Annotated in this window: 51 protein-coding genes and 3 tRNA genes (1 of these 54 running past the window's edge); 23 read left to right on the top strand and 31 right to left on the bottom strand. The window is 64.6% G+C overall.

The genetic code is table 11. The features are described from left to right. Window positions 1-339: 339 nt before the first annotated feature. The 7 genes from mshD (at window position 340) to asd (ending at window position 7,528) form a co-directional block, all read left to right on the top strand. Window positions 340-1,311 (top strand): mycothiol synthase, encoded by a 972-nt coding sequence (gene mshD / locus VLA65_RS13495; protein WP_332602800.1) that lies wholly within the window; start codon window positions 340-342, stop codon window positions 1,309-1,311. Between the two features lie 103 nt (window positions 1,312-1,414). Beyond that, the gene (locus VLA65_RS13490; protein ID WP_284991814.1) at window positions 1,415-3,664 is read left to right on the top strand and encodes an RNA degradosome polyphosphate kinase; all 2,250 of its coding nucleotides are present in this window, start codon (window positions 1,415-1,417) and stop codon (window positions 3,662-3,664) included. Window positions 3,665-3,675: 11 nt separating this feature from the next. Beyond that, the gene (locus VLA65_RS13485; RefSeq protein ID WP_332602799.1) at window positions 3,676-4,644 is read left to right on the top strand and encodes an NUDIX hydrolase; all 969 of its coding nucleotides are present in this window, start codon (window positions 3,676-3,678) and stop codon (window positions 4,642-4,644) included. Window positions 4,645-4,662: 18 nt separating this feature from the next. Further along, window positions 4,663-5,466 carry a thymidylate synthase gene (locus tag VLA65_RS13480; protein ID WP_332602798.1) on the top strand — a complete coding sequence of 268 codons (804 nt, stop codon included), beginning with the start codon at window positions 4,663-4,665 and terminating at the stop codon, window positions 5,464-5,466. After that, a complete protein-coding gene (locus VLA65_RS13475; RefSeq protein WP_284991811.1) occupies window positions 5,463-6,050 on the top strand; it encodes a dihydrofolate reductase in 588 nt (195 codons plus the stop codon). The genes VLA65_RS13480 and VLA65_RS13475 overlap by 4 nt, the downstream gene beginning before the upstream one ends. Window positions 6,051-6,052: 2 nt before the next feature. Then, on the top strand, window positions 6,053-6,277 hold the full coding sequence (locus VLA65_RS13470) for an NF038396 family protein (protein WP_236812320.1): 225 nt from the start codon (window positions 6,053-6,055) through the stop codon (window positions 6,275-6,277). A gap of 108 nt (window positions 6,278-6,385) precedes the next feature. After that, window positions 6,386-7,528 carry an aspartate-semialdehyde dehydrogenase gene (gene asd, locus VLA65_RS13465; protein ID WP_332602797.1) on the top strand — a complete coding sequence of 381 codons (1,143 nt, stop codon included), beginning with the start codon at window positions 6,386-6,388 and terminating at the stop codon, window positions 7,526-7,528. Window positions 7,529-7,611: 83 nt separating this feature from the next. On the opposite strand, the gene VLA65_RS13460 is transcribed toward asd, so the two are convergent. After that, on the bottom strand, window positions 7,612-8,730 hold the full coding sequence (locus VLA65_RS13460; protein WP_332602796.1) for a winged helix DNA-binding domain-containing protein: 1,119 nt from the start codon (window positions 8,728-8,730) through the stop codon (window positions 7,612-7,614). Window positions 8,731-8,839: 109 nt separating this feature from the next. Between VLA65_RS13460 and VLA65_RS13455 the strand changes: the two genes are divergently transcribed. Then, on the top strand, window positions 8,840-9,310 hold the full coding sequence (locus VLA65_RS13455; protein ID WP_284991063.1) for a hypothetical protein: 471 nt from the start codon (window positions 8,840-8,842) through the stop codon (window positions 9,308-9,310). A 20-nt stretch (window positions 9,311-9,330) separates the two neighbouring features. On the opposite strand, the gene VLA65_RS13450 is transcribed toward VLA65_RS13455, so the two are convergent. From VLA65_RS13450 to VLA65_RS13420, 7 genes are all read right to left on the bottom strand, one after another. Continuing rightward, window positions 9,331-10,398, bottom strand: a complete 1,068-nt coding sequence (locus tag VLA65_RS13450; protein ID WP_332602795.1) for a UDP-N-acetylmuramate dehydrogenase — start codon at window positions 10,396-10,398, stop codon at window positions 9,331-9,333. A 68-nt stretch (window positions 10,399-10,466) separates the two neighbouring features. Beyond that, window positions 10,467-11,723, bottom strand: a complete 1,257-nt coding sequence (locus tag VLA65_RS13445) for an MFS transporter (RefSeq protein WP_332602794.1) — start codon at window positions 11,721-11,723, stop codon at window positions 10,467-10,469. Window positions 11,724-11,785: 62 nt separating this feature from the next. Then, window positions 11,786-12,223, bottom strand: a complete 438-nt coding sequence (locus VLA65_RS13440; RefSeq protein WP_332602793.1) for a MaoC family dehydratase — start codon at window positions 12,221-12,223, stop codon at window positions 11,786-11,788. A gap of 2 nt (window positions 12,224-12,225) precedes the next feature. Then, window positions 12,226-12,675 (bottom strand): FAS1-like dehydratase domain-containing protein, encoded by a 450-nt coding sequence (locus VLA65_RS13435; RefSeq protein ID WP_306958999.1) that lies wholly within the window; start codon window positions 12,673-12,675, stop codon window positions 12,226-12,228. A 45-nt stretch (window positions 12,676-12,720) separates the two neighbouring features. Continuing rightward, window positions 12,721-14,220 (bottom strand): FAD-dependent monooxygenase, encoded by a 1,500-nt coding sequence (locus VLA65_RS13430; protein ID WP_332602792.1) that lies wholly within the window; start codon window positions 14,218-14,220, stop codon window positions 12,721-12,723. A gap of 17 nt (window positions 14,221-14,237) precedes the next feature. Then, window positions 14,238-14,462: a DUF3188 domain-containing protein gene (locus tag VLA65_RS13425; protein ID WP_332602791.1), complete on the bottom strand. Its 225-nt coding sequence runs from the start codon at window positions 14,460-14,462 to the stop codon at window positions 14,238-14,240. Between the two features lie 306 nt (window positions 14,463-14,768). After that, entirely contained in the window at window positions 14,769-15,632 is an 864-nt protein-coding gene (locus tag VLA65_RS13420) for an HpcH/HpaI aldolase/citrate lyase family protein (RefSeq protein WP_078108043.1), read from the bottom strand. A gap of 444 nt (window positions 15,633-16,076) precedes the next feature. Between VLA65_RS13420 and VLA65_RS13415 the strand changes: the two genes are divergently transcribed. The 4 genes from VLA65_RS13415 to VLA65_RS13400 are packed head-to-tail and all read left to right on the top strand — an operon-like array spanning window position 16,077 to window position 19,931. Next, window positions 16,077-17,123, top strand: coding sequence for an ABC transporter substrate-binding protein (locus VLA65_RS13415; protein ID WP_284991056.1), 1,047 nt, complete (start codon window positions 16,077-16,079; stop codon window positions 17,121-17,123). 2 nt (window positions 17,124-17,125) lie between these two features. Then, a complete protein-coding gene (locus VLA65_RS13410) occupies window positions 17,126-18,049 on the top strand; it encodes an ABC transporter ATP-binding protein (RefSeq protein ID WP_332602790.1) in 924 nt (307 codons plus the stop codon). Next, entirely contained in the window at window positions 18,049-18,957 is a 909-nt protein-coding gene (locus tag VLA65_RS13405; RefSeq protein ID WP_332602789.1) for an ABC transporter permease, read from the top strand. The genes VLA65_RS13410 and VLA65_RS13405 overlap by 1 nt, the downstream gene beginning before the upstream one ends. A gap of 53 nt (window positions 18,958-19,010) precedes the next feature. Further along, window positions 19,011-19,931 (top strand): TauD/TfdA dioxygenase family protein, encoded by a 921-nt coding sequence (locus VLA65_RS13400; RefSeq protein WP_284991051.1) that lies wholly within the window; start codon window positions 19,011-19,013, stop codon window positions 19,929-19,931. A 108-nt stretch (window positions 19,932-20,039) separates the two neighbouring features. Here VLA65_RS13400 and VLA65_RS13395 read toward each other — a convergent pair whose 3' ends face one another. Further along, window positions 20,040-21,005, bottom strand: coding sequence for an aldo/keto reductase (locus tag VLA65_RS13395; RefSeq protein ID WP_332602788.1), 966 nt, complete (start codon window positions 21,003-21,005; stop codon window positions 20,040-20,042). 104 nt (window positions 21,006-21,109) lie between these two features. Further along, the gene (locus VLA65_RS13390) at window positions 21,110-22,804 is read right to left on the bottom strand and encodes a glycoside hydrolase family 13 protein (RefSeq protein WP_306959003.1); all 1,695 of its coding nucleotides are present in this window, start codon (window positions 22,802-22,804) and stop codon (window positions 21,110-21,112) included. Between the two features lie 108 nt (window positions 22,805-22,912). On the opposite strand from VLA65_RS13390, the gene VLA65_RS13385 reads away from it, so the two are divergent. Beyond that, entirely contained in the window at window positions 22,913-24,118 is a 1,206-nt protein-coding gene (locus VLA65_RS13385; RefSeq protein ID WP_332602787.1) for an ROK family transcriptional regulator, read from the top strand. Window positions 24,119-24,181: 63 nt separating this feature from the next. On the opposite strand, the gene VLA65_RS13380 is transcribed toward VLA65_RS13385, so the two are convergent. Both VLA65_RS13380 and VLA65_RS13375 read right to left on the bottom strand, forming a co-directional pair. After that, window positions 24,182-25,753 carry a Na+/H+ antiporter gene (locus tag VLA65_RS13380; protein WP_332602786.1) on the bottom strand — a complete coding sequence of 524 codons (1,572 nt, stop codon included), beginning with the start codon at window positions 25,751-25,753 and terminating at the stop codon, window positions 24,182-24,184. A gap of 88 nt (window positions 25,754-25,841) precedes the next feature. Then, a complete protein-coding gene (locus tag VLA65_RS13375; protein WP_332602785.1) occupies window positions 25,842-26,498 on the bottom strand; it encodes an NAD(P)H-binding protein in 657 nt (218 codons plus the stop codon). 554 nt (window positions 26,499-27,052) lie between these two features. Here VLA65_RS13375 and VLA65_RS13370 point away from each other — a divergent pair. Further along, entirely contained in the window at window positions 27,053-28,006 is a 954-nt protein-coding gene (locus VLA65_RS13370; protein WP_332602784.1) for a LysM peptidoglycan-binding domain-containing protein, read from the top strand. A 1,184-nt stretch (window positions 28,007-29,190) separates the two neighbouring features. Here VLA65_RS13370 and VLA65_RS13365 read toward each other — a convergent pair. The 8 genes from VLA65_RS13365 to VLA65_RS13330 form a co-directional block, all read right to left on the bottom strand. Continuing rightward, complete coding sequence (locus tag VLA65_RS13365; protein ID WP_332602783.1) at window positions 29,191-29,664, bottom strand: DUF805 domain-containing protein; 474 nt, start codon at window positions 29,662-29,664, stop codon at window positions 29,191-29,193. Between the two features lie 473 nt (window positions 29,665-30,137). Next, window positions 30,138-30,214 (bottom strand) — tRNA-Met (locus tag VLA65_RS13360). Between the two features lie 62 nt (window positions 30,215-30,276). Continuing rightward, a tRNA-Thr gene (locus VLA65_RS13355) sits at window positions 30,277-30,348 on the bottom strand. A gap of 118 nt (window positions 30,349-30,466) precedes the next feature. After that, window positions 30,467-30,829 carry a LysM peptidoglycan-binding domain-containing protein gene (locus tag VLA65_RS13350; protein WP_306959009.1) on the bottom strand — a complete coding sequence of 121 codons (363 nt, stop codon included), beginning with the start codon at window positions 30,827-30,829 and terminating at the stop codon, window positions 30,467-30,469. 125 nt (window positions 30,830-30,954) lie between these two features. Next, entirely contained in the window at window positions 30,955-33,144 is a 2,190-nt protein-coding gene (locus VLA65_RS13345; protein WP_306959010.1) for a DEAD/DEAH box helicase, read from the bottom strand. Window positions 33,145-33,571: 427 nt separating this feature from the next. Further along, the gene (locus tag VLA65_RS13340; RefSeq protein ID WP_332602782.1) at window positions 33,572-34,234 is read right to left on the bottom strand and encodes an MOSC domain-containing protein; all 663 of its coding nucleotides are present in this window, start codon (window positions 34,232-34,234) and stop codon (window positions 33,572-33,574) included. A 21-nt stretch (window positions 34,235-34,255) separates the two neighbouring features. Next, on the bottom strand, window positions 34,256-34,882 hold the full coding sequence (locus tag VLA65_RS13335; protein ID WP_442880300.1) for a winged helix-turn-helix domain-containing protein: 627 nt from the start codon (window positions 34,880-34,882) through the stop codon (window positions 34,256-34,258). Window positions 34,883-35,049: 167 nt separating this feature from the next. Next, the gene (locus VLA65_RS13330; protein ID WP_306959011.1) at window positions 35,050-36,534 is read right to left on the bottom strand and encodes a sensor histidine kinase; all 1,485 of its coding nucleotides are present in this window, start codon (window positions 36,532-36,534) and stop codon (window positions 35,050-35,052) included. A 91-nt stretch (window positions 36,535-36,625) separates the two neighbouring features. Between VLA65_RS13330 and VLA65_RS13325 the strand changes: the two genes are divergently transcribed. Beyond that, a complete protein-coding gene (locus tag VLA65_RS13325) occupies window positions 36,626-37,810 on the top strand; it encodes an acyl-CoA dehydrogenase family protein (RefSeq protein ID WP_307052463.1) in 1,185 nt (394 codons plus the stop codon). A 30-nt stretch (window positions 37,811-37,840) separates the two neighbouring features. On the opposite strand, the gene VLA65_RS13320 is transcribed toward VLA65_RS13325, so the two are convergent. From VLA65_RS13320 to VLA65_RS13305, 4 genes are read right to left on the bottom strand one after another with little or no spacing between them, the layout of a single operon-like run. Continuing rightward, window positions 37,841-39,202, bottom strand: coding sequence for an MFS transporter (locus VLA65_RS13320; protein WP_332602781.1), 1,362 nt, complete (start codon window positions 39,200-39,202; stop codon window positions 37,841-37,843). Next, entirely contained in the window at window positions 39,199-39,726 is a 528-nt protein-coding gene (locus tag VLA65_RS13315; protein ID WP_332602780.1) for a winged helix-turn-helix transcriptional regulator, read from the bottom strand. Before VLA65_RS13315 ends, VLA65_RS13320 begins: the two co-directional genes overlap by 4 nt. Before the next feature lie 55 nt (window positions 39,727-39,781). Then, the gene (locus tag VLA65_RS13310) at window positions 39,782-40,945 is read right to left on the bottom strand and encodes a cystathionine gamma-synthase (RefSeq protein WP_284990999.1); all 1,164 of its coding nucleotides are present in this window, start codon (window positions 40,943-40,945) and stop codon (window positions 39,782-39,784) included. Between the two features lie 14 nt (window positions 40,946-40,959). Then, window positions 40,960-42,345: a cystathionine beta-synthase gene (locus tag VLA65_RS13305; RefSeq protein WP_332602779.1), complete on the bottom strand. Its 1,386-nt coding sequence runs from the start codon at window positions 42,343-42,345 to the stop codon at window positions 40,960-40,962. A 56-nt stretch (window positions 42,346-42,401) separates the two neighbouring features. Here VLA65_RS13305 and VLA65_RS13300 point away from each other — a divergent pair, with 56 nt between their 5' ends. Then, complete coding sequence (locus VLA65_RS13300; protein ID WP_306959017.1) at window positions 42,402-42,710, top strand: VOC family protein; 309 nt, start codon at window positions 42,402-42,404, stop codon at window positions 42,708-42,710. Window positions 42,711-42,762: 52 nt separating this feature from the next. On the opposite strand, the gene VLA65_RS13295 is transcribed toward VLA65_RS13300, so the two are convergent. Further along, entirely contained in the window at window positions 42,763-43,170 is a 408-nt protein-coding gene (locus tag VLA65_RS13295) for a VOC family protein (RefSeq protein WP_059387279.1), read from the bottom strand. A gap of 137 nt (window positions 43,171-43,307) precedes the next feature. Here VLA65_RS13295 and VLA65_RS13290 point away from each other — a divergent pair, with 137 nt between their 5' ends. Beyond that, entirely contained in the window at window positions 43,308-44,297 is a 990-nt protein-coding gene (locus VLA65_RS13290; protein ID WP_332602778.1) for a DNA-3-methyladenine glycosylase family protein, read from the top strand. A gap of 26 nt (window positions 44,298-44,323) precedes the next feature. On the opposite strand, the gene VLA65_RS13285 is transcribed toward VLA65_RS13290, so the two are convergent. Further along, window positions 44,324-45,286: a hypothetical protein gene (locus VLA65_RS13285; protein WP_332602777.1), complete on the bottom strand. Its 963-nt coding sequence runs from the start codon at window positions 45,284-45,286 to the stop codon at window positions 44,324-44,326. 132 nt (window positions 45,287-45,418) lie between these two features. Beyond that, entirely contained in the window at window positions 45,419-47,092 is a 1,674-nt protein-coding gene (locus tag VLA65_RS13280) for an AMP-binding protein (protein WP_332602776.1), read from the bottom strand. Window positions 47,093-47,194: 102 nt separating this feature from the next. On the opposite strand from VLA65_RS13280, the gene VLA65_RS13275 reads away from it, so the two are divergent. Further along, complete coding sequence (locus VLA65_RS13275; RefSeq protein ID WP_059387275.1) at window positions 47,195-47,473, top strand: putative quinol monooxygenase; 279 nt, start codon at window positions 47,195-47,197, stop codon at window positions 47,471-47,473. Window positions 47,474-47,524: 51 nt separating this feature from the next. Here VLA65_RS13275 and VLA65_RS13270 read toward each other — a convergent pair whose 3' ends face one another. After that, window positions 47,525-47,896 carry a thioredoxin family protein gene (locus VLA65_RS13270; protein WP_059387274.1) on the bottom strand — a complete coding sequence of 124 codons (372 nt, stop codon included), beginning with the start codon at window positions 47,894-47,896 and terminating at the stop codon, window positions 47,525-47,527. A gap of 111 nt (window positions 47,897-48,007) precedes the next feature. Then, complete coding sequence (locus tag VLA65_RS13265; RefSeq protein WP_059387273.1) at window positions 48,008-48,553, bottom strand: acyl-CoA thioesterase; 546 nt, start codon at window positions 48,551-48,553, stop codon at window positions 48,008-48,010. A 138-nt stretch (window positions 48,554-48,691) separates the two neighbouring features. Between VLA65_RS13265 and VLA65_RS13260 the strand changes: the two genes are divergently transcribed. Continuing rightward, window positions 48,692-48,916, top strand: a complete 225-nt coding sequence (locus tag VLA65_RS13260; RefSeq protein ID WP_332602775.1) for a hypothetical protein — start codon at window positions 48,692-48,694, stop codon at window positions 48,914-48,916. A 182-nt stretch (window positions 48,917-49,098) separates the two neighbouring features. On the opposite strand, the gene VLA65_RS13255 is transcribed toward VLA65_RS13260, so the two are convergent. Both VLA65_RS13255 and VLA65_RS13250 read right to left on the bottom strand, forming a co-directional pair. Further along, window positions 49,099-49,180 (bottom strand) — tRNA-Tyr (locus VLA65_RS13255). A gap of 133 nt (window positions 49,181-49,313) precedes the next feature. Next, window positions 49,314-49,574: a hypothetical protein gene (locus tag VLA65_RS13250; protein ID WP_306959021.1), complete on the bottom strand. Its 261-nt coding sequence runs from the start codon at window positions 49,572-49,574 to the stop codon at window positions 49,314-49,316. A 186-nt stretch (window positions 49,575-49,760) separates the two neighbouring features. On the opposite strand from VLA65_RS13250, the gene VLA65_RS13245 reads away from it, so the two are divergent. The 4 genes from VLA65_RS13245 to efeB form a co-directional block, all read left to right on the top strand. Next, the gene (locus VLA65_RS13245) at window positions 49,761-50,252 is read left to right on the top strand and encodes a YajQ family cyclic di-GMP-binding protein (RefSeq protein WP_059387254.1); all 492 of its coding nucleotides are present in this window, start codon (window positions 49,761-49,763) and stop codon (window positions 50,250-50,252) included. Between the two features lie 303 nt (window positions 50,253-50,555). Next, complete coding sequence (efeU, locus tag VLA65_RS13240) at window positions 50,556-51,410, top strand: iron uptake transporter permease EfeU (RefSeq protein ID WP_332602774.1); 855 nt, start codon at window positions 50,556-50,558, stop codon at window positions 51,408-51,410. Between the two features lie 35 nt (window positions 51,411-51,445). Then, window positions 51,446-52,657: an iron uptake system protein EfeO gene (gene efeO, locus VLA65_RS13235; protein WP_332602773.1), complete on the top strand. Its 1,212-nt coding sequence runs from the start codon at window positions 51,446-51,448 to the stop codon at window positions 52,655-52,657. Beyond that, a protein-coding gene (gene efeB / locus VLA65_RS13230) for an iron uptake transporter deferrochelatase/peroxidase subunit (protein WP_332602772.1) crosses the window boundary here: on the top strand, window positions 52,654-53,194 show its start. The gene runs 851 nt beyond the window's last position; 541 of the gene's 1,392 nt are visible here — the first part of the coding sequence; it begins with the start codon at window positions 52,654-52,656; its stop codon lies off the right edge, out of view. Before efeO ends, efeB begins: the two co-directional genes overlap by 4 nt.

Here is a 53,194-nt window from a genome sequence, read left to right as displayed (position 1 = left end):
GACCCGAGGAATACGGCAACACAGCCACCGCAGAGGAAGGCCTCTGGGCCCGCAAAGGTTGGGCAGGACGCACGTGACACGCGCGGGATTTACACACGTTTTGTCCTATAACCCGAACCCCAAGCTTCGAAGCACAAAGAAGGCCCGGACTCACTGAGTCCGGGCCTTCTTTTGCTTGAGTGGAGGACATACGGGTCGAACGTATCGAGGCCACCCCACTGGTGGATCCCCCTCGTATCCTGCTTCGCGAAGCCGGACGAGATATAGACCTTACACGGCCAACACAGTGCCCGCAAAATCCATCCCGCCAAACCGGCCGGAGACGTATAGCCTTGCAGCATGAGCCCTGCGCACCCGGAGAACTGGCCCGTCCTTGTCGTCAAAGGCGCCTCGGACAACGAGTTGTTGAAAGACATCAAGGCGCTCGCCGCAGCCGCCGAGGAGTCGGACGGCAATCCCCCGCTGTCAGAACAGACCCTGGTCATGCTGCGCGGGGCCGATGCCGGCGACCACTCTGTGCTCGCCCTGGCCCTGTACGCCCCGGACGAGCAGTCCGATCCCGCAAGCGGCCAGGACCTGGCGGGAATCGCCGTCGTGGTTGAAGCGGACGACGGGACCGGAGTCCTGGAAATGGCAGTGCACCCGAGCTACCGCAACCAGGGTGCCGCGGGCCGGTTGCTCGACTCGCTCCGGGACAGCCGCGGGCTCGAGGGGCTGAACGCGTGGTCCCACGGGAATCACGAGGCCGCCGCGGAGCTTGCGGCCCGCTACGGCTACGGTCCGGCGCGCGAACTGTGGAAGATGCGCCTTATGTCCTCAACCGCGGATCTGCCCGACGCCGGCCTGCCTGAGGGAGTCTCCCTGCGCGCCTTCGTGCCGGGTCAGGATGAGTCCGCCTGGCTGGCCGCCAACAGGGCGGCATTTGCCCACCATCCCGAGCAGGGCTCCCTGACCAGGGCCGACCTGGACGCCCGAATGGCTGAGGATTGGTTCGATCCCGCAGGTTTCCTGCTCGCCGTGAACCCGGCCGGGGAACTGCTCGGATTCCATTGGACCAAGGTGCACCCCCGGCAAGGACCCCATCCGGCCATCGGGGAGGTCTACGTCGTGGGTGTGACACCCGCGGCCCAAGGCCTGGGGCTTGGCAAAGCGCTCACTGTCGCTGGCATCAGGTATCTCCAGAGCCACGAACTGCACTCGGTCATGTTGTACGTGGACGCCGACAATACGGCGGCCGTCGCCCTTTACCAGAAACTGGGCTTCGTTCGTTGGGACGTCGATGTCATGTATGCGCCGTTAACCGGGAAGTAACCCGGAACCAAGGCGTATCTGAAAGGCTAGGACATCTAGGATTCCGGTACGTGGAATCCTTGTAGGGTTGAATCAAACCCCGCGCTGAACGAAGGAGAGCCCGATGAACCCGGACCCGGTCGGAACCACCAAAACCGAGGTCAAGGGCGCAACCTTGCCTCCCCGCTTCGGGTCTTCCGAAGTCCCGGCTGCGCGGGCAACCCAGGACCGCATCGACATTCCTGAATTTGCGCCCTCCCTGGAGCCCGAAGGCGACATCAGCCCGGACCGCTTCCTGGACCGCGAGCTAAGCTGGCTCGCCTTCAACTCCCGCGTTCTTGAGCTCGCGGAGGATCCGGACCTCTTCCTCCTGGAGCGGGTCAATTTCCTCTCCATCTTCGCCTCGAACCTGGATGAATTCTTCATGGTGCGCGTTGCCGGCTTGAAGCGCCGCATCGCCACGGGACTCGCGGTGCCCTCCCCCGCCGGACTGAGCCCCATCGAAGTCCTGGAGCAGATCGGCGATGCCGCCCGGAAGCTGCAGGAACGCCATGCGCGCGTATTCGCCGAGCAGATCCGCCCCGCTCTGGCCTATGAGCACATCCACCTCATGCGCTGGGACGAACTCGACGACGAGGCCCAGCACCGCTTGAGCATCATGTTCGGCGAGAAGGTCTTCCCGATCCTCACCCCCCTCGCCGTCGATCCCGCCCACCCCTTCCCCTATATCTCCGGGCTATCCCTCAACCTGGCCGTGATTGTCCGCAATCCTGTCAGCGACAAGGAACTGTTTGCCCGCGTCAAGGTCCCGGACCAGCTCCCGCGCCTCGTCTCGATCGACGGCCCGCGTGCCGGCGCGGTCCCGGGCCGCGTGGCACGATTCATCGCGCTTGAAGAGGTCATCGCGGTACATCTGGACAAGCTGTTCCCCGGAATGGAAGTCATGGAGCACCACACCTTCCGCGTCACCCGCAACGAGGACGTGGAAGTCGAAGAGGACGACGCCGAGAACCTCCTGCAGGCGCTTGAAAAAGAACTGCTGCGCCGCCGCTTCGGCCCGCCCGTCCGGCTTGAGGTCACCACGGACATCAACCCGAACATCCGCGCGCTCCTGGTGCGGGAACTCGGCGTCGAGGAATCCGAGGTCTACTCCGTTCCGGCTCCCCTGGACCTCCGGGGCCTGTCGGTCATCGGCGGAATTGACCGCGCCGACCTCCACTACCCGAAGCACGTGCCCCACACCTCGCGGTACTTGAACGAATCCGAGACATCCAAGGCCGCCAACGTCTTCGCGGCGATGCGCCGCCGCGACATCCTGCTGCACCACCCGTACGACTCGTTCTCGACGTCGGTCCAGGCCTTCCTGGAGCAGGCGGCTGCCGACCCCAAGGTCCAGGCCATCAAGCAGACCCTGTACCGCACTTCCGGCGATTCCCCCATCGTGGACGCACTGATCGACGCTGCCGAGGCCGGCAAGCAAGTCCTGGCCCTCGTGGAGATCAAGGCCCGCTTCGACGAGCAGGCCAACATCTCCTGGGCCCGCAAACTGGAGCAGGCCGGCGTACACGTGGTGTACGGCATCGTGGGACTCAAGACGCACTGCAAGTTGTCCCTTGTTGTCCGCCAGGAAGTGGATGGCCTCCGCAGGTATTGCCACATCGGCACGGGCAACTACCACCCGCGGACGGCCCGCTACTACGAGGACCTTGGCCTGTTGACCTCCAATGAGCAGGTGGGCGAGGACTTGTCCAAGCTCTTCAACCAGCTCTCCGGGTATGCTCCGAAGTCGACCTTCAAGCGGCTCCTCGTGGCGCCGCGCTCAGTGCGGTCCGGATTGATCGACAGGATCGAGACCGAGATCCGCAACGCCCGGGCGGGAATTGCCGCCAAGGTCCAGATCAAGGTCAACTCCATGGTTGACGAGGCCACCATCGATGCCCTCTACCGCGCATCGCAGGCCGGCGTAAAGGTCGACGTCATTGTCCGCGGCATCTGCTCGCTGCGTCCGGGAGTTCCTGGACTCAGCGAGAACATCACGGTCCGCTCCGTCCTGGGCCGCTTCCTGGAGCACTCGCGCGTGTTTGCTTTCGCCAATGCCAACGATCCCGTGGTCTACATCGGCTCCGCGGACATGATGCACCGCAACCTCGACCGCCGGGTCGAGGCGCTGGTGCAGCTCTCCAGCCGCGAAGATACAGCCGAGGTCATGGATCTGCTGCGCCGTTACATGGACCCCGGCACTGCCAGCTGGCACCTCGATAACGAAGGCCACTGGACCAGGTTCCACCAGGCCGAGGACGGCTCGCCGCTTCTGGACATCCAGTCCTGGCTGCTTGCCTCCCGGTCCCGCCAACGTGCAGTTGCCCGGCGGTAGGCAGCGAAAAGTTGAAGAGCGATACACCTATTGCGGACCAGACGGACCATCCGGGGGAGCCGATCGCCGTCACGGCGGCCGGCGCCATCCCTTGGCGCGTCACCAAGGGCACCCTTGAGGTCCTGCTGATCCATCGGCCCAAGTACGACGACTGGTCCTGGCCCAAGGGCAAGCTCGACGCCGGGGAAACCATCCCGGAGTGCGCCGTCCGCGAGATCAGGGAAGAGATCGGCCTCAAGGCTGCCCTCGGGATTCCGCTTCCTCCGACGCACTACCATGTGTCGGCCGGGCTGAAGGTGGTGCACTACTGGGCGACGCAAGTCAACGGGTCCATCATCAAGCCGGACGGCCAGGAAGTGGATGCCTACATGTGGGCCGCGCCGGACAAGGCGGCACGTTTCCTGAGCAACCCGACGGATGTGGGCCCCCTCCAGGCGTTGGCGAAGGCCCACCTCAATGGTGAGCTGGAAACATGGCCCCTGATTCTGGTGCGCCATGCCAAGGCCAAGCCGCGATCCTCCTGGACCAAGGCAGAGGGCAGCCGGCCGCTGGCCGTGACGGGCCTGCGCCAGGCACTGGCAGTCGAACGGCTTCTGGGCGTGTGGAAGCCGCTGCGGATCGTGAGCAGTCCCTGGGCCAGGTGTGTGTCCACCATCGCGCCTTACGCCAAGTCAGCCGGAGCCAAGGTGAAACTTGTGGAGGCCCTGACGGAACACAATCACCAGCGGAGCCCGAAGAAGACAGCCGCGATCGTCGAGGGCTTATTCGACAAGCAACGCGGGGTTGCGCTCTGCACCCACAGGCCGGCACTCCCCACCGTCCTGAAGACGCTCGGCGAGCGGATGGGCCCCGAGCTTCACGAGATGCTGCCGGCCCAGGATCCGTACCTGGCGCCTGGCGAGATGATCGTGTGCCATGTGGCCCGCGGAAACGGCCAGCGCGTAGTTGCCGTGGAACAGATCAAGCCCTTCGATGACTGACTCCAGTAAGCTGGGTGCGTGAGCATCCCAACCCCATATGAAGACCTCCTGCGCGACGTCATGGCCAACGGCACGCACAAGTCGGACCGCACGGGCACCGGCACTCGGAGCGTTTTCGGCCGCCAGCTGCGTTTCGATTTACGCCAGGGTTTCCCGCTCATCACCACCAAGCGAGTCCACTTCAAATCCCTCGCGCTGGAACTCTTGTGGTTCCTCCGCGGCGAGTCGAACGTGAAGTGGCTCCAAGAGCAGGGCGTCACCATCTGGGATGAGTGGGCAGACGCTGATGGCGAACTCGGCCCGGTGTACGGCGTGCAGTGGCGCAGCTGGCCGACTCCCGACGGCGGGCACATTGACCAGATCGCAGAGCTCATGAAGGGCCTGGCCGCCAACCCGGATTCGCGCCGGCACATCGTTTCGGCCTGGAACGTGTCCGAGATCAAGGACATGGCGTTGCCGCCGTGCCACGCGTTCTTCCAGTTCTACGTTGCCGACGGCAAGCTGTCCTGCCAGTTGTACCAGCGTTCCGCCGACATGTTCCTGGGCGTTCCTTTCAACATCGCCTCCTACGCGTTGCTGACCTGCATGGTGGCCCAGCAGCTGGGCCTCGAGCCCGGCGATTTCGTCTGGACCGGCGGGGACGTCCACGTTTACGACAACCATGTGGAGCAAGTCACCGAACAGCTCTCCCGGGAGCCTTGCGAGTACCCGCAATTGCGCTTCGCCCGCAAGCCGGACTCGATCTTCGACTACACCTTCGAGGATTTCGAAGTAGTCGGCTACCGGCACCACCCCGCGATCAAGGCGCCCGTGGCGGTATGAACGCCCAGGAAACTCCCGCCGCGGAGTCGCCTTCCCCCGGGGAGGCCGCGGAAACGCTCAACGGAATCGGCCTCGTGTGGGCACAGACCGGCAGTGGAGTGATCGGCAAAGGCGGGACCATGCCTTGGCACGTTCCCGAAGATTTGCAGCACTTCAGCCGGCTGACAACCGGGCATCCCGTCATCATGGGCCGGAAGACCTGGGAGTCTTTCCCCGCAAAGTACCGTCCCCTGCCCGGCCGCACCAACATCGTGGTGACCCGGCAGCACGGCTGGGCGGACACGCCCGACGCACGTGGCGCCGTCGTCGTCTCCTCGCTTGACGCAGCGCTCCTCGAGTCCCAGTTCGCACCTGGCGGCCAGAACGTCTGGATCATTGGCGGGGGCGAGATTTACCGGCAGTCCATGGACATCGCGAATGTCGCCGTCGTCACGGTCATCGATTCCGACACCGACGGCGACACGTTCGCGCCGGAGTTCGGCGAGGCCTGGAACCTTGAGTCGACAGAGCCGGCTGATGGTTGGCTGACCTCCAAGAACGGCACCAACTACCGGATCGCCACGTGGCGCCGGACGGAAGACTGAGAATGCTGAAGAAACCTGAGACCCTGTTCGTGCTCGGCTACATGTTGTTGCCGCTCTTCGCGCTCCTGTCCGCGATCGTCGGGCTCACTATGATCCTGGGCGGCAACAAGATCCTGGGGATCATCGTCCTGGTGGTGGTGACCCAGGTCTTCGCTTTTGGCGCGTTCTACGCCCTGCGCGCCCGCAAGGCGGCCCTGCTGGAAGAGCCCGACTCCTCACCCAAGTAACTCGCATTTGTTGTCGTTTTGAGCGCCCAAAACGACAACAACTGCGAGTCAGTTGGGTCGTGACGTAACCGACAGCGGCCGGGAGCCGCGAAAGTCTAGACTGGTTCAATGACTACAGCAGCTAATCCGTCCGTTGGACTGGTCGGTTGGCGTGGCATGGTCGGCTCCGTCCTGATGCAGCGCATGCAGGAAGAGGGCGACTTCGCCAACATCAACCCGGTATTTTTCTCCACCTCGAACGCGGGAGGTGCCGCGCCGTCATTCGCCGACGGCGCAGGCAAGCTCGAGAACGCGTTCGACATTGAGACTCTTGCCAAGCTGCCGATTATTGTCACTGCCCAGGGCGGCGACTACACGAAGCAGGTCCACGGCGAGCTTCGCAGCCGCGGCTGGGACGGGCTCTGGATCGATGCCGCGTCCACGCTGCGCATGAACGATGACTCCATCATCGTGCTGGACCCCATCAACCGGGACGTCATCGACGCCGGACTGTCCGGCGGCGTGAAGGACTACATCGGCGGCAACTGCACCGTCTCGTGCATGCTCATGGGGCTCGGCGGCCTCTTCAAGAACAACCTGGTCGAGTGGGGTACCTCCATGACCTACCAGGCGGCGTCGGGCGGCGGTGCCCGCCACATGCGCGAACTCCTGAACCAGTTCGGCACCCTCAACAACGAAGTCAGCAGCGAACTGGAGGATCCTGCCTCGGCGATCCTGGAAATCGACCGCAAGGTCCTGGCGACCCAGCGCTCCGGCGTCGACGCCACCCAGTTCGGCGTGCCGCTGGCCGGCTCCCTGATCCCGTGGATCGACGCCGACCTCGGCAACGGCCAGTCAAAGGAAGAATGGAAGGCCGGGGTGGAAACCAACAAGATCCTCGGCACCGGCAACGGAAAGCCGGGCAAGGACCACGTTGTCATGGACGGGCTCTGCGTCCGTATCGGTGCCATGCGCTCCCACTCCCAGGCCCTGACGCTCAAGCTGCGCGAGGACTTGTCCGTCACCGAAATCGAGAAGCTCCTGGACGCTGACAACGAGTGGGCCAAGGTTGTGCCGAACACCAAGGAAGCCTCCATGGCGGACCTCACCCCGGTTGCTGCCTCCGGCACTTTGGAGATTCCGGTCGGCCGCATCCGCAAGCTCGAGATGGGCCCCGAATACATCAGCGCCTTCACCGTGGGCGACCAGCTCCTCTGGGGCGCTGCCGAGCCGCTGCGCCGCATGCTGAAGATCGCTACCGGCACCCTCTAGCAGTCCTGCTTTCACCAACTAACTCGCAGTTGATGTCGTTTTGAACGCTCATAACGACATCAACTGCGAGTAAGTTGGGTGCCTCAACGCTCCATGAAGCGCAGGTACTTGGCGGCCTGGAGCTCGAAGGACCGTTTGGCCGCTGGTGTCAGGCCTTCCGGGGCGAACGGTTCGGGAACGACGACGGCGGTGCGGCCAGTGCCGCTGCGGGACCAGGTGCCCGCCACTTCGCCGCCGGACACAATCATGCGTTTGAAGACCCCGTTGCCGCCCGGAACGACCTTCTGGAAATGCTCCGGCGGCAGGACAAGGCTGCGGTCCGTATACCCGAGAAGGAATTCATCGAACCCCGGCAAGGCGAGGATGGTCCGCGAGCCGGGAACGCCGTCGTCGAGCAATGCGGCCGTCTCTCGCGACAGCCAATAGGACGTTGCACCAAAGACGAGCTCAACGAGTTGGCTGCGAATAGCCTCGTGGGCTGCCCGGACCTCGGATTTGGGGATCTGGGTCCACCACGCGAAGTCTTGGAGCGTGGCCGGTCCATGACTACGCAGATACCTGAGCAGAAATTCGGCAATCCCTTCTTCCCGCCCCAAGATCTTGGATTCCGGAATCCACTCGTCGAAAGCCACGAACAGTTGCTGTCCAAGGGCATTGCCCGCCGTCCCCGCCGGAGGTCCTTGGACCAGCCACGCGTTCTGGCACAGGATCCAGAGCAAATGGATCCCCCGTTGGGCCGCGGTCAGTTGGCCCGCGGATTCGAAGATCTTGAAAAGTTCCTCGCGCGTGGCGCCCGGGCTGCCAGCGACGCGTTCAAGGGCAAGGTCCCGGCAGGCGGCGATGTCTGCCTTTTCGATGCCGAGTTCCCGGTGCCGTGCGGCAACCGAACGCATGGACCGCTCCGTGGTGATGCCCAGGATCCAACGCAAGTCCTGCGGCGGAACCAGGTGCAGCGTGCCCCGCATGGGCCAGGACCGGACCACGGTGCCGTTCTCCAATGCTTCCAGCACTTTCGAGAGGCCGGAGCCGGGGACCCGCTGGCCCACTGCCCAGAACGCCGAGACAAGGTCCTGGGCCTGCATGGCACCCATCGTGGAGACGCATTCCTCCGGGCTGCTGAATCCCCCAAGCAATCCTTGGCTAGCGAGGCGCAGCCTGCCCATGACTTTGGGAGTGACCCGGATCTTCGCCGAAGCTGACATGGCCCCATCATAGGACGCTTGGCGGACAGCTTCGGTCCTCATGAGGACGCCCCAGGAACTCCCATGCCGCTCACAGGGGCCTACCAGCGGGCCCTCCTACGCTAGGGGAATGCTGTTCGGTGAGTTAGGTCCGCTGCTGCGGCCGCTCAGCCGGCGGTTAGCAGCCGCTGGTTGGTGCGCCGCCGCCGTCGGGCTTGTCTGCGGCCTGGCAATAGCGGTTGGTGCGGGGGTTCGACTGTCCCCGTCGATGCAGGCTGTCCAGGAAGTGGGACTTGCCGCCACCGGCGCCGCAGCCCTCCTCCTAGGCCTTGCTGCCGCGTGCCAGCCATCGTCCGATCGGCACGTTGACGACCCCGAATCAGGGTTCCAGACAAGCGCAAACGATCAAGTGCGCAGCTTCCTGCTCGCCGCCGTCGTCATGCTCCTGGGCGTGGCAGGCTTCGCGGCAGCCGGCTGGATTTCGCCCGGCGGTCCGTCGCCGCAGAGCATAGCGTTCAGCCAGATCTTCCTCTTGGGGGCCGCCAGCTGCGGACTGACCTTCCTGTTGCTCAACAAGGTCCTCCCGAGCGGAAAGCGCTGACGCGCATAGCCCTCGGGTTCCTACAGGGCGAGGCCGATCAGTAGCGGTTCCGGGTGCAGTTCAATGCCGAAGCGCTCGACGACGCCGCGGCGCACCTCGCGCGCGATCGCCACCATGTCCTCTGCGCTGGCTCCTCCCCTGTTGGTGATGGCCAGGGTGTGTTTGGTGGACAGCGAGGCGCGGCCTCCGGACACGCTGGATGGATCGAGTCCGAAGCCCTTTCCGAAGCCTGCCTGGTCGATCAGCCAGGCCGCCGACAGCTTGACGAGGCCATCGTTTCCAGCCGGGTACTTCGGCGCTCCCTCGGGCAGCGATGCGGCCGCTGCGGCCGGGACAATCGGATTGGTGAAGAAGGAACCCGTGGAATACGTGTCCCTGTCCGAAGCGTCCAGGACCATGCCCTTGGAGGCACGCAGCCGCAGGACTTCGCGCCGGACGTCGTTGGAATACGCGCGCTTCCCGGCCTCGACTCCGAGGGACCGGGCCAGCTCCGCGTAGCGGATAGGCGCGCTCATGCGTCCGAGCGGCAGCTGGAATTCAACCGTCAGCACCACGTAACGGGGTGAGCCCTCGGTGGTGGTCTGTTTGAGGATGGAGTCCCGGTAGCCGAACTTAAGCTCGGAGTTGGTGAAGGTTTGCACGGCGTTGCGTTCCCGGTCCCAGGTACGGACCGCTGCGATGGTCTGGGACACGTCGGCACCGTAGGCGCCCACATTCTGCACAGGAGTGGCGCCGGTGGCTCCGGGGATGCCAGAGAGGGCTTCCAGTCCGGACCACGCATGCAGCACCGAGTGCTCCACGAGGGTGTCCCAGTTGTGCCCCGCTTGGACCACCACGGAAACGCCCCCGCAACTATCCTCCGAGTTCACGGTGAAGCCTTGCGACGCGATCTTGAGCACAGTGCCGGGGTATCCGGTGTCCGAGATCAGAAGGTTGGATCCCCCGCCGATGATGAGCAATTTCTCGCCCGCGGCGTCCGCCGAACGGACGGCATCGATGATTTCCCCTTCGGTGCGGGCCTCCACAAAGGTGCCGGCAGGGCCGCCAACGGCGGCCGTGGTCAGTTCGGAAAGCATCGTCTGGGTCACCGAACAAGCCTAGCGGGGATTGCCTGCGCTGGCCGACTCAGGGACGGGCTTCCGCAAGGCTGGCCGGCTCAGGGACGTGCCGGCTCAGGCGCGCGCTTCCGCGAGATGGGCGCCAGGAAGAAGCTCGCGACGAGCAGGACCAGGACGGCGAGCAAGGAATGCAGGATGCCGAAGTGCTCCGCCAGCAAGCCCAAGAGCGGCGGACCGCAAAGGAAGGCCCCGTAGCCGATCGTCGAGACGACCGATACCCGGGCAGCTGCGTGCGCCGGATCGTCCGCGGCGGCGGACATGCCCACCGGGAACCCCAAAGAGGCACCGAGTCCCCAGATGGCCAGGGCCGCGAAGGCGAGCCACGGCACTGGGGCGAAGACGAAGAGCGCCAACCCCACCACGGCAGTGGCCGAGCACCAACGCATCACGGGCACCCTGCCGAAGCGGTCCAGGACCACGGTTCCGGCAAAGCGGCCTACGGTCATAAACGTCACGAAGATTCCATAGCCGATGGCGCCGGCAGCGTCGGATTGCCCGTGGCCATCGGCCAGCGCCAAGGCCACCCAGTCCCCCGCGGCGCCCTCAGCCAGGGCGAGCCCGAGGACGAGCAATCCAAGCAGAAGGGTCCGGCGTTCGCGCCATGCCCGGGCCACCATGCGCTTGCTGTCCAAAGGTTCGGCCGGGCCCTGCTGGCCGGGTTGGATGACGGGCAAGGGGCCGGTTGAGGGATCTTCGAAGGTGTCCGGCTTGTCGGGTTTGAAGGCTTTTGGGGTACCTCGTGCAGTGGAATGGCGGGTGATGTCCGCGCGGAACCAGGAAGCAGCTGTCACCACGGAGACGGCCACCACCAGGCCGGCCGCGGCCAGATGCCAGAAGACCGGCAGTCCCGCGGCAGCGGCCCACGCGCCGAGCCCGGCGCCCGCAACGGTGCCGAGGCTGAAGGATCCATGGAGACGGGGCATGATGTGCCGTTCAAGGGCGCGTTCCAATGACGCTCCCTCTACATTGGACGCCGTGTTCCAGCTGGCCGTGCCGAGGCCGACCACCATGAGTCCAAGCGCCACGGTCACCGGGTTTGCCAGCACGGACGTGCCAAAACCGGCGACCGCCAGGCCGAGGCCCACCATGGCGCCGCCGATCCGCGTGGTCAGTCGTGATCCGAGCCGGATCACGATCACCCCGGATGCGGACACGGAGAGGAACGATGCCACCGTCATGCACATCAGCAGGAGGCCTACCGTGCCGGGCGTCAGGTTCAGGCCATCGCGGATCGCCGGTAAGCGGGACACCCACGACGAGAAGGCCAGGCCACTGGCGCCGTACGCGGTCACCACAGCAGTACGCCACCGCGACAATTCCGCCGCGGTGGCGCGAGGAGCTGATTGTTGCAGCCGGCTCAAGCGAGTTTCACAACGGCCTGGGACTTCATGAGGACCTTCTGGCCGGCGAAGGTGACGGTCAGGTCGATGCGCGCGGTGCCGGCTTCGGCGTCGAGCGCTCCCACCACTCCGGCAACCTCGATCACGGCACCGGGCTCACTGGTACCGGTGGTGTCGGCGACAAGCACCGGTTTGGTGAAGCGCGTCTGGTAGTCGACGACGGCGGCGGGGTCGCCGGCCCAGTCGCTCACCAATTGCACGGCGGAGCCCATGGTGAACATACCGTGCGCGATGACTCCGGGAAGCTCGACGCCGGTGGCGAAGGATTCGTTCCAGTGGATCGGGTTGAAGTCGCCGGATGCGCCGGCGTACTTGACCAGGTCCTGGCGCGTGACCTCGATGTTGCGGGTGCCGATTTCCTGCCCGACGGTAAGTTCTCCAAGTTTCATGCTCATGGTTACTGTCCCTCTCCGCGGACCAGGATGGACGAGGTGGTGGTGGCGACCCTTTCGCCGTCCACCGTCGTGATTTCCGAACGAGTCGTGATCATGGCCCCGCCGCCCATGGCGCGGACGCCGTCAACGTGCAGTTCGGCCCGCAACTGATCTCCGGCAACGATCGGGCGGTGGTGGGTGAAGCGCTGGTCGGCGTGAACCACACGGCTGAAGTCAATCCCGGAATCGGGGTCCTCGATCAGCTGGGCGTCGGCCCGCTGGGCGACGATGATCGCGAAGGTCGGCGGGGCCACGAGGTCGCTGTGGCCCAGGGCCTTGGCGGCTTCGACGTCGAAGTGGGCGGGGTGGGTGGCCTTCACGGCCCGGGCGAACTCCCGGATCTTTTCGCGGCCGACGTCGTACACCTCTGCGGCAGGGTAGCTGCGGCCCTGCAAGTCCGGGTTAATAGTCATAGTCCAACCCTATCGGCCCGGGAGCCGGTACGTAGAGCCGGACAGCTACCCCGAGGCAGGCGGTCCGAACCATCTGGTGAGCGCGTCGGCAAGGCCCGCTTGGGTGCCGTCTCCCACCCAGGCCACGTATCCATCGGGCCGGATCAACACGGCGGCAGAGGGACTGACCTCGCCGAGTGCCGGAAGCTCCCACGCACCAAGGTATGTGGCATCTATCAGCTGAACACGGTCTGCCCACGGTGTGATGTCGATGGTGCCGGGTTCGCCGAGGTTGAGGAGCACCGGCCGGGCATCGTGCAGCAGGCTGAAGGCGCGAATCGGCCCGTCCGCGGTGACGAGGTCGAGATCGGGCATGCGTCGTCCGAGCAGCGGGTGCCCATTGCCGACGTCGTAATGTACGTCGAGGCCGGATTGCATCGCGGCGAAGCGCTTGCGCGGTTCCTCCATGCCGAGCAGCTCGGCCATGACCTCGCCCACAGCCTTCGTGCGGTCGTCCGGGCGGCGAAGCGCGACACTCGCCATCGTATTGCGCAGCACGCGGGCGGCCACCGGATGGCGCTCGGCATGGTAGCTATCGAGGAGGCTTTCCGGCGATGTCCCCTTGACCACTTGAGCCAGCTTCCATCCCAGGTTCACGGCATCCTGCACGCCGGTGTTGAGGCCCTGTCCGCCGTCGGGCGCATGAACGTGCGACGCGTCGCCGGCGAGCAGGACCCGTCCGTCGCGGTAGCTTGCGGCCTGCCGGGTCATATCGGTGAACCTGGAGATCCAGATGGGACTGTGGACCCCGTAGTCCGTCCCGCATACGGCGATGAGCGCGTTGCTCAGGTCTTGGAGGGTCGGTTCGGTGGTGGGTCCGATGTGCTGTTCGGTCACCATGACCCCCACGGGCCCGCCATCCGCGTAGACCACCTTGCCGTCGAGAATCTTGTAATCCAGCTTGCCGAAGGAGTGGATACCGAAAGGATTGGTGTGGACGCCCAAGGGCGGCTGCTCGGCCATCTCGACCTGGGCGATCAGGGCACTGGTGGTCGGATCCCATCCGGGGAACTCGATGCCGGCTGCTTTGCGGACCAGGCTGCGGCCGCCGTCGCACCCGACGAGGTACTCCGCGCGCAACGGCCCGCCGTCGGACAACTCGACGTCGACGCCGGTAGCGTCCTGCGCGAAACCGGTCACCTCGCGTCCGTAATAGATCGGCACGGCCAGCTCGGCGACCCAGCCCGCCAGAATGCGCTCGATGTGGTTCTGCCACAGCCCGAGCCCGTAGTTGTGCCGGGTGGGAAAGTCGCTGATGTCGAAACGGACGCCGCCGAACCCCGCGACCTGGGCTACTTGCCCCTCGGACAGGAAGCGATCAGCGATTCCGCGCTGATCGAGGACCTCGATGGTGCGTGAGTGCAAACCGCCTGCACGGGATCCGGCGAGATCCTGGTTGGGACGTCGCTCGACGATCGCGACGTCGACGCCGGCCAACGCCAGTTCGCCCGCCAGCATCAACCCTGTGGGGCCTCCTCCGGCGATTACCACCGCATGCTTGGTCATCGCCATGTTCCGCCAGGCTACTTCTTCAAGCCCTTGCGGACCTGCTGTCCGCGGACCACCATGCCCACGACATGCAGGACCAGGCCGAGCCCGATCACGAACAATGACGTCAGCCCAAGGCCTTGGTTATGGGAGGTGTTGCCGATGATCGTCAGGATGATCCCGACGGCGATAAGCCCCATCGCGCTGAAAACCAGCGTCTTGTAGGCGGTAGAGGCCGTGGCCCAGAATTCGTTCAGCACCCCCCAAGTTTAGGGCACTTGTCAGAAGCGTCGAGTCAGGACCCAACACCAACGAACGCCCGCTCACAAATAAGCGGTTGGGGGCGGACGCTCGCGCACCTATGGCAAGTCGCGGGCGGACGCCCGCTCACCTATGGCAAGTCGCGGGCGGACGCCCGCTCACCTATGGCCGCCAATCCACCAACGCTCGCGCAGATCATCTGCAGGAGGGTTTCGGGAATTGCCGTCAAAAGTGAGCGAGCGTCCTGAAAAAACCGGATGTAAGTGAGCTAGCGTCGGCGGGAGCTCTAGCGTCGGAGGGAGCCCTTAGAGGGAGGGCTGGACCCCGAAGGCAACGGCAAGCTTCATGATCTTTTCGGCGCGGCCCAGGCGCGGGAGGTCGGAGCCGTCGCGGATGACCCTGCCGTTGGCTTCGAAGTCGTTCATGAAGTCGGTGGCCCAAGCGACGTCCGACGGCGTCGGGCTGATGACCTCGTTGATGACCGTGGTCTGGTCGATGGCCAGGCAGAGCTTGCCGGTCATGCCCATGGTCACCGTAATGCCGGTCTGCTCGCGCAGGATCGGATGGTTGGTGCCGACGGTTGGGCCGTCGATGGGGCCCGGCAGGTTGCCAACGCGGCTCGCGACGACGAGCTTGGCACGCGGGTAGGCCATCGCTTCCGGCGTGGCGGCCATGCCGGTGTCCCGGCGGAAGTCGCCCGAACCGAAGGCGAGGCGGAAGGCACCCTGCGCGCGGGCGATGTGGTTGGCTTCCTCGATGCCGAGGGCCGACTCCACGAGCGGGATGACCGGGGTCTTGCCGTCCATGCGGTGGAAGGACTCGGTGACCTGGTCCGCGGACTCGGTCTTGGCCAGCATGACGCCCAGCAGGCCGGGCGTGCCACGCAGTCCGGCGAGGTCATCGGCCCAGAACGGGCTCGTGGCGTCGTTGATGCGGACCCATGCCTGGCCGCCGGCGGTCAGCCAGTTGATGACGTTCTCGCGGGCAATGTCCTTCTGGGACGGGTCCACGGCGTCTTCGATGTCAAGGATGATGGCGTCCGCACGCGATGAGGCCGACTGGTCGAAAAGCTCCGTCTTCATGGCGTTCACGAGGAGCCAGGAGCGTGCAATCTCGGCGGGAATGTTGCGGGTGGACCGAATGGACTCGGCGGCGGTGCTAGACGTCATGTATCTACCGTATCCGGCCAGCCGCCGGGAACGCTAAGAATCGGGCACCGGTGTGAGCATCAATACGAACAAAACGATTGTGACAGGAGGCCCCGCCCCCAACTAACTCGCAGTTGTTGTCCTTATGAGCCGTCAAAACGACATCTAATGCGAGTTAGTTGGGTTTGGCGCGCTTTGGGGAGCCCGCAGCTCAAACCAGCTCAAACCAGCTCAACCCAGCTCAACCCAGCTCAACCCAGCGACGCAGGGCGAAATGTGTCCCCCTGTTGCCCGGAGTTGCGCGGGGATTTCGCCGGATTGCCCCCGGTTTCCCGGCGTTTCCGAGGGTTACTGCCGGGCTTCCCCTGACCAGTGGACATGCGCTTACATCGTTCCCACCGGCAGTTCGGTCTATTCCAGAACAGGTCCGGACCCACGAATTCCACTCCCCAGAAAGTAGCTCCCATGAAACTGCACCAGCCCCTGCTAAGCGTCGCGGCCGCCGTCGTACTTGCGCTGACGGTGACCGGCTGCGGCGGCAATGCCCAAGCGGGAGACCAAACAGCCGGTCAAGCCGAAGTCAAAGAACTCCGCTACCAAGGCTCGGCCAACAACGTCGGCCTCCCTGAGCTGGCGGCGGACCTCGGTTACCTGGGCGACATCAAACTCAACTGGGTAGGCAACACCACCAGCGGGCCCCAGGACATCCAGTCGGCTGCCACCAACCAGACCGACTTCGGCGGCGCGTTCGCCGGGGCCGTCGTGAAGCTGATCGAGGCAGGGGCTCCCGTGACCGCCGTCGTGAACTATTACGGCGAAGATGCCAAGACCTTCAACGGCTTCTACGTCAAGGCGGACAGCCCCATCAAGACAGCCAGGGACCTCATCGGCAAGAAGATCGCCGTCAACACCCTGGGCGCACATTCGGAAGCCGTCATCAACACCTACCTCAGCAAGAATGGCCTCAGCCAGGACGAAATCAAGCAGGTACAGCTGGTAGTGCTCGCGCCCAACGACACCGAAGAAGCCGTACGCCGCGGCCAGGTGGATGTTGGAAGCCTGGGCGGGGTCCTGCAGGACCATGCCGTTGCCGCCGGTGGACTGCGCTCGCTCTTCAACGACTATGAACTCTTCGGCACCTTTGCCGGCGGGCAGTACGTGCTCCGCAACGACTTCATCGACAAGAACCCCAACACAGCCCGGATCTTCGCTACGGGCGTGGCCAAGGCCATCAAGTGGGAGACCGAGACGCCGCGCGACCAAGTGATCGCGCGCTTCAAGAAGATCATCGACGCCCGCGGACGCAATGAGAGCACCGCGAACCTGCAGTACTGGAAGAGCCCTGGCGTCCCCGACAACGGCGTGATCAAGGACGAGGACTTCACCCGCTGGTCCGCGTGGCTGAAGAGCTCGGGGATCGTCAAGAACGACCTCACACCGTCGAAGTACTACACCAACAAATTCAACGATCTCGCAGCAAGCGCCCCAACCCCAAGTACCGCGAAGGGATAGTGATGACCGCCAAAATCAGCCTCCGAAATGTCACCAAGCAATTCACCGTCCGCCCCGGAAAAGGCGGCAGTGCCGGAGCGACAGGCAAACCAGGCGCGAAAGAGCCCACCACACTGACCGCCATTAGTTCCCTCAGCTTGGACGTGCGCGACGGCGAGTTCCTCACCTTGGTGGGGCCCAGCGGTTCCGGCAAGACCACCTTGCTGGACCTCCTGGCTGGCCTGTCCACGCCCACCTCCGGCGAGGTATTGGTGGACGGCCAGCCAGTGACGGGACCCGGAAAGGACCGTGCCGTGGTTTTCCAGCAGTACGCACTCTTCCCCTGGCGCACGGCGTCGGCCAACGTGTCGATCGGACTCGAAGGCAAGGGAACCGACGGCCGCAAGCTCAACCGCCGCGAACGTGCCGCCAGGGCAAGCGAATACCTCAAACTGGTTGGCTTGGCCGGCTTCGAGGACCGTTTCCCGCATGAGCTTTCGGGTGGCATGAAACAGCGGGTGGCCATTGCCCGGAGCCTCGCCTACGAGCCCGATGTGCTCCTCATGGATGAACCCTTCGCCGCCTTGGACGCCCAGACGCGTGAACAACTCCAGGACGAACTCCTGCGGATCTGGCGGGCCACGGGCAAGACAATCGTCTTCATCACCCACGGCATCGACGAGGCCGTGTACCTGGGGCAGCGCGTCGCCGTCCTCAGCGCCCGGCCCGGACAGCTCAAGGAAATCGTGGACGTGGACATCCCGGACCGCGACGGCGGGGACGACATCCGCTCGCACCCCGCCTTCGTCGAACAACGGCACAAGGTCTGGACCCTGTTGCACGACGAAGTCCGCCTTGCCCAGGATGCCGGCCATCGCAAGATCCTGCCGGACGGCACGGCCCCGGATGAAGTCCCGGGAACAACTCTCGAAAGGAGCGCGGCCTGATGACCACAACTCTCACGCAACAGCCCGCGGCGAGCGCCGCACCCAAGCAAGCTCCCGCCGTCGGGCACTCTGGTCCGGCGGAGACGGTGCGTTGGAGCACGACGGCGACTCTCGCCTTTGTGCGGACCGCAGCCGCCCGCGCCGGTTCCGGCCTGTGGAAGGCCGCGGGGATCATCGCCTTCCTGGCTCTCTGGGAACTCGGGCCGACATATCTGGCCAGCCCCTCGACCCGGGTATTCCTGCCGCCATTGCATGTGGTCCTGGAAGCATGGGGGAAGCTGTTCGAATCCGGCACCATCCAGGGGCATTTGGCCGCGAGCCTCACCCGTTCGGTGACGGGATTCGGCGCAGCCCTCGTGGCTGGCGTTACCCTCGGTTTGCTGATCGCCTGGTACGGGCGGCTCAATGCGGTGCTGAACCCGCTCCTGGAACTGTTCCGGAACACAGCCGCGCTTGCCCTGCTGCCTGTGTTCACGCTGCTGCTCGGGATCGGCGAGGAGTCCAAGATCAGCATCGTGGCCTACGCGGCGTTCTTTCCGGTCCTGCTGAACACGATCGCCGGGGTGAAGACGGTGGACCCGCTGCTCATCCGGGCCGCGAAGTCGCTCGGCCTCTCAAGCCTTTCGCTCTTCCGCAAAGTGATCCTGCCTTCTGCGGTGCCCACCATTTTCACGGGAATCCGCATGGCCGGCACGGCGTCCATCCTGGTGTTGATCGCCGCGGAAATGGTGGGGGCGAAGGCCGGGCTCGGTTACCTGATCGTGAATGCCCAGAGCAGTTTCCTCATCCCGGACATGTACGCCGGCATCCTCACGGTGTCCCTTCTGGGCTTGGCCGTGAATTTCCTCCTTGTAGCCCTGGAACGGCATTTCTCCCGCTGGCGGACCGCCGTCGGGAGCGGGTCCTGACCGTCAATCCATCCATCTAGTCACAACCAAGTCACAACAGAAAAGGAACAAAAATGTCCATCATTACCGAAACCAAACTCGAATTCGCCAAGCTCGGATCCCGGATCGGCGCCGAAATCCGCGGCTTCGACCTCAGCGGCGATCTCTCCCCGGAAACCGTGGGGCAGATCCGGGCCGCGCTCAACGAACACAAGGCCCTCGTTTTCCGGGAGGCCAACATCCTCAGCGACGAGGCCCAGGTGAAATTCGCCAGCCATTTCGGCCCGCTCACTACCGCCCATCCGACCGTGGCCTCCGTGGAGGGCGAAGAGAACGTCCTGCCCGTGGACAGCGAGAACGGTTCCGCCAACAATTGGCACACCGACGTCACATTCGTGGTCAACCCGCCGCAGGCTTCCACTCTGCGCAGCATCGATCTTCCGTCCTATGGAGGCGAAACCCTGATTGCTTCTTCGGCGGGAGCGTACGCAGACTTGCCGGACGAGCTCCGGAACTTCGCGGACACGCTCTGGGCGGTCCACACCAACGACTACGACTACTCGGTGCCGAAGAACCTGGAACATGAGAACGCCGATGAGCGCCGCAAGGAATTCACCCGCATCAAGTTCGAAACCGCCCACCCCGTGGTGCGTGTCCATCCCCTGACCGGGGAGCGCGGATTGTTCATTGGGGGCTTCGCGCAGCGCCTTCGGATCGTGGGGCTGTCCAACACCGAGTCGAAGGACATCATCCGCTTGCTCCAGGCTTACGTCACCCGTCCGGAGAACGTGGTGCGCGTGAACTGGGAGCCGAACCAGCTGGTGCTCTTCGACAACCGCATCACCCAGCACTACGCGCCGGACAACTACGACGGCCAGCCGCGCAAGCTCAACCGAGTGACCATCGCCGGCGACATCCCGGTGGGCGTGGACGGCAAGCCGAGCCAGTCGATCCAAGGTGACTCGAGCACCTACTCAGTTGTCGCGCCGCTGTAGTAGCACGCATGTGCTGTTGTAGCTGCCTTAGCCCAACTAGCTCGCATTTAATGTCGTTTTCAGGGCTCATAACGACATCTAATGCGAGCTAGTTGGGTTTAACGCGCTTTAGGGGAGCTTGCTGCCCCGCGCAGCCACCCACAGGCCATACCACTCGGCGCGCGTCATGGCTGCGGCAACGGCGGCAGCGTCCGCGCAGGCAGCGATCCGCGCCGGGTTGGAACTGCCGAGCACCGGGGAAATGCGTGCCGGATGCTTCATGAGCCACCCCAACAACACGGCCTCGGGAGTGACACCCTTTCCTTCCGCAAACTCGGCGACAAGAGCGGCAGTCGCAGCGTCCGCGGCAGTCGGGGCATCCGGCGTCGAGCCCGTGTACCGGCCCTGGGCGAGGGAACCGTAAGCCTGCAGCTCAATCCCCTGCGCGACGCAGTGTTCCAAAGTGCCGTGCGGGAAACTGTAGCCGAGGGCATCATCATGGTTGACCAGGACCGTGCTCTCGAGCCATGCCCGCCGGTGCAGGCTCATTTCCAGCTGGTTGGCCACGATCGGCACCTCCAGCCGGTCCTGCAGGAAAGCGATCTGCGCGCCCGACATGTTGGACACGCCCAATTGCCGCACCTTGCCTTCCGCCATGAGCTGCCCGACGGCGGACGCCACCTCCGCGGGTTCCATCAGGGGGTCGGGGCGGTGGAGAAGCAGCACGTCGACGTAGTCGGTCCTCAGCCGGTCCAGGCTTCCATTGACACGCTCCAGGATGGCGTCCTTGCTCAGGTCGTAGTGTCCGTCGACCCCAGGCTGGCTTAGCCGGATTCCGCACTTGGTCTGGAGCTGGATCTTATCCCGCAGCCCCGGCGTCTGAGCCAGGACTTCACCGAAGACGGCCTCGGACTTGCCGGTGCGGTAGATGTCGGCGTGGTCGAACAGGGTGATCCCGATGCCGATGGCGGCCTCGATCGCGGCCGCGGCCTGCTCGATCTCGGCAGCTGCGTATTCGCTGCCCTCCCAGGGACCTCCAAGGCCCATGCAGCCGTAGATGAGCCGGCCCGCGGCTGTTTCACTTTGTGCAGTCATTTTCCAACTCTTTCACGTGCAACTGGCCCGCAGTTGTTGTCGTTTACAGCCTTCAAAACGACGTTAACTGCGGGCCAGTTGGGTAGGGGGTGCGGGTTAGCGGGTTAGACGATCCAGGCGGTCGTGTTTGCCGGGAGCTTGCCGCCGTCGAGCGGTGCGCTGCTCACGACGACGGTGCCTTCCGGAAGTGCCACCGGCTCGGTGCCGAAGTTCGTCACCGACTGCCAGCCGTTGGGCCGCGCGAAGTGCAGCACCGACTCGTTGCCGGAGGGGATCCATTCAAGGTCCTCGGCCGCCCGCAGTTCCGAACGCAGTTCCAGGGCCTTGCGGTACAGCTCGAGCGTGGAACCGGGAACGTTGTCCTGCGCCTCCACTGCGTAGCCCGCGAACCATTCAGGCTGCGGCAAGTGGGCATGTCCCTCGCCGAAACCGAACGAGGAACCTTCGCTGGTCCACGGCAGCGGGACACGGCAGCCGTCCCGGCCGACGTCCACTCCCGGGTTGCGGAAGAACGCGGGGTCCTGGCGCTGGCCGGCCGCGATGTCGCCGACTTCCTGCAGGCCAAGTTCTTCGCCCTGGTACAGGTACGCGGAACCCGGCAGTGCGAACATGAGCAACGAGGCTGCGCGGGCGCGGCGCAAGCCGAGCTCGGCGTCGACCTCGGCGGCCGAACCGCCGTCGAGCAGCCATTGCTTGCCGTCCTGGCCCAGGCCGTCCCGGCCGCCGCCCGCGGGCAGGCCGTAGCGGGTGGCGTGCCGAACGACGTCGTGGTTGGAGAAAACCCAGGTGGACGAAGCACCGGATGCCGCGGCCTCGCCGAGGTTCTTGGTGATAATCGTGCGGAACTGTTCGGCGTCGAAATCGGCCTGGAGGAGGTCGAAGTTGAACGCCTGGCCCAGTCCTTCGGGGCTGGCGTAGCGGGCGCGGCGGTCCGCGTGGACCCACGCTTCGGCGACGGCCGTCCGGGGCGGGTTGTACTCGTTGAAGACCTTGCGCCACTCGGCGTAGATCTCGTGCACCTCATCGCGGTCCCAGAACGGGTGCTCACCCAAGGCGTTTTCGCCTTCCTTGGGCAGCTCGGTCTTGGAGGGCAGGACCTCCGGCAGGTCCTTCGTGAGGGCATGGGCGACGTCGATGCGGAAGCCGTCCACGCCACGGTCGGACCAGAAGCGGAGGGTCTTCAGGAAGTCTTCACGAACCTCGGGGTTGTCCCAGTTGAAGTCCGGCTGCTCCTTCGTGAAGATGTGCATGTACCACTGTCCCGGGGTGCCGTCCGGTTCGGTGATGCGCTCCCAGGCCGGGCCGCCGAAAATCGAGTCCCAGTCCGCCGGGGGCAGCTCGCCGTTCTCGCCCAGGCCGTCGCGGAAGATGTAGCGTTCACGGGCAGCCGAACCCTTCGGTGACGCCAACGCTTCCTTGAACCATTCGTGCCTGTCCGAGGAGTGGTTCGGGACGATGTCCGCGATCAGCTTGATGCCCGCAGCGTGCAGTGCGGCCGCCATCTCATCGAAGTCTGCAAGGGTGCCCAGCTTGGGGTCCACGTTGCGGTAGTCATCGACGTCGTAACCACCGTCAGCCAGGGCCGAGGGGTAGAACGGGCTCAACCAGACGGCGTCAATGCCGAGGGATTTCAGGTAAGGAACCTTGGCGGTAATGCCCTTGATGTCGCCCAGTCCGTCGCCGTTCGCATCCGAAAAACTGCGCGGGTAGATCTGGTAGACAGCCGCTTGGCGCCACCAGTTGGGATCGGCCATGCGCTCGGAGTCGTTGTGAGTTGCCATGGTGGCGGTGGAGGACAAAGGGAATCCTGTTCTGTGTAGACGCTTCGATGGATGGGACTTTTATTTAGAATCTAAATTTAGTACCTCAAGTATTATGTGACGCATACCTACAGAAGGTCAACAGCCATGCCTGATATCGCGACTGCCACTCCGCAGATGCTCCGGCGGTTCAACGCGGCCACCGTGCTCGGAGTCATCCGTTCCTCCAACGCAGTGACCGTTTCGGAGCTGATGGACGCTACCGGACTGACCCGCGCCACCACCCTTTCCGTGTGCGAAGACCTCATAGCCCGGGGCTGGATCCGCGAGTTGGAGAACCAGCGCGATTTCGGCGCGTACCAGAAGGGCCGCCCCGCACGGCGCTTCGAACTCGACGAAAGTGCCGGTTGCGTCTTGGGGATCGACGTCGGCGTCCTCAAGACCACTGTGGTGGTGGCCGATCTGCGCGGAAAAACGGTCGGGCGGGCGAGCAAGCCATTCCGCGGAAGGGAGATCGAAGCGGAGGAACGGATCGGGGTGATCAGCCAAACCGCGCTGCTCGCCCTCGAGGCTGCCGGAGTGGCGCCGGACCAAGTCCTGGCGGTGACGGTGGGGCTCGCCGCCCCGGTGGGCCGCGACGGAAACATCCTCGTCAGCCAGCCGTTCTGGCGCCTGTTCGACGTCGGGCTGAAGAAGGCCCTGCACGATCTCCACGGATGGGAGGTAGTACTGGAGAACGATGCCAACTTGGCGGCATTGGGCGAATGTTGGCGCGGTGCGGGCGGCGGTGTCCAGGACCTGGCCGTACTCCTGGCCGGGGAGCGTTTCGGTGCGGGCCTGGTGGAATCCGGCCGTTTGCTGCACGGTACTGCCGGGGGCGCGGGTGAAATGGCCTATCTGGACATGGTGGAGGGCGTGGGCTCCGCCGACGGCCTCGCCGCGCTTGCCAGGCTATGGGCGGCAGAAGCCCTGGCGGGAGAGTCGAAAACGACGCTGCGGACCGCGGCCGCGCCGGGCGGCGAGGTGACGGCCCAACACGTGTTCGCCGCTGCGGCCCAGGGTGACAAGGTTGCGCTGGACATCCTGGACCGGCTCTCGGACCGGCTGGCCCGGGTGGTCTCGACGGTGGCCATTTTGCTCAACCCGGAACTCGTGGTGATCGGCGGCGCGGTGGCGGATTCGGCATCGGTCCTTCTTGAGCCTGCCGCCCGGAAGCTGGCCAGCTACACAGCCACTCCCCCGCGATTGGCCGCGTCCCCTTTGGGCGATGCGATTGTGGGTATCGGCGCGGTGCGCCATGCCCTGGACCGCGTGGAGAAGAACTCCTTGGATCTGGTGTTGCGGCGAGCCTAGGCTCTTCGACGGCTTGACCGGGTTTCCCGTCGGCGCACTCGTCGGCGTCCTAGGCGCCCGGGGCTATTCCGGCATCGCCATCGTGCGGAGGTCCAGCTGGCGCAGGACCCTGTCCGCGACCTCGGGATCCATGCCGGGCTCGCTCCGCGCGGCGACCACTTCCTGGCGCGCGGCGTCGAGGGCGATGGTCTGGACCGCGATCGCCAGTTCCCTGCCGCGCTGTCGCTTTTCGGCGTCCGACTCGTTCTTCAATGTCCCGTCAAGCAACTCGGCATGCAGGCGGGTCATCTTTTCCTTGACGAGGGCCACCTTGTCCGCCGGCAACTCCTTCATCAGATCGTGTTCCTTCAGTGCGGAGATGGCGGCGGTCTGGGCGCGCTTGGCCAGGAGCCGCGCGGCATCCTTTTCGTGCGAACCGTCTCCGGACGCCTTGAGCACGCGCATGAGCCACGGAAGGGTCAGCCCCGGCAGCACCAGGGTGGCCAGCAGTACCGCGCAGGCGATGACCAGGATCTCGTGGCGGGCAGGGAAGTCGCTGCCCTCTGCGATAGTCAGAGGAAGGGCCAAGGCGAGGGCCAGCGTCGCGAGGCCGCGCATGCCGCACCACGTCAGGATCAGGACCTCCTTGGGCGAGGCCGGCTGCAGCAGGTTTTTCCGCTTGCGGGCCGAGATTGCCAAAAGCCCGAGCCAAGCGAAGCGGACAACGAACACGAGCACGCACACCGCCACGGCGGGGCCGATCATGCCATATATGGCCGCCCCTTCGTCCCGGATCACATGCCGGATCTCCAGCCCCACAAGGCCGAACGCCAGGCCCTTGGCGAGAAGTTCCACCACGTCCCAGAAGGCGGTGCGGGTGACGCGCTCGGCGGCGTCCTGGGACCGCGCGTGCCGCTGCGTTTCGAGGGCGGTGACGACGACGGCGATCACTCCCGAGGCGTGCAGCTCTTCCGCAAGGATGTAGGCAGCGAAGGGAATCACCAGGGTCACAGCGCTGCGGGCCACCATGGAGGTGACCAGCTGGGTGATGAGCCTCGTCAACCAGCCCATCGCTATGCCGACAATGACGGCAAGGGCAGCACCGATGACGAATTGGAGCACGACGCCGGCACCCAGCTTGGTGCCGGAAACCGTCGCCGCCACCGCGGCCTGGAAGATCACGATCGCGGCGGCGTCGTTGAACAAGCCCTCGCTCTGCAGCACGGTGATGAGCCTGCGCGGCATGTGGACGCGTCCGGCAACGGATTCAACCGCGACGGGGTCCGGCGGGGCCACCATGGCACCGAGTGCGATCGCCGCAGGAATGCCGATCCCCGGAATCATGAGCCACGCGGCACCGGCAACAACCGCCGTCGATACCACGACGAGCGCCACAGCCATGAGCAGAAGCGTCCGCCACCGGACCCGGAAGACGGCCCAGGAACTCTTCTGGGCGGTTGCGAACAGCAGCGGCGGAAGGAAGATCGGGAGGATCAGTTCAGGCGCAAGATCAAAGTCCGGGAAGCCCGGAATGAAGGTCATAGCCGCAGCCAGCAAGAGCATCAGCACCGGGTACGGGAGCCGCAAGCGGTCCCCCAGGCCCACGGCCACGACCGTTGCAAGAAGCAGTCCAACAATGAGTGCCAACTGGTCCATGTTCCCGATTTCCCCAGACGTCGTAGCGGCGGCGTCCCGGGCGCCTGCCGAGGGACTAGCCTTACCAACATATCCCGGCAGTGCGCGGTTAGGACGCGGTGAGGGCCTCCACCACGGGCACCGAGCCGTCCCTGAACTCGATGGTGCGGCGGACAGTCTCGGGCAGTTCCAAGACGGCGGCAGCCACCAAGGCAACATTGGCCCGTGAAGTTTCCGTCCCGGTACTCGGGTCCGCGGGGCTTACCTCAATGAGCGCAGACCCCGGATTGCTGGTCAGCGCACCCGGGCCAAGGATCGTCCAGTCGAGATCAGTAGCGCGCAGGTACTCGTCCGCCGCGGCTTTGGCCTCCGCGTAGGCGTAGAAGCTGTTGTCCTCGGGAACGCCGTGGCTGGGTCCTGCGCCGAAGTAGGACACCATCACATAGCGGGCCACGCCGGATTGTGCCGCGGCATCCATCGACCGGATGGCGGCATCCCTGTCTACGGCATAGGTGCGTTCCGGATTGCCTCCGCCTGCCCCCGCGGACCACACCACGGCGTCGTGGCCGTCAAGCGCCGACGCGATCTCCGACGTCGTCGAATTCTCGACGTCGAGCACCACCGGGGCCGCACCCGTCACTTCGACCTCGGGCGCGTGTTCCGGATTGCGGATGAAGGAAGTGACCGCGTGACCTTCGTTGCTCAGGATGCGGGACAGGTGCAAGGCCACCTTGCCGTGGCCGCCGATGATTGCGATTCGACTCATGGACCCATTCTGTCGCAGTGGTCAAGCGCAGTGGCCAAGCCCGCCCGCAGACGGTGGATGAATTCCCGGAAAATCGCCGCTCCGCATTTGCGGAGCCCATTGCTGAATTCGTCAGTTCTCCGGACAAATCTGACTACTGATTACTAAGTAGACTTAGTTTAAACAAGATCGCCACCCTGCCAAAAGGCCGGAAGTCCGGGCCTTGGGGGCACCCGTCCCGACGCCGAAGAAGACTTGCGAGTGTTTGGTGGCCGGCCGGAAATAAAAGCAAGTGGCACCCACTCGTGTGGAGCGAATTACCCATTCCTACACTCAAATCACCTGCAGCAGGAAAAGGAATACCTCATTTCATAAATCTCATTGATGGACTTATCCAAATAACCGGGTTACATCCCGTTGATGGATCTCTTCGAAATGGGCGGAAATGAGGGCTTCCTCAGTGCTGCGCATTTAAGCAAAAGGGTCTCAACGAGCGCCATCCCCTGCGCCTGCGTATCACTTCCCGGGGCCGCCAACCGGCCGGCCCCAGAAACGATGAGCTACGGGGATTCGACATGTATCAGCAGGAGTACAGACACGGCGGGATCAGTGGAGGCAGCGTCCTCGCCCTGATATCCGCGGGGGTAAGAACTGTCACCAGGTACAAGGCATCAATAGCCACTTGGGCAATTGTGGCGGTGGTCGCCATTGCGGCCGTGACGATGCAGAACTACACACAGGTCCTCGCCCCAGGCGCGAGCGCTGCAAACGCCACGCACGTCGGTTCGGGAGCCGGGATTGCCGCACCTTCCCCGGCGGTTGCCAGTCCGACGCCGGTTGACAGTCCCACGCCGGCACCGGCACCAGCCGCTGTCGCGCCGTCAGCTCCTGCAGCGGCGCCGGTCGCAGCCGCTGCTCCACCCGCTCCTGCTCCTGCGCCTGCTCCGGCGCCCGACACGAACGCCTACACGGTGGTCAGCGCCGACACCGTTGGCTCGATAGCCGCCCGATTCGGCGTCGACGTCGATGCGATGCTGGCAGCCAATGGGCTCAGTGCGTATTCCGTGATCGTGCCCGGCCAGGTGCTGAAGCTGACCGGGCCGCCGGTTGACGCGGCTCCGGCACCCGCTCCGGCACCGGCCCCCGCTCCGGCGCCTGCGCCCGCGCCTGCTCCGGCTCCGGCTCCGGCTCCAGCTCCGGCGGTGCGGACCATCTATGTTGCGGGCTCCGGCGGCCAGGCGGCTGTGGACAGTTGCATTGGCCCGATCCATTTCACTCCGACGGACGCCTATTCGCTTTTCATTACAGAACATGATTTCTGCGGCGGGTGGGCACGATTCTCGGGTATCGGCGTCGGCGAGACGGTGAGCATTCCCGGTTACGGCACATACACCGTGACAGCTCGCGGCCAGGTGCCCCAAGGCGGGACGACAAACAACGTCGCAGCAGTATTCGGCGGCTTCCCCCGGGCGATACTGCAGACGTGCATCCCGGGCACCAACCAGATGCTGGTCATCGCGCTGAACTAAGGGCGCTCCCGTCGGCGCGGGCTGGGCGAGCGCCCTTCCTGACCCTCTTTGAATTTTAGAAGGCCCCGTAGAGGGCGTGTCGTCGGGGTGTTGCGCGGGATCGCTTCTCAAAGAAGGTCAGGAAGGGAGGCACCCGGACTCCCTTCCTGGCTGAAAAAGCAGGCCGGAAGCTGAACGCTTCCGGCCTGCTTCTGCAAGGGTGGGCTTTCGATCTTCCCCACAAGACCTCGCTCAACAACCTCCGGTTTGGGAGACTGGATCAAGACCTGAGATTGGGGCGAACTTGGACGGACAGCAATGGATCTGGGTTGCGACGGTGCTGGTCGTCGCGGCGATAGTAGCCATTGTCATGGCCTTTGGCCGCCACTGACAGTCGCCGGTTGGTCGCGAATGCGTGCCGGACCTGGCCTTTCCGGACGGGCTCCGGCATCGTGGCCCGGAAGTGCCCGTGGCTCCGGGCGCGAGAGCTTCCTGTACTTCCGCTTCGAGCGCCACAGCACGAGCAGGTGGAGCGAGCACATCAGCACAACTGTGATGCCAACGAAGACCACAAGGTCAATGAGAAAGCGGCCAAAATCCACGAGCAGGGATGCCTTTCGGTCCGGACAACCTCCTGATCGTAGCTTGAGATGGCCGACAGACGAAACCGGCCCAATACAGGGTGAACCTCAAGGAAACACTAAGAAAAGATCAAGATTTCACTAAGACTGTCAGCTCGCGCGCCAACCAGGCGCCACATGCTTATGGAAGAATCTGTCTTGTTCAGGTAACTGAGGCCCCGGCCGTGATCTTCAAGAAGCGCCGCCACCTGAGGATTGGGGGACACCCAAGTGGCGGCGCTTCTAAAAACTATCGGCAGGCTGCGCGCGCTCTCAGCTTTTCAGCAGGATCTTTACGAAATCTTTACGGCAAGTGCCCAGCAAACTTGCGGGCTTCGCGAAGGCACAGGGCAGGCTTCACTGGCCGGCGGATGGGCTCCGGAGCGGACGGCTTCATCACCAAGCCCTTCCGTGCGCGGGAGATGCGGGCCAGTATCGCGCGATGACGCGCCGGCACCTGCGCCCTGCACGCCCACCCAATGGGTTTCGTTCGTCGCTGCCTGGCAGGAAACTCAATCGAGGAAGACACTGAAGGGCCACCGGCATCACGGCCGATGACCCTTCAGGCTGTCCTGTGATTTGGAGCTAGGCGGGGACGTCGAACCGCTGGCCTTCCGGCTTGGACGGCAGGATCATGAAGACGAGCAGCGCCAGTCCACCGAGGAACGGGACGAGGCCGATCAAGATCATCCAGCCACTGAAGTTCACATCGTGGAGGCGGCGGACAGTGAGGGCCAGAGACGGGACGACGACTGCCAGACCCCAGATGACCAGGAGGATGACGCCGACCATCGCCCCGGGACCCGGGACCATAGCTCCGGAGTCATTGACGGTGGCACCCGCGGAGCCAGCTACGGACATGACGATGTTCAGCACGGTGGTGACGACAACCGAGATGAGGGTCCACCACCAGTACTCGCTACGGCTGGCCCGGCCGGTGAACGTGGCGTACTTCTTGAAGAACCGGCGTGCCGCCTCGCCGATCGGTGCACCATAGTACGGGGCCCAAAGCGGAATGGCGCTGCCAAACTGGGTGGTTTGTTGCTGCTGGTACGACAATGGATCTCCTAAATAGACGAGTAAGTTCGAGGGTGATCGCGAGTTACGACGCGCCGTACCCACGTTGAGTTCCGTGCATAGGACTTGGACATCTTCGAAGGGCGCCGCCGCCTGAGAATTGGGGGAACCACAGGCGGCGGGCCATCTTTCTAGATGCGCACCACCCGAGAATTGGGGGAAACCTCAGATGGCGGCGCGTCCGAAACTATCGGCAAGTAGCGCCATTTCGTCACGATCTTTACGAAATCTTTACGGCAAGCACCCAGTGGCCTTGTGGCTACCGCCCAGATTTCTCCTCTAATTCACTTGGACCAACACCGGGCTGGGCCGGCCTAAGATGCGGGGGCGGGGGCTCCAAACGCGCGGAGGCCGTTGTTCGGTGTGCGCCGCGGGAGTGGTTACACCTTGGCGTCCATCAGCTAGCGCCGAAAACGAAAAACCCCCGGAATCTCGCGGATTCCGGGGGTTTTACTTGGTAGCGGTGGGGAGGCTCGATCTCCCGACCTCACGATTATGAGTCGTGCGCTCTAACCAACTGAGCTACACCGCCACGAATGAGAAAAACCTGCGTCAAGCCGGTCAAAAACCGCCTTGACACAGGCCCTCATTCAGAGCCCCCCACCGGAATCGATCCGGTGACCTCGTTCTTACCAAGAACGCGCTCTACCACTGAGCTAGGGGGGCAACGAGTAAATACTCTACCGGACGATTTCGCAGGCCACAAATCGGCTGCGGGACAGGGAAAAACGGTGCCGACACAATTTGCATCCGCCCCGTTTTCTTGGGCAGGAAAGGGTCCGAATCAGGGCAGTCGGAGCACTTGGCCAGGGTAGATGTGGTCCGGGTTGGGCACGGTGTCCGCGTTCACGGCGATCAGGGCACCCAAGTCAACCCCGAACTGCAAGGCGATGCCGCTGAGGGTATCGTCGGCCTCCACTACGACTTCCGTGACCGGCCCTGCGTTGGCGGCGGAAGCACCGGCGTCGGGCAGTGCGGGGCCGGGCGCCACGGGAGCCTCCACTGACGGCTCCGGAACCGGGCTTTGGACCGTCTCCCCCGTTGAGGCTTCAGCGGCCTCCTGTGGGGCCTCAGACGGCCGTCCAGTCGGCTTGTGTTCGGCCTTCTCGAAGCCGAGGTTCTTCTTCAACCCATCGAGGAATCCCATGAACCTAGCTTTCCACAGCCGGGCAAGCGCGGAACCTGGGCGGGCGTTAAAGTGGGGCCACCGTTAAACGGCCAGAGGCCGGCTCGAAAGCCGGCCTCTGACGAGAAACCAGGAACTAGTCCTGTTTACCACTTACCCTTGCGGTTGAAATCGCGGTTGCCCGCGTCGCCACCAGTGCGCGGCTTGCGTGCGCCGCGGTCGGCGTAGCTGCCCGTTCCGGTACCGGCGCTGCTGCGCTCGCTGTAGGAACGGCCGCCGCGATCAGCGGAAGTGCGCTCGCCACCGGAGTAGCCGCCACGGTCGCCTTCAGTCTTACGGAACTCCTTCTTGAAGCCACCGTTGCCCTTGAAGTTTCCGCCACGGTCACCACCGGAGTAGCCACCACGGTCGCCGCCGCGGCTGCCTCCGGAGTAACCGCCACGCTCGCCGCCACGGTCAGAGGCCGGCTTGCGGCCGTTGTCCAGCTCGAGGTGAATCAACTCGCCGCCGATCCGGGTGCGGGACAGGGCACGCAACTGCTCGGGGCTCAGGTCCGCCGGGAGCTCCACCAGGGAGTGGTCCGAGCGGATGTCGATGCCGCCGATCTGTGCCGAGGAGATGCCGCCTTCGTTGGCAATGGCGCCAACGATCGAACCCGGCATGACGCGCTGGCGGCGTCCGACGGCGATCCGGTAGGTGGCGTTGCCCTCCGTCAGGGCGCGGGTCGGGCCACGGGAACCGAAGCCGTCCTTGGAGCGCTCGCGCTTCTGGAATTCCGGTGCAGCCGGCAGTTCCTTGACCAGGAGCGGCTGGCCGCCCTGTGCCATGACGGCCAGTGCAGCTGCGATCTCCGAAGCCGGAACGTTGTGCTCCTCTTCGTAGGAAGAGATCAGGTCGCGGAACGCGGCAACGTCCTCGGACTCGAGGGTCTCCGTGATCTTGTCCGCGAACTTGCCAAGGCGCAAGGTGTTGACCGTCTCGGCAGTGGGCAGGTGCATCTGCTCAACCGGCTGGCGGGTGGCCTTCTCGATCGAACGCAGCAGGTACTTCTCCCGCGGCGTCATGAAGAGGATGGCGTCGCCGCTACGGCCTGCACGGCCGGTACGGCCGATTCGGTGGACGTAGGACTCGGTGTCGTGCGGGATGTCGTAGTTGACCACGTGGCTGATGCGCTCAACGTCAAGGCCACGGGCCGCGACGTCGGTGGCGACCAGGATGTCGATGCGGCCTTCCTTCAGCGCGTCGACAGTCCGTTCGCGCTGCTGCTGCGGAATGTCGCCGTTGATGGCGGCGGCCTGGAAGCCGCGGGACTTCAGCTTGTCAGCCAGGTCCTCGGTAGCCATCTTGGTGCGCACGAAGGCGATAACGCCGTCGAACTCTTCCACCTCGAGGATGCGGGTCAGGGCATCGAGCTTGTGCGGGCCCATGACCTGCAGGTACCGCTGGCGGGTGTTGGCGCCGGTGGTGGTCTTGGACTTGACCGAGATCTCGGCAGGGTTGTTCAGGTACTGCTTGGACATACGGCGGATCTGGCCCGGCATCGTGGCAGAGAACAGCGCAACCTGGCGGTCTTCCGGGGTCTGCTGGAAGATCTGCTCAACGTCCTCGGCGAAGCCCATGCGGAGCATTTCGTCGGCTTCGTCCAAGACGAGGTACTGCAGCTCGGACAGGTCCAGGGAACCCTTGGAGATGTGGTCGATAACGCGGCCCGGGGTACCCACAACAACCTGTGCACCGCGGCGAAGGCCAGCAAGCTGCGGGCCATAGGCGGAGCCACCGTAGACAGGGAGAACCGTGAAGTCATCGATGTGCTTGGCGTACGAGGTGAAGGCCTCGGCAACCTGGAGCGCAAGCTCGCGGGTCGGAGCGAGGACCAGTGCCTGCGTCTTGCGGGACGGGCCGTTCAGGTCGTGGAGTTCGGCCAGGCGGGACAGTGCCGGTACTGCGAATGCTGCAGTCTTACCGGTGCCGGTCTGGGCGAGGCCGACGACGTCGCGGCCTTCGAGCAGCAGCGGAATGGTTGCTGCCTGGATCGGAGACGGCTTCTCGTAGCCGACGTCCTGCAGGGCCGCAAGGACGCGGGGGTCGATTCCGAGGTCGACGAAGCGGATGCCCTCTTCCTCTTCTTCGACAGGCGATTCGGCCGGAACCGCAGCCGGGGCCTTGGCGGAAGCCTCGGCGGGTGCCTCGGCCGGGGCCTCAACGGGCGCTGCAGCCTCGATGAACTCAGCGGCGGGTGCGGCGGTTTCGGCGGGTGCGGTTTCGGCGATCTCGACGGCGGTCTCTGCTTCTTCAGCAGACTCGGCGACGAACGGGTCGTTCAGGTTTTCGGGCATAGGGGAAAGTTTCCTCATCCATAGGGGGCCAGTCGGCGCGGCCCGGTTGGGCTTGGCCGCAGTACACGTTGCGGGCAAAAGAACCCGAAGGCTCTGGTGCTCGCAAGAAGTCCGGCGCTGTCGCAATCCCATGGCAGGACTTCCCGCTGCATCTCTTGGCTGCTATCTCAGCAGTCTGTACAGCGTTTTCTTCGCCCGGCTCTCCCTATGAAACTGCCCACACACATTTTGCGGGCCCCAACACTGACCAGTCCTGCCTCAAGAATTGGGCAGGAAAAAGGGATTTCCGGAGTGGGGGATAGTTCTAGTGTAGGGCACAGATTGGTCCCGCGGCGACATAACTGCCGACGGCGGCGGTGAGCTTGCGCACAAAGCCGCGCCGGGCGCCCTCAAGACCGCCTCTCAGGACGGCCGTTCGAGGGCATCTTCAGGCGTCCACCCCGTTGCGGCGCATGAGCTTTTCGAAAGAGTCGTGGTAGTCGGACTGCAGCAGGATTTCTCCGTCCGCCTCTGCGTCGAGCAGCAATTGCATGTCATCAAGGGTGGGGTTGCTGAACCACTGCCCCACCGTGATGCCGTGTTTCGGCACAAACAGTTTGTGGATGTAGTCACCGGCCGAAATGGTGCCGGTCTTCACTACGCGCAGGTAGGTGCCGACCCGCCCTGCTTCGGTGAAGCGCTTGACCCACTGTGGTTCGTTCATGCGGCGCTGGAACGTTGCACACGGCACACGCGGGGACGTGACCTCGACTTCGACGTCCAAGCCGATCTTCCACCGTTCGCCGATCACCGCACCGCTGGTCTCGATTCCGGCAACGCGGAGGTTCTCCCCGAAGATCCCGGCGGGCATGTCCCGCTGGAGTTCATTCGCCCAGTAATCGGCATCCGCCTGGGAATACGCGTAGAGCGCCTGGTCCTCGCCGCCGTGGTGGATCCGGCTCGCCTGGATGTCGCCGTGGATTCCCAGCTTGTGGACCTTCACCGGCCCGTCAACGGGGCGCTTGTCAATGGCCGTCACTCCTACCGACCCTTCGGGATCGGGCAGGAGCTCGTATACCCGGCAAACAGCAAGCAACGATGCGGTATCCATGACTACAGTCTACGTACGCAGCTACGGATCGAAGCGATATCCCATGCCGGCCTCGGTATGGAGGTGTCGGGGCTGTGCAGGGTCGCGTTCGAGCTTGCGCCGGAGCTGGGCAATATAGACACGCAGGTACTGGGTCTCCTTGGCGTAGGCCTGTCCCCAGACCTGTGTGAGGATCTGCTGCTGGCTGACCAGCCGTCCGGCGTTGCGCACCAGCAATTCCAGGATGTTCCATTCCGTGGGCGTCAACCGGACTTCCGCGCCGTCTTTGGTGATCTTCTTTCCGGCCAGGTCAACCAGGAAGTCGGCGGTCTGGAGCGTCGGCGCTTCATGCCGGGGCGCTGCCCGCCTCGAGGCTGCACGGAGCCTGGCCAGGAGTTCGTCAAGGCCGAAGGGCTTGGTCACGTAGTCGTCGGCCCCGGCATCGAGGGCCTCAACTTTGTCTTCCGAACCGTGGCGGGCAGACAACACGATGATGGGCATGGTGCTCCAGCCGCGGATTCCCTTGATCACGTCCACGCCATCCATGTCCGGCAGGCCGAGATCGAGCACCACGATGTCCACGGGCTGCTGGGCCGCCGCCTTGAGTGCGTCCGCGCCGTTGCCGACGCTGATGGCACGGTAGCCGTGGGCATGGAGATTGATCTGCATTGCCCGGGCGATCTGGGCNAGCACCACGATGTCCACGGGCTGCTGGGCCGCCGCCTTGAGTGCGTCCGCGCCGTTGCCGACGCTGATGGCACGGTAGCCGTGGGCATGGAGATTGATCTGCATTGCCCGGGCGATCTGGGCTTCATCTTCCACGATCAGCACGAGGCTCATGGCCGCCCTCCCGTCCACAGAGGGAGTGTGACCACCATGGTCAGCCCGCCTCCCGGCGTCGCCTCGGCCATGAGCGTACCGCCCATGGCCTCGGTGAAGCCCTTGGCGACAGCGAGTCCCAGGCCGATTCCGCTGCGGCCGTCACGGCTGGATGGAGAATCATCGAGGCGTTGGAAAGGCTGGAAAAGCTCCAGCACGGCCGCGGGCGCTATCCCCGAGCCATGGTCCATCACCCGCAGTTCGCTGGCCGGCCGACCATCCACCATGATGCCCGCACCGGTCCGCGCCACCAGCACAACATCGGAATCGGGCGCGTATTTCACCGCGTTCTCCACGAGGTTCGCGACGACGCGTTCCAGCATCCCGGCGTCGGCCTCTATATACGGAAGGTTGGCCAGTAGCTCGTTGCGTATGCGCTCCCCCGGCACCCCGCGTAAAGCCTCCGGCAGGATCTGGTGCCAGCCCAGTCCGCGCAGCAGCGGGTTCACGGCATCCGCGGTGATACGGGACATGTCCAGCAGGTTATCCACCAAGTGATCCAAACGGTCCGCGTAGTCCTCGATAGTGGCCAATAGTTCGCGCTCGTCTTCGGGAGCAAAGGTCACGTCTTCCTGGCGCAGGCTGCTGACGGCAAGCTTGATGCCCGCCAAAGGAGTGCGGAGATCATGGGAGACGGCTCGCAGGATGGAGGTCCGCATCTTGTTGCCTTCCGCCAGGCGCGCGTTGTCCTGCCTGCTCTTGACCAGCTGCTGGCGCTCCCGCACGGCCACCACGAAGGCGCCGAACGCGGCGAGCATGCGGCGGTGCTGTTCGGAGAGCGGTCCGCCCCTGAGCAGGAGCGTGTAGTTGCGATCGACGACGGCGGCATGGTCGGCGGCCGCATGGGTCACCGGCGGTTGAATCCCGGAGCTTGCAAGGACCTTCCAACCCGGTCCGGTGGCGTCCGGCGAGTCAAACGTGGAGAGCAGCGTCATCGCTTCCATGCCGAGGTTGACGCGGATTTTGTCCAGGAACGACTCGAGGCTGCCGTCCGAGCTCAGGATACGAAGGGCCAATTCGCTCAGTGCCCTCGCCTCGGCTCCGGAATGCGCGGCTTCCTGGGCCCGTCGGGTCGCCAAACCGACGGCGAGCGCCACGCCGCACGCCACGGCAAGGAAGATGACCAGGGTGAAAAGCGTGGCGGGATCCGCGATGGATAGGGAGCCCACGGGATCGGCTGAGAAGTAGTTCAAGAGCATGCTGCCGAGGACGGCGGACACCACCGCCGGCCACAACCCGCCGATTGCGGCAACGGCGGCGGAGACGGCCAATTGGAAGAGCATGATCATGGCGAAGTTCCGGTATTGCAACGCGGAGACCAGGACTTCGATCGCAGAAGGTAGCAGCAGGGCCAGGACCAGGCCCGCCAGAATTCGGGGTCGCCCGATTCCCTTGACTGCCGGTAGCTGCAGCCCAATTGCGTTCACATCCGCGGCGGCCATGGCTCAATTCTGGCACGGCGCAGGTGCCGCGCCAGCGCCGACGGTCCTTACAGGACGCTGCGGGGAACATGTCCGGCCTTAGGATGCTGGCATGAGCCATTCAACGACGAATACCTCCGATGTCCTCGCCCTCGATTCCCTCTTGGGTTCCGAGGAACTGGAGCTTCGCGAGAAGGTACGCGATTTCACGGACCAGCGGATCCGGCCGAACATCGCCCGCTGGTACGAGGACGCGGTGTTCCCGCGGGAACTGCCGGCGGAACTCGGCGAACTCGGCGTCCTTGGCATGCATCTGGAGGGCTACGGCTGCCCCGGCCGCACCGCCGTCGAATACGGCGTTGCCGCCATGGAACTCGAGGCCGGCGATTCCGGCATCCGGACCTTCGTGTCCGTCCAAGGCTCCCTGGCCATGACGGCGATCCACAAGTGGGGCAGCGAAGAGCAGAAGGAACAATGGCTCCCGCGCATGGCTGCCGGCGAACTGATCGGCTGTTTTGCCTTGACGGAGCCGACGGCGGGTTCGGACCCGTCGTCCATGGCCAGCTTTGCGCGCCGCGACGGGACGGGCGACGACGCCGGCTGGGTGCTGAACGGTTCGAAGCGCTGGATCGGGATGGCATCGATCGCGGACGTCATGGTGGTGTGGGCAAACACCGACGACGGCATCCGGGGCTTCCTGGTTCCGGCCGGCACCCCGGGAGTCGCCGTGACTCCCATCGACGCGAAGCTCTCCATGCGTGCCTCGATCCAGTGCGATGTGGTGTTCGACGCCGTCCGGCTGGGTCCGGAGGCACTCCTCCCGGGTGCCATGGGACTCCGCGGCCCGTTCTCCTGCCTCAACGAGGCGCGGTACGGCATTGCCTGGGGTGCCATGGGCGCTGCCCGCGACTCCTACGAGGCCGCGCTCGAATATGCCGGAAGCCGCATGCAATTCGGCAAGCCCTTGGCCGGCTACCAGTTGACCCAGGAAAAGCTCGTGAACATGGTCCTGGAGATCCAGAAAGGTACCTTGCTCGCCCTGCACCTTGGGCGGCTCAAGGATGCGGGCAAACTGCACCCGGAGCAGATCTCGGCGGGCAAGCTCAACAATGTGCGGGAGGCAATCAAGATCGCCCGCGAAGCGCGCACCATCCTCGGTGGCAACGGCATCACGCTGGACTACCCGCCCATGCGCCATGCCAACAACCTGGAATCCGTGCGCACTTACGAAGGGACGGACGAGGTGCACACGCTGATCCTTGGCCAGCACATCACGGGGGTCCCGGCTTTCCGCTAGCTCCGCGCGCGGGGGGACCAGCCCAGCGAGCTAGGCTCCGACCGAAACCGGTTCCTTCTTTCCCGCGTCCTTGCGGATGGTGGCGCTGATGACGGCGGCCACCGTGCACATCGCTGCGGCGCCGATCCATGCGTAGGTGTAGTGGCCAGTGGCATCGCGGATGTAACCCGCGAGCAACGCGGCCGCAGCGGCCCCGAGCTGGTGCGCGGCAAAGACCCACCCGAACACCACCGAGCCGTCCGCGCCGAACACCTTCCGGCAGATGGCCGCCGTCGGGGGCACGGTGGCCACCCAGTCCAGGCCGTACACCACTACGAACAGGATCATGCTCGGTTGCACGGTGGAGCCCAGAAGCACGGGCAGCACCAACAGCCCAACCCCGCGGAACTGGTAATACACAGCCAGGAGCACCTTGGGATTGAAGCGGTCCGTCAACCAACCGGAGGCGATGGTGCCCACGATGTCGAAGATCCCGACGACGGCCAGCAACCCGGCCGCGGTGGTTTCCGGCATGCCGTGGTCGTGCGCCGAGGGGATGAAGTGGGTGCCGATCAGGCCGTTGGTGGTGGCACCGCAGATGGCGAAACCGGCAACCAGGGCCCAGAAGGTGCGCACTTTGCTGGCGCGTTTGAGGACCTGCAATGCCCGCACCGCCGCGTTGGGCGTCTTGGCGCCTTCCGCGTTGGCGGCTTCCGGGACCGGGGCGGGCTCCGCCGTCGTCGCTTGCTCTTCTTCGGCTCCGTAGGGCTGGACCCCGACGTCGGCAGGTGAGTTCTTCAGCCAGCGCAGCACGAGCGGCACTACGGCAAGCGCACCCGCTGCGATGAGGAGCGAGGCACCGCGCCAGCCCGGGCTCTGGGCAAGCACCGCGATGAAGGGCAGGAACACTAGCTGCCCGGCCGCGCTGCCCGCCGTCAGGATGCCGATCACGAGTCCGCGGTTCTTGGAGAACCACGTATTGGCGATGGTGGCCGCGAAAACCAAGGCCATGGAGCCGGTGCCCAGCCCGATCAGGACGCCCCAGGTCAGCAGGATCTGCCACGACTGGTTGACGAACACCGTCAGGGCGGAGCCGAGACCGATCAGGCAAAGGGCAATCGCGGTGACGGTGCGGATGCCGAAGCGTTCCATGAGCGCCGCAGCGAACGGTGCCGTGAGCCCGAACAACACCAGGTTGATGCTGACTGCGAGCGACAAGACGGTTGTTGACCAGCCGAATTCCTGTTGCAGCGGCACCATGAGCACACCGGGCGCCGCCCGGAAACCGGCCGCGCCTACGAGTGCCAGGAACGCGACGGCGGCGACCATCCAGGCGGGGTGGAGTCGCCACTTCCGAGGAGTCTTGCCAGCTGGTTTGCCGGCGGAAAGTTCGGTGGGATTGGGTGCGGTCATGCGGAGGGCTCCGATTCGTCCAGGAGGTCACGTCTGGCGGGGGCGGTGGCCAAGGCCAACGGGTGTTCGGATCGCGTGAGGCTATGCCAGCTGGTGTTGGCGGCGGTCAGGCGGGACCCACAATGGGAGCACGTATCGGCCGACACCGTCGGCAGTCCACAGCCGTTGTGGATCACGCGCATGTGGGCGTTGTCCGCCGGCGCATCGAGATGCTTTTCGGACCAGATGATGATGGCGTTCAAGACCGGCAAAGCATCTTCGCCCTTGGGCGTGAGGACGTACTCCTGGCGAGTGCGCGCGCCGTCCAGGTAGGGCCGTTGGGCAAGGAGGCCCGCTTCAACCAGCCAACCCAGTCTTTTGCTGAGGACGTTGTCCGCGATGTGGAGGCGGGTTTTGATGGCATCGAAGCGGCCGTTGCCGAAGAAGACTTCCCGTAACACCAGGCTTCCCCAGGGGTCCCCGAGGATATCGAGGCCACGAGCCAGGCTGCACGTCCGCTCGGACCAATCGGATCGTAAAGGCATGGTTCGAGATTAGCTGGCTTTTCTAAAGAAAGCTAGATTACTTGGTGAGGGGCTTTCAGTCGGTGATGTTGCCGATCGCCTGCTCGAGGTCCGCGATCAGGTCCTCGACGTCCTCGATGCCGCAGGAAAGCCGGATCAGGTTGACAGGCACGGCCAGCTCAGTGCCCTTGACCGAAGCGTGCGTCATCTCCGAGGGATAGTTCATGAGGGACTCGATGCCGCCCAGGGACTCGGCCAGAGTGAAGACCTGGGTGGACTCTGCCACCTTGCGGGCCGCAGCTTCGCCGCCCTTGAACTGCACGGAAATCATGCCGCCGAACTTCTTCATCTGCTTGGCCGCGAGCTCGTGGCCGGGGTGGGAAGGCAGTCCCGGATACAGCACGGCTTCAACTTCTGGACGCTCCAGCAACCACTCGGCCACGGCCTGGGCGTTCTCGCTGTGGCGGTCCATGCGCACGCCGAGCGTCTTGAGGCCACGCGTGGTCAGGAACGCATCCATGGGTCCGGACACGGCGCCGACAGCGAACTGCACGAAGCCGATCTTCTCTGCCAGTTCGGCGTCCTTGACCACGATCGCGCCGCCCACCACATCCGAGTGGCCGCCGATGTACTTGGTGGTCGAGTGGACCACGACGTCGGCACCCAGGGCGAGCGGGGTCTGCAAGTAGGGGGACGCAAAGGTGTTGTCGACCACCAGGAGGGCACCGGCGTCGTGCGCTACTTTGGCGAGCGCTTCGATATCGGTGATCTTCATCATGGGGTTGGAAGGCGTTTCCACCCAGACTATGCGGGTCTTGTTCGCCGCGACGGCCGCGGCAACGGCGTTCAGGTTGGACATGTCCACTGGTGTGTTGCCGATGCCCCACTCACCGAGCACGCGGTTGATGAGCCGGTAGGTTCCGCCATACGCGTCGTTGCCGAGGACGATGTGGTCGCCGGGCCGGGCAACAGCACGGATCAGTGAGTCCTCCGCTGCGAGGCCCGAGCTGAAGCTGAAGGCGTGGGTGCCGCCTTCGAGCGCGGCGAGCTGTTCCTGCAGCGCATCTCGGGTGGGGTTGCCGCCGCGGCCGTATTCGTAGCCGTCGCGCAAACCGCCTATGCCGTCCTGGGCATACGTCGAGCTGAAGTGCAGCGGCGGAACCACGGCGCCGGTGCGCGGTTCGAACGCCTGGCCGGCGTGGACGGCACGCGTGTTGAATCCTGCTTCGTTTGCAGACATATGAACTCCTAGTGTCAGTTGCTCAGGTAGGCGAGAAGGTCGTGGCGGGTCAGGATGCCCACGGGAGCTCCAACGAACGTCACCATGACGGTGTCGACGTCGGACAGCAGCTCGCGTGCGGCGGAAATGGTCTCCAGGGAGCCGATCACGGGCAGGCGCTCCCCCATGTGCTCGGAGATCTTGTCGGTCAATTTCGCCTCGCCACGGAACAGCTTGGAGGTCAGCGTGCGCTCATCGACAGCGCCGAGCACCTCGCCCATGACCACGGGCGGCTCCTGCGAGAGGACCGGGATGTGCGAGACCCCGAATTCGTTCATGATGTTGATGACATCGCGGACGGTCTCGTTGGGATGGATGTGGACGAGGTCCGGCATTTCGCCGGTCTTGGACTTCAGGACCTCGCCCACCGAGGCTTCCTCGCCGCCGGAGAGGAAGCCGTAGGAACGCATCCACTTGTCGTTGAAGATCTTCGCCAGGTAGCCACGGCCGGAGTCCGGCAGGATCACGACGACGACGGCTTCCTCGCCAAGGTCTTTGGCCACCTGCAACGCGGCAACCACTGCCATGCCCGAGGAACCCCCTACCAGGAGTCCTTCCTCGCGGGCCAGGCGCCTTGTCATCTCGAAGGAGTCGGCGTCGCTGACGGCGATGACATCATCCGGCACAGTCTTGTCGTAGTTGGCCGGCCACATGTCCTCGCCGACGCCCTCCACGAAGTAGGGCCGCCCCGTGCCGCCCGAGTAGACCGAGCCTGCCGGGTCCGCGCCGATGACCTTGACGCGGCCGCCGTCGGACTCCGGCCGGTTGGCGGACACATCCTTGAGGTAGCGCCCGGTGCCGGTGATGGTGCCGCCCGTCCCGGCGCCGATCACGACGTGGGTGATCTTCCCGTCGGTATCACGCCAGATCTCGGGCCCGGTGGTTTCGTAGTGGCTGCCGGGGGCTGCCGGGTTGGAGAACTGGTCCGGCTTGTAGGCTCCGGGGATCTCCGACACAAGCCGGTCGGAGACGCTGTAGTAGCTTTGCGGGCTGTCCGGGGCCACGGAAGTGGGCGTCACGACAACTTCGGCGCCGTACGCCTGAAGTACGGCACGCTTGTCCTCGCCCACTTTGTCCGGGACAACAAAGATGCATTTGTAGCCCTTTTGCTGGGCCACCAGGGCGAGTCCGACGCCGGTGTTGCCCGAGGTGGGTTCCACGATGGTTCCGCCCGGCTCGAGCTTTCCGTCCCGTTCCGCTTCCTCGATCATCTTCACCGCGATGCGGTCCTTGATGGAGCCACCGGGATTCACATATTCAAGCTTCACCAGAATGGTGGCTTTGATGTCCCCGGTCACGTGGTTGAGCTTGATGAGCGGTGTATTGCCAATGAGGTCCAGGACGGACTGGGCGTACTTCATAGGTACCAAGTTACCGCTTGGTCGGGACTGCTCCGGTGCAGCGGAGGACTCAGCACGTGGCACAGCTGACTCCGCCGGGCTCCGGATGCTCGATCGTCGTCGGAGACTTGCCGGCGCAGAGCGAGATGGCGCCGGGTTCCATGCGGGGCCTTCAGCTTGTGGTCGCCGATGCCCGCGCCGCACGCGAGGAATTGCTCGGCCGCGGGGTCGAGGCCAGCGAAATCACCGTCTTCGACGAGCGCGACGGCGGCACGTTCTTCGGCTTCAGCGATCCGGACGGCAACACGTGGGCGGTGCAGGAACTCAAGGTCCGGGCCGAGAAGCCGCTGATTCCGGCGGAGTCCCGCGGGCGCTTCGGAGAGTAGTTTCGGGAGCGTAGGGCCAGCTCCGCGTAAAGGGCCGGCCCGAGCAACCCACTCACTCTGCCGGTGCAGTGCCTCCTGCCGAAGAGTCCGTCTGCCAGAGGCCGAGGATGTTGCCTTCGGTGTCCTTGAAATAGGCGTAGTAACCCATGCCTGGAACGGCATCCTTGCCTTTGACCACAGAACCGCCTGCACTCTCGATTTGGCCAAGCGAAGCCTCGATGTCTTCGACGTCAACGGTGATGATGGGCGTCTTCAGTTCCTCTGTGCGCGGGAACAGTGCACCATTGATGGCCCCTGGCGCGCTCGGCATGCCCGTCTGCGGGTCCGAAGGCGTGGTGATGGCGATCGTGTAGTCCATTTCCTGCATGGGGTTGAGCATCCAGCCGAAGGCACCCTGGTAGAAAGTGTTGGCCCGCTCCTTGTCGTCCGCGGGGATTTCAAAATGCACTACACCGGCCATTGGTTCTCCTGAGATTGTCATGGAAGGCGCGGACGCCCCGCGCCACACGTGGAGTCTAGTCGGGTGGGTTTCGCGGCGTAAGGGCTTGAGCGCGGCTCTTTTCGAGTGTTGTCACACGAGCATGCGACCATGAATGAATGACCATCGTCGATGCCCCACCCGCCGCAGCGGCTGCGGCCGACGCATCCGTGCGATGGCACCCCGGCGGCCCCTTCGACCTCCTGCAGACCGTGGGAATCCTCATGCGCGGCAACGGCGATCCGTCCTTCGCTGCACGGCAGGACGGGGTGTGGATGGCCTTCACGACGCCGGACGGCCCGGCCACGCTGCGCCTCACCGCCGCGGGAACCGGCCAAGACACCCGTGTCGATGCCCAGGCGTGGGGCCCCGGCGCGGGCTCCGCCATTGCCTCCGTGCCTGCGTTGTTGGGGAGCGGGGACGACTGGTCCGGCTTTGATGACGCTGCGTTCCATGCCACCCTCCCGCGCATGGTCCGGGAAGCCCGACGCCGGAACCTCACCGTCCGTTTGCCCACCACCGGCCGCGTGGTGGACTCCCTCGTGCCCACGATTCTTGAGCAAAAGGTCACCACTATCGAAGCCCGCCGGGGCTACCGCTACCTGATGTACAGGTACGGCACCGCAGCGCCAAGCGCAGGCCGCCTCCCGACGTCGGGCCCCTCGGGGCTACTCGTGGCGCCGACCGCAGCCCAATGGTTAGCCATCCCTTCGTGGGAATGGCACAAGGCAGGCGTTGGTCCCCAGCGTTCGGCGACGGTCATGCGGGCGCTGCGATCCGCCGTCGCGCTTGAACGGCTCGCCTCACTCAGCGCGGTTGAAGCCTGGGCCAAGATGCAGACCATCCCGGGCATCGGCGTCTGGACGGCCGCCGAGGTGGTCCAGCGGACCCATGGCTGCCCTGATTCGATCGCGGTGGGCGACTACCATTTGGCCTCGTACGTCGGTTATGCGCTCACAGGCAGGAAGACGGACGACGCCGGAATGATCGCCCTCCTGGAACCGTGGCGTGGGCACCGGCAGCGGGTAGTCCGGATGCTCGGGCTCAGCGGCTTCCGCAAGCCGACCTTCGGACCACGGATGACCATCCAGGACCACCGAGGGCACTAACGCCACCAACGCCCCCCAACGCGGGGTCACTTACGGCCCATGTTGCCGCCCAACATGGGCCGTAAGTGACCCCGCGTTCGGAGTTTCGCGCGTTTGATCCGGACAATCAGGCCAGAGAACCCTTCGGCCAGATCATCGGCGTTGGCCTTGAAGTAGGACCAGCCGGCATTGGTGAACGCTTCGTCCCTCCGGTTGTCCCGTGTCTGCTGTTCCCGCGTGAGATGTGGTGCGCCGTCGTACTGCACGGCGATCCGAAACCGCCGGTACCCCAGGTCCGCGGACGGCGACCACGGATCGTCCGGGTCGAGGCGGAGCTGCAGTTCCGGTTCAGGCAATCGCGCATCCGACATTGCGAGCCGCAGGAATGTCTCCGGAAACGAATCTGCTCCAACCCGCATGTCTTCAAGGGCAAGCCGGGCCTTCTCCACGCCTTTCATGTTCGGATGCTGCCGGATCAGGAGCCGCAATCCTTCCTTGGTGGCGTAGGCCTCCGTCCTTCCTTCAAGGCCAGGCCGAGGCCTACGGATCAGCTGATCGCCCATGGCAATCACGTACCGCAGCGGCAACTGATGCGCCAGGTCAAGCCACGTCCGGGACGGGGAGGACACCGGGATACCGCCTATCTCCGTGACTTCGCCCTGGAGGACACGGACTCGGTGCCCCGTCACCCCGGTCCGGCGGACCCGGGGAAGCTCATGGGGCTTGCTCAGGTGGACCGTCTCGCAGTCGCCCAGCCACGGAGGAAGGCCGAGCCGGGTCAGTACCGCAGCGCTCTCATGGGACACCCAGGCGCCCGGTGTTGCCGCGGCAAGGACCCGCGCCTGTTCGGCAAACTCAAAGTCACGACCCGCAGGCAAGTAGATCAGCCGCCCGCCGTCGGACATATCCCTGGCCCGGAGCCGCTTCGGAGCGACGCCAAGCACGCGGGATTCATAGACCGTGAAAGGACGGTTACTAAGTTCCTCCGGCAGCGGCATGATGCGGACCATGGGATCCAGTTTGTCCGCAATTTGACCCCGGCAAGGAGTTATCCACAGGCTGACTTCCAAGCAAGCCAACGCGGGGTCACTTACGGCCCATGTTGCCGCCCAACATGGGCCGTAAGTGACCCCGCGTTGGAATTAGAGTCCAAGGCGGGTGATCGCTTCTTCGCGCATGTCGATCTTGCGCACCTTGCCGGACACCGTCATGGGGAAGCTCTCCCTGATGTCCACGTAGCGCGGGATCTTGTAGTGGGCCAATTTGCCGCGGCAGAACTCCTGCACTCCGTCCAAGTCCAACGCTGCTCCCGGTTTGAGGATGATGCAGGCCATCAGTTCCTCGCCGTACTTGGGGTCAGGCACCCCGATGACTTGGACGTCCTGGATGGCGGGATGGCGATACAGGAACTCCTCGATTTCGCGGGGATAGATGTTCTCCCCTCCGCGGATGACCATGTCCTTCATGCGGCCTTCGATGATGATGAAACCGTCCGGGTCCATCCGGGCGAGGTCGCCGGTGTGCATCCAGCCGTCGTCGTCGATGGCCTCGGCTGTCTTCTCCGGCTGGCCCCAATACCCGGCCATCACGGCGTAGCCCCGCGTGCACAGCTCGCCGATCCCCCCGCGTTCCAGGGTTTCGCCGGTGCCCGGATCCACGATCTTGGACTCGAGCCTGGGCATCGTGCGCCCTACAGTCGTGGTCCTTTGCTCCAGGGTGTCGGCCGCGAGGGTCATGGTGGATACGGGAGAAGTCTCGGTCATGCCGTAGCAAATGGCCACGTCCCGCATGTTCATCTCGGCGATGACACGCTCCATGACCTCGATAGGGCATAGTGAGCCGGCCATGACGCCGGTACGCAGCGTCGAGAGGTCGTAGGACGCGAAATCCGGCAAAGCCAGCTCGGCGATGAACATGGTGGGCACGCCATACAGCGAGGTCCCGCCGAAATCCTGCACCGCTTCCATGGCGGCGGCCGGGGTGAATCCGCGGCCGGGAATAATGGTGGCCGCCCCGAAGCTCAGGGCGTTCAGGTTCCCGATGACCATGCCGAAACAGTGGTAGAAAGGCACCGGAAGGACCACGCGGTCGCGTTCCGTGTATCCCAACAGCCTGCCGATTTGGTTGCCGTTGTTGAGGATGTTGTGGTGCGTCAGGGTGGCGCCCTTGGGGAAGCCCGTGGTCCCCGAGGTGTATTGCAGATTGATGGGATCGTGCGGGTCCAGCTCCGCCATCCGAGCCTTGAGCGCTGAGGGGACGACGTCGTCCGCCCGCTTGAGCAGTTCGGCGTACGTCAGCTCGGCGTCAGTTTGCGGTTCGCCTGCGTTAAGCATGTCCAGTCCCAGATCGGGAAGAAACACGAGCTCCCGAAGCTCGGGGCAACTGGTCAAGGCCTCCCGGGCCATGGCCGCATAGTCGCTGTTCTTGTCCGATGGCGCGGCCACCAGCATCCGCATGCCGTTTTGGCGGACCACGAATTCGAGTTCATGGCTGCGGTACGCCGGATTGACGTTGACCAGGATCGCCCCGACCTTCGCCGTGGCGTATTGCAGGATGGTCCATTCGGCGCAGTTCGGGCTCCAGATGCCTACCCTGTCACCCTTCGCGACGCCCATGGCGAGCAGCGCACGCGCGAGGCGATCGACGTCGTCGTTCAGTTTTTCGTAGCTCCAGCGCCTGGCCTCATCGCCCGGCACCACGGCGGCTTCGATGAGCGCGTCCCGCAACGGAAACCGCGCCGCGACGCGTTCGAAGTTGGCGCCGATGGTCTCTTCAAGCAGCGGGACGTCAGTGTCCCCGGCTGTGTAGGAAAGCATGAACGCACGCTACCAACTCCGGGGGGCCAAGAGAAGACTTTTGCTTGGAAGTCCTACAAAATATTTCAGGGCGTTGCCGGGCCAGCCGGTAATGTGAATCCCATGAGTGCACCCATTGACCTGCAGGCCACGTTCATTCCCAACGACGGCGAATTCTTCCGCGTGAAGCTCGCGCTGGAAATCGCGATCGACGAAGTGGTGAACGAACCCGGCTGCATCCGCTACGAGCTCACCGAAGCCAACGAGGACAAGCTGGTCCTGACCGAGCAGTGGGCATCCGAGGAGCACCTCGACACCCATTCCAAGGGCATCGCCGTCCAGGACCTCAACGAATCCCTCAGCGCCCTGCTCGCGGAGCCGGTGAAGCTCGAGCGCCTCTAACTAGCATCGGCTGTTGCCCACTGGAAAGTGGGCAACAGCCGATGGCGTTTGCTAGGAGTTTTCGGCGCGCTGCTTTGCGATGTGCGCGTGGACCTCATCCATGTCGAGACCCTTGACGGCCTCGATGACCTGCTCCAGCTGTGGTCCGTTCAGTGCGCCCGGCTGGGAGAACACGAGGACCTTTTCGCGGAAGGCCATGAGCGTGGGGATCGAGGAGATACCGGCTTCGGCGGCCAGCTGCTGCTCGGCCTCGGTGTCCACCTTGGCGAAGAAGACATCGTCATGCTTCTCGGAAGCAGCCTGGTATGTGGGGGCAAACTGCCTGCAAGGGCCGCACCACGCAGCCCAGAAATCCACCAGGACAATGTCATTGCCCTCGATGGTCGATGCGAACTGCTCGCCGGTGATGTCAACTGTAGCCATGCTTCCACGGTACGCGACCGCACCGCCTAAGTCGCGCTTGTTCGCTACCCGGCAAACCGGGAATAAAGCACGACGCCGGGCAGCTCGTTTGGGGCCGCCCGGTACCGTCGGCTAGTGCCAGAGGTGAGGGGCGGCCTTCCTGGCACCGGGGAGCGCGTTGTTCTCGCGCCACTCGTGGATCCATTCCGGAAGCTCGAGGTCCGCGGGGGGCTCGCCGAACTCGGCCAGGATTTCCTCCTGGCTCACGGGCCGGCCCTTGGCGACAAGCCGTGTGGCAATGTGCGCGCGGGCGTAGATCTCGCCGTCGGCCACCATTCGTTGTTCAAAGTAGATCGCCTTCGAATCGAGCCCGATGATCTTCGACTCGATGGTGTATTGCTGCCAGAGCTGCAACGACTTCCGGAACGCGATGGTCTCCCCAGCTGCCACGGGGCTCCAGCGGCGTCTGCGCATCTTTTGCCAGATCCCCGCGCGCACCATGAGGTCGAAGCGTCCAAGATCCATCAGCGAGAAATACATGCCGTTGTTGACATGCATCGCAATGTCGATGTCCGTGGGCAGCACTCGCATGGGCAAGGAAGACGTGCCCCAAACGCTGAGCCGGCTCCGCCTGGACGAGGTGAACAAGAGCAAGAGGGTTCGGAGAAGCAAATGCATAACCGCAATGTTACTCCGCAGTAACATTTCGGGACAACCCCGTTTTGTGTGTCGCTACATGGCATGTCGTTTACCGCCGGTTCACATGCCGAGGGAAGAATGTCTGAAACAAATTGCAGAAGGCACCAAGGAGATCCCGTGAGCACCACCCAAACCATCAGGGCACACGCAGAGGTGTGGCCGGAACTTCCGCTCCACCAGGAGTTGGTGTTGCAGGACACCCGCGGCAACAGGATCGTAGGCACCTTGGACGGCATGACCGAGGATCGCAGCACGCTCTGGATCCAGTTGTCCGGAGGCCTGGGCCGTCAACTCGTCCATCACCAGGACGGATACTGGCTGGAACCGGGCAGCGCGAGCTAACTGGGCTTTCGCCGTCGACACGCAAAATCCCTGTCGACACCGGAATTCGTGCGTCGAGAATCCACCAGCGCCGCGCAAAGGATTTTCCGCGTCGAACGGCCCCGCGCGCCTCGAACGGGGCCTCCCCAGAAAACACGGACAAAAAAATCCCCGGAACCATTGGTTCCGGGGATTTAATTTTGTGGCAGATGAGGGATTCGAACCCCCGTAGGCGTTGCCAGCTGATTTACAGTCAGCCCCCTTTGGCCGCTCGGGTAATCTGCCGAACTTCAAAGAAGTCACTCCCGATCATCGCTTCGTTTCCGATCCGGTAAGCGCGAGCAAGACAACCTTACAGAACTTCTGCCGAAGAATCGAATCGAGCCCTCAAGGGCCCAAAATCGGCGGAAATCTCAGGCTAACCAAGTATCCGTCCTGCAAGTTTGGCCTCGAAACTGGCCGCCTGCTCCAGCGTGATCTGGTTGAGCTGCACGGCCCGCAACAAGTCCGCGTGGACGCCATCCATCCGCGACGCCGCGTCCGGGACCGGGCTCAGGACCACGGAGGCGGCGAGCGCTGCGGCTGCAACCGCGCCTGCGGCCGTGGCGGCAGCGACTCCGATTGAACCGGCGGCGGCAGCGGCTGACTTGGTGACGTAGCGGACGGCCTGGTTGCTCATGGTGCTCCTTTTCAGGACGGGCTCTTCAAACTGATACAACTCTGTCGGGGCAGTCTCAGTTCCGGCCATGCGTGTGCTGTGAGCGAACTGTGAACGTTCAGCACACGCCGGGCGCTTCCGTACTAGGCTGGATGGCAGACAAAACCGCCCGTTTCCGGGCCACCCCCAACGATCACAAGGAGAGTCATGGCAGGCGAATCCACATTCGACGTCGTCAGCAAGGTAGACAAGCAGGAAGTCGCCAACGCGCTCCACCAGTCCCAGAAGGAAATCGCCCAGCGGTACGATTTCAAGGGCGTCGGCGCGGAGATCGACTTCAGCGGCGAGAAGATCCTCATGAAGGCCAACTCGGAGGACCGCATCCTCGCTGTCCTGGACGTGTTCCAGTCCAAGCTCATCAAGCGCGGCATCTCCCTGAAGTCCCTCGACCAGGGCGAGCCTTACCCCTCCGGCAAGGAATTCCGCCTGGAGTGCTCCATCAAGGAGGGCATTGCCCAGGACATCGCGAAGAAGATCAACAAGATCATCCGTGACGAAGCCCCTAAGTCCGTCAAGTCCCAGATCCAGGGCGACGAGCTCCGCGTCACCTCGAAGTCCCGCGATGACCTGCAGGAGACCATGAACATCCTCAAGAAGTTCGAAGAGGCCGATCTCCAGTTCGTGAACTTCCGCAGCTAGGACTCCGCGGCGGCCCAGGCCGCCATCCGGAAGTACGACGACGGCGCGTTGCCCCCTGAGCGGGCAGCGCGCCGTCGTCGTTAACGGAGACAGGCGCGTCACTGCAGGCAACTTTTTGGGGTCGAGGCCTGGCGAAGGCCCCGGGATTCCGCGACTGCACCGATCCGCGGAGGTCACAAGATTGCGGCGCGTGACATCCACCCCAAAATAATTACGACACGTTTCTTTTGCGCAATCCCTCCGAACGGGTACTGTACTTCCTTAGGTGAGCCTAAGTGTGGCTCCCCTAACGAAGGATTCCACATGACCGCGAACTTCCTGATCGGCCTGCGCGAGGGCCTTGAAGCCACCCTCGTTGTGGTCCTGCTCATGGCCTACCTGGTCAAGACGGGACGCCGCTCGCTGCTCCCCCGGCTCTGGGCCGGCGTCGGCATCGCCGTGGCCGTATCCATCGCCTTCGGCGCCTTGCTCACCTTCGGTCCGCAGGGACTGACTTTCGCCGCGCAAGAGGCGATCGGGGGCGGATTGTCGATTGCCGCCGTCGGGCTCGTCACCTGGATGGTCTTCTGGATGGCGCGCACCGCCCGCAGCCTCGGCGGCGAGCTGAAGTCGCAAGTGGACAAGATGGCCGACGGCGCCGCGTGGGGCCTCGTGGTGGTGGCGGCATTGGCGGTGGGCCGCGAAGGACTTGAGACTGCGCTGTTCCTTTGGGCTGCTGCCCAGGCCGCCGGCGAGTCGTCGCAGCCGCTGCTAGGCGCGCTACTCGGCCTGGCCGTCGCTGCCGGGCTCGGATACCTGCTGCATCGCGGCGTCCTCAAGGTCAACCTCTCGCGGTTCTTCACCTGGACCGGAGTCGGCCTCATCGTGATCGCGGGCGGTGTGCTCGCCTATGGCATCCATGACCTCCAGGAAGCCGGAATCCTGCCGGGGCTCCACACCCTCGCGTTCGACGTCTCCGCGGCCATCCCGCCGTCATCCTGGTACGGCACCCTGCTGAAGGGCACCCTCAACCTGTCCCCGGCCACCACGTGGCTCGAAGCCGGGGCCTGGCTGCTGTACGTGATCCCTGTGCTCTATTTCTACATCCGCACCAACGGTTCCTCGCCGCAACAGTCCACCGGCAACGCCCCGACGGCCCAAGCCGCCAACGCTGCCTAAAAGCTTCCCGCACCCCACAACAGAAGGAAACCCCCATGCCTGGCACTCCCCTGCCCAAAATGTCCCTGCCCACAACGGCTTCACGCCGCCGGACGTCCCTCGCCCTCGTCGCCGCTGCCGCCGCCGTTCCGCTCGTACTCACCGGCTGCACGGATAACACAAAGACGCCGGGCGCCAGCGCCTCCGCCGGACCGATCCAGGTCACCAGCACCAAAACCGAATGCAAAGTCTCCACGGGCAGCGTCCCCAGCGGCAACCTGAGCTTCGCGGTCAAGAACGACGGCACTGAAATTACCGAGTTCTACCTCCTCGCCGAGGACGGCCTGCGGATCGTCGGCGAAGTGGAGAACATCGGTCCCGGCCTGACCCGCAACCTGGTGGTCACTGCTCCCGCGGGCAAGTACACCACCGCCTGCAAGCCGGGCATGCAGGGCGACGGTATCCGAGCCGCCTTTGAGGTCACGGACTCCGGAAACAAGACCGGCGTCGATGCCGATTTCCAGAAGCTTGTGGACACTGGGGTTCAGCAGTACACGGCGTACGTCAAAGACCAGACTGAGCAGCTTGTGACCGGCACCAAGGCCTTCGCCGATGCCTACGCGGCGGGCGACGTAACGAAGGCCCGCGAACTGTACGCCGCAACCCGCATGCACTGGGAACGGATCGAACCCGTAGCGGAATCCTTCGGGGACCTCGACCCCAAACTCGATGCCCGCGAAGCCGACCTTGAACCGGGCCAGGAATGGACCGGCTGGCACCGCGCGGAGAAGGACTTGTTCCCGCCGTCGGGCTACACAGCGCTGACGGCCACCGAGCGGGCCAAAATCGCCACGCAGCTCGTTTCCGACACCGAGGAGCTCGGCAAGCGCACCCGCACTGTGGTGCTCTCCGCGGACAAGCTCGGCAACGGCGCCAAGGAGCTCCTGGACGAAGTCGCGCGCGGCAAGGTCACCGGCGAAGAAGAAATCTGGTCCCACACGGACCTCTGGGACTTCCAGGCCAACATCGACGGCGCGCGGATAGCGTTCGAAAACCTCAAACCTGCGCTCGCGCAGAAAGACCCGGCCCTGGCCACGAGCCTCGACGGGAAGTTCGCTGCCCTTGAGGCCGAACTCAAGAAGCACGCCAAGGGTGACGGCTTCGCGTACTACAACGAACTCAGCCCCGCCGAGGTCCAGCAGCTCGCCGCGCTGGTCGACGCCTTGGGAGAGCCGTTGTCCAAGCTCACCTCAGCCGTGGTCCTGTGAGCGGCTGCCCTTTCAACCACGAGACCGCTGAGGCGCCCGACGGCGGGACCGAGGCTGCCGCCGTCGGGCCGGCCAACGCGGCCGTTGCGTCCGCTGCCAAGGACGACGGCGGCAAGCGCGGCATGTCCCGTCGCGGACTGTTCTCCCTCGCCGGCGTGGGCGGTGTCGGTGCAGTGGCAGGCCTTGCCGCCGGATACCTCAGCCACGATGCGGTGGCAGCTGAGGCGGCCCCGGCCAGTGCTGCGAGCGACGTGGTTCCCTTTTACGGCGAGCGCCAGGCCGGGATCATCACTCCCGCCCAGGATCGCCTCCACATCGCTGCCTTCGACGTGACGGTCGAGGACCGCGCCGCACTGATCCAGCTCCTGAAGGACTGGACCGCCGCAGCCGAAGCCATGACCACCGGTCGCACGACCGGCGCGACTGGCGCCGTCGACGGCCCCTACGACGCGCCGCCTGAAGACACCGGGGAAGCCCTCGATCTGGCGGCCGGCAAGCTGACGTTGACGTTCGGCTTTGGCCCGGGCCTCTTCGAAA

The organism is Arthrobacter sp. S2(2024) (assembly GCF_036662515.1).
In the GTDB taxonomy this organism is placed as follows: Bacteria; Actinomycetota; Actinomycetes; order Actinomycetales; family Micrococcaceae; genus Arthrobacter.
This window is presented reverse-complemented; position numbering and strand designations above follow the sequence as displayed.

Coding starts and splice junctions, on each gene's coding strand:
- VLA65_RS13340 (WP_332602782.1), bottom strand. CDS start 34,234: ATGGATACCGCATCGTTGCTTGCTGTTTGCCGGGTATACGAGCTCCTG.
- efeU (WP_332602774.1), top strand. CDS start 50,556: ATGACCGCGAACTTCCTGATCGGCCTGCGCGAGGGCCTTGAAGCCACC.
- VLA65_RS13250 (WP_306959021.1), bottom strand. CDS start 49,574: ATGAGCAACCAGGCCGTCCGCTACGTCACCAAGTCAGCCGCTGCCGCC.
- VLA65_RS13275 (WP_059387275.1), top strand. CDS start 47,195: ATGAGTGCACCCATTGACCTGCAGGCCACGTTCATTCCCAACGACGGC.
- VLA65_RS13460 (WP_332602796.1), bottom strand. CDS start 8,730: ATGTCAGCTTCGGCGAAGATCCGGGTCACTCCCAAAGTCATGGGCAGG.
- VLA65_RS13415 (WP_284991056.1), top strand. CDS start 16,077: ATGAAACTGCACCAGCCCCTGCTAAGCGTCGCGGCCGCCGTCGTACTT.
- VLA65_RS13430 (WP_332602792.1), bottom strand. CDS start 14,220: ATGACCAAGCATGCGGTGGTAATCGCCGGAGGAGGCCCCACAGGGTTG.
- VLA65_RS13440 (WP_332602793.1), bottom strand. CDS start 12,223: ATGAGCATGAAACTTGGAGAACTTACCGTCGGGCAGGAAATCGGCACC.
- VLA65_RS13375 (WP_332602785.1), bottom strand. CDS start 26,498: ATGAGTCGAATCGCAATCATCGGCGGCCACGGCAAGGTGGCCTTGCAC.
- VLA65_RS13245 (WP_059387254.1), top strand. CDS start 49,761: ATGGCAGGCGAATCCACATTCGACGTCGTCAGCAAGGTAGACAAGCAG.
- VLA65_RS13320 (WP_332602781.1), bottom strand. CDS start 39,202: ATGACCGCACCCAATCCCACCGAACTTTCCGCCGGCAAACCAGCTGGC.
- VLA65_RS13385 (WP_332602787.1), top strand. CDS start 22,913: ATGCCTGATATCGCGACTGCCACTCCGCAGATGCTCCGGCGGTTCAAC.
- VLA65_RS13410 (WP_332602790.1), top strand. CDS start 17,126: ATGACCGCCAAAATCAGCCTCCGAAATGTCACCAAGCAATTCACCGTC.
- VLA65_RS13380 (WP_332602786.1), bottom strand. CDS start 25,753: ATGGACCAGTTGGCACTCATTGTTGGACTGCTTCTTGCAACGGTCGTG.
- VLA65_RS13310 (WP_284990999.1), bottom strand. CDS start 40,945: ATGTCTGCAAACGAAGCAGGATTCAACACGCGTGCCGTCCACGCCGGC.
- VLA65_RS13330 (WP_306959011.1), bottom strand. CDS start 36,534: ATGGCCGCCGCGGATGTGAACGCAATTGGGCTGCAGCTACCGGCAGTC.
- VLA65_RS13270 (WP_059387274.1), bottom strand. CDS start 47,896: ATGGCTACAGTTGACATCACCGGCGAGCAGTTCGCATCGACCATCGAG.
- VLA65_RS13405 (WP_332602789.1), top strand. CDS start 18,049: ATGACCACAACTCTCACGCAACAGCCCGCGGCGAGCGCCGCACCCAAG.
- VLA65_RS13455 (WP_284991063.1), top strand. CDS start 8,840: ATGCTGTTCGGTGAGTTAGGTCCGCTGCTGCGGCCGCTCAGCCGGCGG.
- VLA65_RS13335 (WP_442880300.1), bottom strand. CDS start 34,882: ATGCAGATCAATCTCCATGCCCACGGCTACCGTGCCATCAGCGTCGGC.
- VLA65_RS13280 (WP_332602776.1), bottom strand. CDS start 47,092: ATGCTTTCCTACACAGCCGGGGACACTGACGTCCCGCTGCTTGAAGAG.
- VLA65_RS13345 (WP_306959010.1), bottom strand. CDS start 33,144: ATGCCCGAAAACCTGAACGACCCGTTCGTCGCCGAGTCTGCTGAAGAA.
- mshD (WP_332602800.1), top strand. CDS start 340: ATGAGCCCTGCGCACCCGGAGAACTGGCCCGTCCTTGTCGTCAAAGGC.
- VLA65_RS13350 (WP_306959009.1), bottom strand. CDS start 30,829: ATGGGATTCCTCGATGGGTTGAAGAAGAACCTCGGCTTCGAGAAGGCC.
- VLA65_RS13325 (WP_307052463.1), top strand. CDS start 36,626: ATGAGCCATTCAACGACGAATACCTCCGATGTCCTCGCCCTCGATTCC.
- VLA65_RS13400 (WP_284991051.1), top strand. CDS start 19,011: ATGTCCATCATTACCGAAACCAAACTCGAATTCGCCAAGCTCGGATCC.
- VLA65_RS13420 (WP_078108043.1), bottom strand. CDS start 15,632: ATGACGTCTAGCACCGCCGCCGAGTCCATTCGGTCCACCCGCAACATT.
- VLA65_RS13265 (WP_059387273.1), bottom strand. CDS start 48,553: ATGCATTTGCTTCTCCGAACCCTCTTGCTCTTGTTCACCTCGTCCAGG.
- asd (WP_332602797.1), top strand. CDS start 6,386: ATGACTACAGCAGCTAATCCGTCCGTTGGACTGGTCGGTTGGCGTGGC.
- VLA65_RS13295 (WP_059387279.1), bottom strand. CDS start 43,170: ATGGCCGGTGTAGTGCATTTTGAAATCCCCGCGGACGACAAGGAGCGG.
- VLA65_RS13285 (WP_332602777.1), bottom strand. CDS start 45,286: ATGGTCCGCATCATGCCGCTGCCGGAGGAACTTAGTAACCGTCCTTTC.
- VLA65_RS13395 (WP_332602788.1), bottom strand. CDS start 21,005: ATGACTGCACAAAGTGAAACAGCCGCGGGCCGGCTCATCTACGGCTGC.
- VLA65_RS13305 (WP_332602779.1), bottom strand. CDS start 42,345: ATGAAGTACGCCCAGTCCGTCCTGGACCTCATTGGCAATACACCGCTC.
- VLA65_RS13475 (WP_284991811.1), top strand. CDS start 5,463: ATGAACGCCCAGGAAACTCCCGCCGCGGAGTCGCCTTCCCCCGGGGAG.
- VLA65_RS13370 (WP_332602784.1), top strand. CDS start 27,053: ATGTATCAGCAGGAGTACAGACACGGCGGGATCAGTGGAGGCAGCGTC.
- VLA65_RS13435 (WP_306958999.1), bottom strand. CDS start 12,675: ATGACTATTAACCCGGACTTGCAGGGCCGCAGCTACCCTGCCGCAGAG.
- VLA65_RS13290 (WP_332602778.1), top strand. CDS start 43,308: ATGACCATCGTCGATGCCCCACCCGCCGCAGCGGCTGCGGCCGACGCA.
- VLA65_RS13490 (WP_284991814.1), top strand. CDS start 1,415: ATGAACCCGGACCCGGTCGGAACCACCAAAACCGAGGTCAAGGGCGCA.
- VLA65_RS13470 (WP_236812320.1), top strand. CDS start 6,053: ATGCTGAAGAAACCTGAGACCCTGTTCGTGCTCGGCTACATGTTGTTG.
- VLA65_RS13315 (WP_332602780.1), bottom strand. CDS start 39,726: ATGCCTTTACGATCCGATTGGTCCGAGCGGACGTGCAGCCTGGCTCGT.
- efeO (WP_332602773.1), top strand. CDS start 51,446: ATGCCTGGCACTCCCCTGCCCAAAATGTCCCTGCCCACAACGGCTTCA.